Consider the following 42,016-nt stretch of genomic DNA (forward strand, 5'->3'; position numbering starts at 1 on the left):
GGAGAGACAGAGGACACCACCATCGCGGACCTGGCGGTGGCTATGAACACATGCCAGATAAAGACCGGGGCTCCCAGCAGGAGCGAGCGGGTGGCCAAGTACAACCAGCTCCTTCGGATCGAGGAGGAGCTGGGAGACGCAGCGGTCTACCCGGGCTTTGGGGCTTTCAATATTAAAAGATAAGTAAGTGAAGACATTTTCTCCTTTCAGGCAGGTCAGCCCGCGGGATTTCCCCGGGCGGCCTGCCTTTTATGTATTGTTTTACCATGCTTTGTTTTTACAGACAGCCTTGATTATGTATTACGAATAAAAATTAATGTTTAACATTAAAAATATATTGTAATTCATAAAATATGCCGCTATACTGGATGTAGATGATAAAATGAGCGAAGCGGATTAAAACCGTGGAGAAGGACCAAGACAGGAGAGGAGGAGATATGTATGGATGAGAAGATCAGGGTGGACTGCAGCCGGGAGCAGGATGTTCCCGGCGGAAAGATGTTCCGCAGACTGACGGTTGTGACGATCATTTTTCTTGTGATAATAGCGGGCTGCACAGTTATGTATCTGGACTGGTTTCTGGACCGGGAGGTCTGGGCGGGAGACAATGCGGCTGCTGTTTTGTGGGGATTGCTGTTGTCTGTCCTGTCCTGGTTCTGGGCGGGAGCGCTTATACGTGTGACAGCAAGGCTGCATGACGGACAAAGAATTCTCGGAAAGGGAATCTACAGGGCTATGTATGTGAGCGGTATCAGCGTGACTGTGGCCTCCATAGTTTTTCCCTTTGTGCCAGGCTACAGGATCATGTTGGGCCTGCATATACTGAAGATTTCCGATGTCTTTGTGATTGACGGCTTCCCCTTTGTGATCGGACTTCTCTGCCTGATACTGGGATATATCCTCCGGGTGGGGCTGGCCTGTCAAAATGAGGTGGAAGAGACGATATAGATACAGGAGGAACTTGGTATGAACTTTATAGGAGAAAGAGAAACCGCGGGAAATGTGGTGAAGAAAAGATGCAGTGAGATTGGGATGCTCTTCCGCATCCTGTTCTGGATCTCCCTTCTTTTTCTGGCGGCAAAGGTAATATGGACCATCTACATAGGGACCATGCCCGGGTCTTCGTTCCGGCTGACTCTGATGGAAGCAGAAGGCCTGACCTACGGGGTGGCAGCCTATGAGGCGGGACAGAGGATTGAATTCCAGGAGGGAGTCCTAAGCTATGCCGCCAGTAGCTCTCCCAAGCTCTGTTTTATGGCGGGGATGGCGGTATCTGTGCTTCTTGGCGCTGTCACCACCTGGATACTCTGGCTGGTGAGGCGTATTTTCCGGAACGTGGAGAAGCAGGAGACGCCCTTTGAAAAGGAAAACAGCAGGGCAGTGCGTAGGATCGGTTTCCTTGTGGTTGTCTACTCGCTCGTTTACACCCTTGTCCTGCCGCTGCTGTGCTCTGCTCTGGGGCTGGGGAGGGCGCAGGTCTCACTGGTAGACGGAAAGATGGTGCTGGTGGGCTGCCTGATCATCAGCCTGTCCTACATTTTTGAGTACGGCTCTGCGCTTCAGCAGGAAGCGGACGAGACATTGTGAGGTGAGAGATATGTCCATTATACTTCGACTTGACAGGGTGATGGCGGACCGGAAAATGTCTCTGAATGAGCTGTCCGAGCGTGTGGGGATTTCCAATGTAAACCTGTCCAATTTAAAGACAGGGAAGGTGAAGGCCATCCGGTTCTCCACGCTGGATGCCATCTGTGATGTGCTGGACTGCCAGCCCGGCGACATACTGGAGTACCAGAGGGAGGAGCCGGGCGGCAGATAAAAGGAAAGGCGACAGGGTCACGGCTGCTCAGAGGCGAGGCGGCCGGCACAGGCAAGAGCGATGCGGAAGAATTTTCCACAGCTCTTGATGCCGTATTCCGGCAGGTCGTTCATCTGCCAGCTGTCTCCGTCAAAGCTGTCCAGACTATAAAAGAAGGGGTAGAGCTCTGCCCCGCGGAAGGTGGAAACGGCCAGAGCCGCCGCATATTCCATCTCCACAGCCAGACATCCCTGTGACCGCATCTGGGCAACCTGGGAGTCGAGCTCCCGGTAAATGGCGTCTGTGGTCCAGATTTTTCCGGTGACACTGGGGATTTGCAGCTCTGCAAGGATTTTTTTCATAAAAGTGAGAGAGTGATCCGGTGTGGTCAGCTCCGGGGAAGGCGGGCAGTAGTGGAAACTGGTGCCCTCGTCCCGCAGGGCAGAGGAGGGGAGGATGATCCGGTCCTTTGTCCTTGCTTCATCCAGGCTTCCGCAGCTCCCGAAGAGGATGATCTTCTCCGCACCCATGGCAATGACCTCCTCTAGTCCCACGGCGCAGGCGGGAGCTCCCACGCGGGAGAGAAAAAGGGCCGCTTTTTTCCCTCCGGCAGACACCTCATACACCGGCAGCTCTCCGTTGGCGGTTTTCAGGGATGCAATTACCCGGACCGGATTTTCCCGGACAAACTGTGCGATCATGTCCTGCGAGAAGGTGGTGATGCACACTCTGGGAAAGCCGGGAATCCCGGGTATGACATCCGCAGGATTGATGAGAGCTGTCCCGGCCTTTTCCGCTTGGGCTCCAATCTGGTCCCTTACCAGGATTTTTCGGATTTCCCCTGTGACGCGGGATGGGATAGACCGGACGGTGGGAGCAATCTGGCTGTACAGCCGGACACCCTGATAGGAAAAGAGGAGCAGATCACACACAGCAGGGATGTCCACCTGCCGAAATTCACCCCGGCCCATGCCGTACTGTATCAGCTCTGTCCACATGTCCACAGATCGCTGGTACTGGAGGGAGATGGGATTTTCCCCGGAGGCCGCTTCCGGACTGCTGAAATATTCATAGATAGCCAGGGATAGGCAGGAGGAACTGTCTGTCATTTCCGCCTCATAGCGGTCCAGAACATCGTCCAGTATGTCAGCAGCGCTTTTACCCATTTTGATCTTCGCGCGGAATTCATTTTCCTGCAGCCCCATGAGATCATCTATGATTTCCCGGAAAATCTGTCCGGTGCTGCTGTAGTGGCAGTAGAGGCCGCCCCGGCTCAGCCCGGTAATTTCACAAATATCCTTCATGGTTACTTCTTTAAATCCCTTTTGCGAAAAGAGAGCAAGGGATTTCTTTTTGATCCTTTCCCTGGTCTGGGCTCCGCGTATGCTCATATAGGTTCCTCCCTGGTCATGATAATGAGAACGATCAATCATTTCTGTACACAAATTTGCCGACACAAGTGTCTGTAAAATAACTATACGACACATGTGTCGGAAAAACAAGTAAAAAGAACAATAATTGGGAATAGTTATGAGATCTTGGCCTTCAGATATTCGACATCTGTTTTTAGAGTAGAAACGACTTCTACCAGCAGATTGATCGTGCTCTGCTCTGAGCGCACGACGACTTTGTTCTCGAGATTTCTGATACGGGTGCAAAGCTCCGCGTAGTGCTCTTCAGACCGCTCCTGGATACGGTCTACCTCCGTGAGTATCATGTTTTCCGTTTCCCTGAGATCATCCTTGGTGGCCATCTTTGCTTCCAGAGCCTTGAGCTCGTCCTTGGTGGCCATCTTTGCTTCCAGAGCCCTGAGATCATCCTTGGTAGCCATCTTTGCTTCCAGAGCCTTGAGCTCGTCCTTGGTGGCCATCTTTGCTTCCAGAGCCCTGAGCTCATCCTTAGTAGCCAAATTTTTGAGCTCATCCTTAGTAGCCAAATTTTTGAGCTCATCCTTAGTGACCAAATTTTTGAGATCATCCCTGGTGGCCATATCTTTGATATCGTCCTTAGTCGCCATCCCCGCGATATCCGCCTTTGTCACCATATGCTCCGCTATGTACCGCAGCAGCTCATCGTTTGACATATGTGTTCACCTCCTGTCTTTCATAAGGACTTGTGTCTGCGAGAAACCCAGAAGTTTACGTAAAAATCTGTAAACTAAGTATAGCACGGACACTGGAAAAATGCCAGAGGTATCCCCTTAAAAATTTTATAAATTTTCTCCGGCCCGCAGATTTCCGGTTCCTACATGTTTTTCCAGAAAAACCATAAGGATTGTCTGCATTCCGGATGATAGACTAAGGCTGCGGCGGGAAAACAGATGTGCCGGAGACAGGAGCAGGGGGGACCGGGGAGAGATAAAAGAGGGGCTTCCTGCAGTGGAGAGCAGCTTTGGTCAGGGATGATATAGAAGGGAGAGAGACTCTGTGAGGCAGAAGAATGTTTTGATCGTAACAGCGGTAGCTGGTTTTTTGTGTCAGTTTGAAAAAAATACAGTGGGTATCCTGAGAAGGGCCGGGGCCCGGATACACTATGCGTCGGACTTTGATTTTCCGGCCTATGAGTTTGATGAAGAGTATTTTGCTGAAAATGAGATTAAAGTGCATCCTCTTTCTATAAGAAAGTCCCCTGTACGCATCAGAGACAATTTTCGTGCGCTTGCGGAGCTGGTCCGCATCATCCGCAGGGAGGAGATCCACGTGGTGCACTGCCACAATCCTGTGGGCGGGGTGCTGGGCAGGCTGGCCGCGCGGCTTTCCGGGAGAAAAGTGCAGGTGATCTACACAGCCCACGGTTTCCATTTCTACAAGGGAGGACCGCTCACAAGCTGGCTCCTCTTTTATCCCGTGGAGAGAGTGCTGGCACGGCTGACAGATGTGCTGGTGACGATCAACAGGGAGGACAGACAGTGTGCCGAACGGTTTATCCTAAAGAAGGGCGGCAGGGTGGAGGCGATACCGGGGACGGGAATAGACACAGACAAATTCTGCCTGGAGCGGAGCAGGAGGCAGGAGGCGAGGAGAGTCATGGGCGTGAAGGAGGGAGAGCTCTGCCTGATGACGGCAGCCCTCCTGGACAGGGAAAAGAACTGTCAGACTGTCCTGCGCGCCCTGGAGGAGCTGGGAGATATCCCCTGTCAGTATGTGCTCTGCGGGGAGGGCCCCCTGCGCCCCCTCCTGGAGAGGGAAATAAGGCGGAGAGGGCTGGAAGGCAGGGTGAGGCTCATGGGCTTCCGGAGAGACATGGACTTCCTCCTGCAGGGGGCGGACCTTTTCCTCTTTCCCTCCCTCAGGGAGGGACTGGGGATGGCTGCCCTGGAGGCCATGGCCTGCGGCCTTCCGGTAGTGGCCGCAGACAGCCGGGGGACGAGGGAGTATGTCCGCCAGGGAGAGAACGGCTTTCTGTGCGGCGGGCGAAAACCCGATGAGTTTGCGTGGGCAGTCAGAGCGCTGTGGCAGGGGAAGGATCTGCGGGCAGCCATGGGCAGGGAGGCAAGAAGGATGAGTCTTCAGTTTTCCCGGCAGAGGGCCGAAGAGAAAATGAAAGAAATTTACAGGAGCATTGGTGTATGGGGGGAGGAGGCAGAGGATGAAGAGAAGACAGGTTATGGAGAAGAGACCGGCAGTCAGCGTCATCATGAGTGTGTACGATCCCAGTCCTTTTTGTCAGCTTGAGGCGGCGGTGGGCTCGGTGCTGGAGCAGACCTTTGCGGATTTTGAGCTACTACTCTACAATGACGGCTCCAATGAGGCCGCATCGGAGAAGATGCGGCAGCTGGCCAGGAGCGATGCCAGGATCCTTTACCTTGAGAGCGAAAAGAACAGAGGCATTGCCAGCGGGCTGAACCGCTGTATTGAGAAGGCACGGGGGAAATATATCGCCCGGATGGACGGGGACGACCTTCTCCTCCGAGAGCGGCTTGAAGTACAGGTCCGGTTCCTGGAGCTGAATGGACAGTATGATTTTGTGGGGACCGGAGCCTGGCTTTTCGATGAGGGCGGTATCTGGGGGGAGCGTCTGATGAAGGAAAAGCCGGAAAAAGAAGATTTCCTGCCCTTTTCTCCATACATCCATCCCACCGTCATGTTCAGGAGAAGTGTATTTGAAAAGTGCGGGCTTTACAATGAATCGGAGAAGGTCAGGAGATGCGAGGACTACGAGCTTTTTGTGAGACTGCATATTCTGGGCTGTTATGGGTATAATCTCCAGGAGAAGCTGATCTGTTACCGGGAGGGGAAGGACAGCTGGAAAAAGAGAAGATTCTGTTACCGTCTGGATGAGATGCGCTTTCGCAGAGAAGGCTTTCAGGCTCTCGGACTCACAGGGGGAAAAGCCTGGCTGTGCCGCTTCCGCCCGCTGGCCGCGGGGCTTGTCCCGCGGATGGCGGGAAGATGGCTGAAAAGGCGGCAGGCGGTGTGCAGAGGGGAGGAGCGGATATGGACAGGACCCATACCACAGAAAATGCAGTGATGGAGACGGTGCGCAGCTGTGCCAGGGAGATACTGGCGCCTGCCATGGTCGAGTTTGTGAAGTGGATCTTAAGATCCGCCGGAGAGAGAAACATCCGGCGGGTCTATTTTCTTGCCAGAGATGGGTGGCCCATGTACCGGGCCGCCAGGATCTTGAGCCGGGCCGTGGAGCCGGCTGTCGACTGCCGGTATCTCTGCTGTTCCAGATATGCCCTCAGGATTCCCTGCTTTTCTCTCATGGAGAAGCAGGAGATAGCGGACCAGATCTGTGTGGGAGGGGTGGATGTGACGCTGCAAAAGCTCCTGAAAAGAGGCGGTCTGGATGACGGGGAGGTCAGAAGAGCTGCGGAGGAGCTTGGCAGGGAAACGGAGCTGGACAGGATCCTTCCCTACAGGGAAATAGACAGGCTGCGGGAGAGCCTCATGGAGGGAGAGCTGTTCTGGAGCTATGTGTACAGGCATGCGGGGGAAGCCTACGGGCCTGCATCCGCCTGGATCATCCAGGAGGGGCTTCTGGAGCCTGTCCGGTATGCTGTGGCAGACAGCGGATGGACAGGGAGCATGCAGCTTACGCTGAACCGGCTTCTGGATTCCATGAGCTACAGAGGAAAGCTGGAGGGCTTTTACTATGGACTGTACCACATCCCGGAAAAGGCGGACCCCAGGGATTACCATGTATATTATTTTGGCCCGGAAGGAAGGATAAAAAGGAAAGTCTATTTCTCCAACTGCCTGTTTGAGAGTGTATTCAGTCAGCCTGAGGGCATGTGCATCGGATATGAGAGGACAGAAGAGGGGGTGGCTCCACTCCGGGAGGAGGTGCGGCCTGGGAACGGGGCTATCCTGGACTGTGTCACGCGGGAGGTGGAGGAGCAGGCGGGGGCGGAGAAGGAAAGCCTGCCGGAACGACTGCTGGACTGGCATATCCAGGAGCCGGGAGACGCACAGAGAAGGCTGGCACGGCTGATGGCAAGGCCCACGCGGAAAGAGGCGGAGGTGTTTGGAGGCATGGCTTTTTCCGACGATGTGCTGGATGGCGGGGAGACTCTGGCGGCGCCTCTTAGTGAGGAGCAGATCAGAGAAAACAGGTTCCTTGCCAGAGGGCTTTCCATGAGCGGGCTGCGCAGGGAGCCGGTCCACGAGAGCGCCTGGATGGAGGGCTCTATCCTTTTGTGCGGGCGCCATGTGGGACGCCATCTCTGGCACAACCGCCTGTACAAATATGCCCTGTACTACAGGAAACAGATGAGAGAGAGGAAAAAAAGATGAGAGGACATCTATATTTTGTGACAGGACAGCTTGTGGCAAGAGAGATGAAAAGGAAATACAGCCGCTCCAGGCTGGGGATCCTGTGGAGCGTGCTGAACCCTCTCCTGTCCATGGCCGTCCTGTCCATGATATTCTCCACCATGTTCCGAAAATCTATAGAGGACTATCCGGTCTACTATCTGACCGGCCTTTTGATATGGAGCTTTTTTACTGCGGCCACAAACACGGCCATGACCGCTCTGGCAGACAACCAGGCCCTGCTCCTTCAGGTGCGGCTTCCCAGGTCCGTGTTCCCTCTCTCAAGGGTGGTGACGGCTTTTGTAAATTTTCTGTATTCCCTGGCAGCCTATGCGGTCATGCTCCTTGTGTTCCGGATACCGCTGAGGGAGAGCGCGCTTGTCTTTCCGGTGATCGTCCTGTTCCTCTTTTTATTTTCCCTGGGTATGGGGTATGTCCTCTCTGTCCTCTATGTTTTTTTCGGAGATATACGTCACCTGTACGGGGTGGCCCTGACACTGTGGATGTATCTGTCCGCCCTGTTTTACCCTCTGGAGCTGCTGCCCAGGACCATGCAGGCGGTGATCTGGCAGAACCCGGTGTACAACTTTATCGCAGGGGCCAGGGACTGTCTCCTCTACGGGAGGATGCCCCCGGCCATGGTCCTCCTTCGTATTGCTTTGTGGGGAGCCGGTATGTACGGGGCCGGCAGGGTCGTGTTTTGGAAGAGCCAGAACAGAGTAATACAGAAATTGTAAGGAAGGTGGGAAGCGTGGAGAAAAGAAGAGAAGAAAGGCCGGCCATAGCCGTGCGCCATGTGAGCATGTATTATAAAGTGCCTGTGGAAGGGGCTTCCAGCTTTAAAGAATATGTCATAGGAGCGCTCAGAGGAAGGAACCGGACCAGAGTCCTGAGGGCTCTGGAGGATATCAGCTTTGATGTCAGAAGGGGAGAGGTGCTGGGGATCATCGGGACAAACGGCTCCGGGAAGAGCACTCTTCTTAAGATCATTTCAGGCGCCCTGCTTCCGACGAGAGGGCAGGTGGAGGCAGACCGGGACAGCATCCAGCTCCTCACTCTGGGGACGGGCTTTGACCGGGAGCTGACGGCCCGGGAAAATGTCTATCTGAGCGGCGCCCTGCTGGGGTACAGCAGGGATTTCATCAGGAGGAAATACAGGAAGATCGTGGAGTTTGCGGAGCTGGAGGGGTTCATGGAACAGAAGGTGAAGAATTTTTCTTCCGGTATGGTCTCCAGGCTCGGATTTGCCATTGCCACGGCCAGAGAGACGCCGGGTATCCTGATCCTGGACGAAGTGCTCAGCGTGGGGGATATGTTCTTCCGGGAAAAAAGCGCCGGGCGCATCCAGGAGATGATACACAGCGGAGCCACGGTGCTGATCGTATCCCACTCTGTTGACACGGTGCGGAAGAACTGCACCCGGGCCCTGTGGATAGAGAAGGGCCGTCAGCGGATGGACGGGGAGCCCGGGGAGGTGTGTGCGGCGTACACGGATTGGGGGAAGCGGAGAAAGGAAGTGGGGAGATGAAAGAAAATGTAAAGCGCAGGATGTACAGGCTGCTGGTGAATAGAGTGCCGGGGATCGCAGGGAGGTACCAGCGCCTCCGGAAGGAGCACCCGGGTGCGGCCGGAAGGGGGATGGCCGCGGCGGCACTTCTGTGGTCGAACGCACTCTACTATGCGGGGTGGAGGCGGGAGCTGCGGTTCCCGGAGGGGTACGGCTTCTACGAGAGGAGGCGCCTGCGCCTGCCGGAATCAGGCACTGCCGGCCTCCCCTCCTGGCAGGAGACAGCAGAAATACTGCTTTCCTTTGACGTGGTATCCTTTGATGTCTTTGACACGCTGCTCCTGCGCCCCTTCCGGGAGCCTGCGGATCTGTTCTACCTGCTGGGGATAAGGCTCTCTGTCCCGGATTTCCGGTATCTTCGGGTGGAGGCGGAGCGCCTGGCAAGGGAGGAAGCTTTAAAAAGGGGCGGGAGCGGGGAGGTGACCCTCGGAGCGATCTGGAGGGTCCTGTCCGCCATGACAGGGACAGACGCGGTGGAGGGAGCGAGGGCGGAGATGGACCTGGAGAGTCAGTACTGCCAGGCGAATCCCTACTTTACTCCGGTCCTGGAGAAGCTGCGGAAAGGAGGAAAGAAGGTCATCCTGACCAGCGATATGTATCTGGAGGGGGAGTTTATCCAAAGGCTTGTGGAGGAGAAGGGGCTCGGCTGCTTTGACGGCTGTTTCGTGTCCTGCCGGTCCGGCAGGTCCAAGTGGAGGGGAGACCTGTACCGGGAGATGCAGGAGAGGTTGGGAGGAGCAGATACAGGGGAGGAGCCCAGCGTGATCCATGTGGGAGACAATCTCCATTCGGACGTGCGCATGGCGGAGAAGGCCGGGATAGCGGCCCTCTGGTACCCGGGGCCGCAGGAGGCCGGAGGACCGTACCGGGCAAGGGATATGTCCGCCGTGACCGGCAGCATGTATGCGGGCCTTGTCAACATCCGGCTCCACTGCGGGCTGAAGAGCTACACCGCCTTTTACGAGTACGGCTATGTGTACGGCGGCCTGCTTGCCCTGGGATACTGCCGGTTCATACACAGATTTGTCCGTGACCGGGGGATCCGGAGGCTCTGGTTCCTCTCCCGGGATGGCGAGGTGCTGAAATGGGTGTATGACCTCCTCTATCCGGGGGAGGATACCTGCTATGTGCTCTGGTCGAGGAGCGCGGCTTCGCGGCTCCTCTCCGGCATCAGCAGCCACGGATTTTTCCAGCGTTTCCTTTATCAGAAGACAGACCAGGGTTATACCCTCCGGCAGATCTTTGCCAGCATGGACCTGGATTTCCTCCTGGAGGAGGCCTGCCGGCAGCGGGGCTGGAGGCCGGAGGACCTGCTGACAGCCGGGAGAGCAGGCGCCTGCCGCGGGTTCCTGCTTTCCAGGTGGGATGAGGTGCAGGCTTTCTATGACAGGGAGAGGGAGGCTGCAGGGAAATACCTGGCAGGGCTCTCGGCGGGAGCGGCCGCCATGGCGGCGGTGGACGTGGGCTGGGCCGGCAGTGGGGCGTCCTCCCTGGATGTGTTCCTGCGCCGGGTCCTGGGGCTCCCCTGCCGGGTCTATGGCACCCTGGCGGGGACGGCCACTGTCTACAGTGCGTCCCCGGACACGGCGGAGGGATTTTTCTTCTCCGGCCAGATGGACAGCTATCTCTTTTCCCAGAGCAAGAACAGGGATCTGTGGAAATTCCATAATCTGGGAGAAAAGCATAACCTCTACATGGAGCTTTTATTTACCTCCCCCTCCCCGGGACTCAAAGGGTTTGCCCTGGATGAGGAGGGGCAGGTGGTATTCCGGTATGGAAGGCGGGAAAAGCATGCAGGTGAGATCCGTCGGATCCAGAAGGGAGTCCTGGATTTTGTCCGGGACTACAGGCGCTGCTTCCCGGAATTCCTGGAAAGCGGGGCAGGCTGGATTTCCGGTCGGGACGCCTATGCGCCCCTCCTGCTGTTCCTGCAGGACAGGAGGATAAGGAAAAGGTTTGAGGCATCCTTCTGCTGGGATGCGGACGCGAATGTGGAGTAGAGGAAAAGGCAGGTATGAAGAAAGGGAGGAAGGGATACACTATGTTCAGGGCAGTGAAGACAGGCGGACACCTCCTTGTCCTTGCAGGCAGCTTTCTGGGGGCAGTGCGGGTACTGGAGGAACTGGGCCATGAGAGCCCTCTTCCGCTGGCTGTCCTGTATCTTGTCCTTCTGGAGGGAGCCTGGCTCCTTCTGGAGGCGGGAGACGTACAGAGGAGGCGGTTTCCGGACCTTATGTACGGCCAGTTTTTCGGTGCTGCGGGAGCGAGCCTCTTTTTCGGAGCGCTGATGTGTGCCGTAAGCCCTCTTTCCATATGGCAGATACTGAGGGGGTTCCTCCTTCTCCTCATCCTTCAGTCAGGCGCGGGCATGGTCTGGGCGGCACTCTGCTTCAGGCTGTATCTGAGGAGACAGTCCTGCAAGCGGGCGCTCTTTGTCTACGGGGACCAGGAGGAGCCGGGGGAGCTGCTGGAGAAAAACAACAGGATCAACGGCTATTTCCGGATAGCCCGCTGCCTTTCCTTCAGGGAGGCTGCGGGGGAGATGGAAAAGCATCTCCAGGGCTGTGAGGTGGTATATCTTGGCGAGATCCCGGCCGGAGAAAAGGAGCGGATATTGAAGCAGTGCGTAGGCCTGGGGAAGGACTGCTACAGCATACCCGGGATTGCCGATATCTACACCCAGAACGCCCGCGTTTTGCGGCTTCAGGACAAGGTGCTGTTCCAGTATCAGAAGGACGGCCTGACAGACGGGCAGAAACAGGCGAAAAGGGTGCTGGACATCGGGACAGCCCTGTTTCTTCTCTGTGTTTCCGCTCCTCTGATGGCGCTCATTGCCCTCCTCATCCATCTGGAGGACGGGGGACCTGTGCTGTACAGACAGACCAGGTACACGGAGGGGTGCAGGCCCTTCCGGATGCTCAAATTCCGCAGCATGTGCGTGGATGCGGAGAGGGAGGGGGCCAGGCTTGCCAGCAGGAACGACAGCCGTGTCACACGGGTTGGCCGTGTCATAAGGAACCTGCATTTCGATGAGCTGCCACAGCTTGTCAATGTGCTGAAGGGAGACATGTCCATGGTGGGGCCCAGACCGGAACGGTGGGAGTTTATTGAAGAATACTCCCGCAGCATCCCCGAATTTTCACAGAGGATGAAAGTGAAGGGAGGGCTTACCGGATACGCTCAGATTTACGGAAAGTACAATACCGGGCCGGAGGACAAGATCAAGTACGACCTCATCTATATATACAGCTACTCCCTCAGGATGGATGTGCGTCTTCTCTTCCTCACGGTGCGCATCCTGTTCCAGAAGGAGAGCGCGGAGGGAGTGGAGGAGGGGCAGAGGAGCGCCGCAAAGGGCAGAAAGGAGAGAACAGATGGAGACGATCCGATTACTTGACTGTACCCTCAGAGACGGGGGCTACATCAATGACTGGGATTTTAAGCGAAAGAACATATGCAATATCATGGCGGGGCTTGAGGAAGCCGGGACAGAGCTCATAGAGGCCGGGTTCCTGCGGGACTGCACCTACCGTGAGGACCGGACCCTCTTCAACTCGGTGCGTGAATTGAAAAGGATCCTCCCGGAGGGACGCGCCGGTGCCGGCTATGTGCTCATGGCCCTCCACAACCGCTACGATATCCGCAAGCTGGAGGAAAACGACGGCACTGTGGCGGCCATACGGGTCACCTTTCACGATCACGATGTGGATGAAGGGCTGGAATTCGGAAGGAGGGTCATGGAAAAGGGCTACCGCCTTTTTGTCAATCCCATCAATATCATGGGCTACAGCGACAGCGGACTTCTGCGGCTCCTGGAGAAGGTGGAAGCGCTCGGACCCTATGGCTTTTCCATCGTGGATACCTTTGGCTCTATGACAAAGAAGGAGCTGGTCCGGATCACCTCCCTTTGTGAGAACAATCTGGACAGGGGGACCGTGCTGGGGCTCCATCTGCATGAAAATATGGCCCAGTCCTTTCTGCTGGCCCAGACCTTCCTGGAGATAAAGAGCCAGGACAGGCGCTGTGTGCTGGATGCCTCCCTGAACGGGATGGGGCGGGTGCCGGGCAATCTGTGCATGGAGCTTATCATGGATTACCTGAACCGGAATTACGGGAAGCGCTATGACCTGGATCCGGTGCTGGACGTCATTGAGACCTGCATCACTCCCATAAAGGAGAGAGAGCCCTGGGGATATACGGCGGAGTACTTCCTGTCTGCCAAGCTCAATCTCCACAGGAACTACGCGGAGTACCTCCTCTCAAAAGGGAACCTGACAGCCAGGGATATGCACCGGATCCTGCAGCTCATACCGGAGGAGAAAAAAAGCGTCTATGACCAGCAGCTTATCGAGATGCTGTACAGGGACTTTGAGGACAGGGACGCCAAGGACCAGGCGGTCATCCGCAGGCTTCGGGAGGTGTTTGCCGGCAGAACAGCGGTCCTGCTGGCGCCGGGAAAGTCGCTGGAGTACCAGTGGGACAGAGTGAGGGAATATATCCGGGAAAAGGATGCCATCCCTGTGTCGGCAAATTTCTATTTTGAAGAGCAGAGGGGAGGCTATGCCTTTTTCAGCAATGCCAAGCGGTACGAGAGCTATCGTGCGTTCAGGGGGGCACAGGAGCAGGTGATACTCACATCCAACATCACAAGAGGTGTGCGGGAGGGGGATGCCGTGGTCAGCTACAGACGGCTGGCCGGGGAAGGGCACCCTGCCCGAAACTGCGGGGTCCTGCTCCTGCGCCTGATGCGGCAGCTGGGAGTAAAAGAGGCGGCTCTGGCCGGCTTCGACGGGTACGACAGGGACCGGGAGAATTATATGCGAGGATATTTTGGAGAATACCACAGTGCGAAGAGCGGGGACAATGAAGAAATCGCGGGGGAGATACGGGAGGTGGGGAAGAGTCTTCCTGTCACCTTCCTCACCTCCTCCCTGTATGAGGAGGCGGTGTAGATGCAGCAGGTGATGGAAAATCTGGAGAGGATACGGTATCTGATCCTGGATGTGGACGGGACCATGACGGACGGGGGCGTCTACCTGGACAGCCGGGGAGAGGAAATGAAGAGGTTCAGCATCAAGGACGGAGCGGGCATCCTGCTTGCCAGGCAGGCCGGGATCGAATCTGTCATCCTGACGGGGAGAGAAAGCAGGTGCGTCCAGAGGAGGGCCGGGGAGCTGTCCATCTCCCTGGTCTTCCAGGGGGTGAAGGACAAGAGGGCCTTCCTTTTGGATTTCCTGGAGACAAACGATATCCTGCCCCAGGAGGCGGCCTATATGGGAGACGACCTGAATGACCTGGAGGCCATGCAGTGTGTGGGGCTTGCCGTCTGTCCCCAGGACGCGGCAAAGCAGGTGAAGGCGTACTGCCCGATCGTGCTCTCCGCAAAGGGCGGGGAGGGAGCTGTGCGGGAATTTGTGGAAATGATACTGGAAAAGCGAGGGATACAGTATGAAGGACTGGTTCTATGACAGGGTCGTCCGGCGCAATGAGAGGATCCAGCGGGAGTATGAGCGGTATGTACAGGGGCATATAGGGGAGCACAGGAAGAAGCGGTGGAAGCACTGGCTTGTCCTTCTCCTCCTGTCGGTCAAATACAGGGACAGCCAGAAGGACAGAGTACACAGCCTTGTCCTGGTAAAGCTGAAGGAGGGGACTGCGAAGCTGCGCATGGAGTGGGTGCCGGGGGCAGTATGGTACAACCTGTATATGTCCCTGGACGGGGTCCACTATCGGTTTGTGGAAAAGTCCAGGAGACATGTCTGCAGGGTGCAGGGGCTGGAAGAGGACAAAATGTATTTCTTTCGGTTTAAGGTCTCCATGGACGGCAGGTACTACAGCGGGTTCTCGGAGGTGTTGACTGTCACGGCCCTCAAAAATAAAGAGCTCTACCTGATGGAGCGGATCGCCGGGAAGGAGGCGGGAGATGGGACCGGGCGCTCCGGGCCTCTGCCGGGAAGCCCGGATGCCGGACGGGATAAGGGGAGGGAGGACAGCCCCGCTTTATCTGCCTGCCAGGGGGAGAACGGCGGGATTTTGCTCACATGGGAAAAAATCCCGGGGGCCATCCACTATAATCTGTATCGGTCCGGGGAAGACAGCTCCTGGCGCTTCGCCGTGCAGACAGAGGAGAACCGGCATCTGGACAGTCAGGTGAAAGGCGGAGTTTCCTATGTATATAAACTCAAGTACACCTTTGACGGAAAGAGGTATCACGATCTGCCGGAGCAGGCAGCGGCGGAGGCTCCCCGGGAGAAGTATCTCAACGCCAACAGCGGGCGGCTGTGGGAGGGGGGAGCGGAATCAGAGGCCCTGGGCCGTCCCCTGCCTGTCCACCTGGCCAAGAGCATGATGCCCTACGACGTGCTGTCCTTCGATGTCTTTGACACCCTCATCCTGCGCCCCTTTGCAGAGCCCTCGGATCTTTTTATCCTGGTGGGGGAGGAGCTGGGCATCATGGATTTCTGCGAGATACGCAAAAAGGCGGAGGAGGATGCCCGCAGGAAGAGTGAGTTCCTGCGGGGAACCCGGGAGGTGACCCTGTATGACATCTATGAGATGGTGGAGGAGGAGACCGGGGTGGATGCGGTAAAGGGAGCCAGGACAGAGTTCCTGACAGAGCGGAAGCTCTGCTTTGCCAACCCTTATATGCTGGAGGTCTTCCGCATGGTCAAAGCGAGGGGGAAGACGCTGGTGGCGGTGTCGGATATGTACCTTCCCCGGGAGCTTCTGGAGGAGCTCCTGCGGTCCTGCGGGTACGAGGGCTTTTCCCATGTCTTTGTCTCCTGTGACTACAGCTGCACCAAGAGGAAGGGCGGCCTTTTTGATATCCTGCGCAGGGAGTACAGCGGTCAGATCCTCCATGTGGGGGACCACCCCAGGTCCGATGTGGAGGCCGCCAGGGAGAGGGGGATCGAGGCTGTACAGTACAGAAATGTGAATGAGGCGGGAAAGCCCTTCCGCGCCGGTGACATGTCCCGTCTGGCAGGCAGCGCCTACAGAGGGATCGTGAATGCGAAGCTCCACAATGGCCGGGACCGCTACACGCCCTGGTACGAGGTGGGGTATGTGTACACAGGACTGTACTGTATGGGATTCTGCCGCTGGATCATGGAGTACGCCAGGGCCCGAGGCCTGGAGAAGATACTCTTTCTGGCCCGGGAGGGGGACCTGTACCAGAAGGTGTTCCGCCAGATGTATCCGGAGTTTCCCACAGCGTATGTACTCTGGTCCCGGATTCCCGTGGTGAAGACAACGGTAAACACAAACAGGCATCCCTACCTTCTGCAGATCATCCATCACAAGGCAGGGGCCCTCTACAAGTCCCGTCTGGGAGTGCTCTTTGAACGCGTGGGTATCGGGAGGCTGAAAAAATATTTTCCCGCCTACAGGCTTCGGGAGGAGGAATATCTCACGGGAGAGAACGAGAAGGCGGTGCGGCGCCTGGTGACAGAGCACTGGGACGAGCTGGCCGGGTGCTATGATAAGGACCAGGCTTATATAGAGGCGTATCTGCGGCGGCAGATAGGAGATGCCAGGCGGGCCGCCGTGGTGGACGTGGGATGGTCCGGAAACAACGTGCTCCAGGTCAGAAGGCTGGCGGAGATGTACGGGATGGACTGTGAGATACACTGCCTCCTGGCGGCTGCGAGGAATGTAAATGATACCTATATGGCGGGGATGATGCAGAGGAGGCAAGTGGAGGTCTACCTGTTCTCTCCCCTGCAGAACAAAGGGCTCCATGACTCCCACCAGGAGGAGAACAGCAGGCTCAATTCCTTTTTCTTTGAAATACTGACCCAGTCAGCCACCCCGACCTTTCTCGGCTTTGACAGCCGGGGGCGGTTCCTCTACGACATCCCGGAGGTGGAGAACTATGAGAGAGACAGGCAGATCCATCAGGGCACACTGGACTTCGTGAAGGATTACACAGGGACCTTCAGGGATTTCCCGTATATGCTGGATATCTCCGGGCACGATGCCTACATGCCGTTCCAGTATTTTTCCAGGAACCTGCTCTGGATAAAAAAATATTTTGGCGACTATATTTTCGGGAGAGACCTTTTTGCGACTCAGGACAAAGCGGTGATGGAGTCTGTGAAAGAGGTGATGGAAAAAGCGGGATTATGGGAGGAGAGACAATGATACTGTACCAGGCGCTGTCGGCCTACCAGATACTGGAGTGCATGGTCCACCGGCAGATTTATTACAGAGACGAAAAGTGCGTGCTCCTTTTGGGGACCTATATCAAAGAGCGGATGCCCCGGTATTTCGAGCTGGAGACGAAGCGCTTTTTTGATGAAGTGTACCTGTTCCGCTTTGGCGGATACAGGGGAACGGAGGAGGAGATCGTCCGGCAGGTGAAGGAGGAGCTGGGTAGGAGCATTCCCTATAAGATCACGGATTTCGATGGGATACTCATAGCCGGGATACACACCTACCTGCAGGTCTTTCTCCTGTCAGAAGGCATTTCCTTTGAGATGTTCGAGGACGGCAGCGGCGCTCTGAGCCGCCCCCGGGTCCTGGCGGAAATCCACAGGAGGAGCGCTCCGGCCAGGTATGCCCTTATAGAGAAATACGGGCTCTACGACCATACCAGTCCTCTGATCACAAAAAAATACTGTGACATGGCCTCACAGGAGGAGGGCTTCTTTGACCCGAGGGCGGAGGATTTTCAGGTGATGGAAGCCTTTCACAGGCTGCCCGGGAGGCGGCAGGAGGAGATACGGAGGATCTTTCAGGTCCCCGCACTGGAGGGCAAGAAAGAGGAGGTGCTCCTTCTCACCCAGCAGTTTGCCAGCCTGGGGCAGCTTTCCTTTGACGGGCAGATCGATATTTACAGGCATCTTTTCGACTATTATCTGGAGGGTAGGCAGGTGGTCATCAAGCCACACCCGGACGACATCCTCTATTATCCCCTCCTTTTCCCGGAGGCAAGGCTCATAGAGGGGACCTTTCCATCAGAGCTCCTGCCTCTGGCCTTTGAGAGGATGCCGGGCACAGTCTGCACGGTCAGCTCCACAGGGGTCAACCAGATACGCCGGTTCTTCGGGGGACAGCTTGTCTTCGGCCCGGAATATGAGGAAAGCTACAGGTTCGATCCGCTCTGCTATATGGCTCTCTGCCTGGCAGTACACCTGGGCGTGGAAGGCGTTTTGACAGAGGGAGTCAGCCTGGCGCAGGTCAGGAACATGGCCGGATGTATGGGAGCGCCCTGGGAGGATCTGGTCATCCGGGAATACCAGGAGGGGGAGGAGATATCAGGCTTTCTCCTCCTGCGGGGAGACGGCCGGACAGGAGGGGAGGAAAAGGCCGGGGGCGTGCCGGAGAGAGGGACTGTACTCTGGCTCAACGAGAGAGGAAAGTACAGGATGTACACTGCGGAGCGCAGGGAGCAGTTCTTACGGATGCTCCCCCTTGTGGTCCGGGAGGGAGAAAGAGAGCACACGATGTATTTTTATTCGGAGAGGAGCGAGGTGAACAGGATGGCGGAGGAGTTCAGACAGGAGAGATATCTTCCCTTTCAGGATACGACCCTGTCCGTGGAGGAGCTGTCAGATGAGGAAATGAGGATCCGCATGCTGGAGGGGATACTGGCGGCTACGGAAAAAAGGCTCCTGGAGTATATAGAGACGGAAAAAGAGCTCAGGCAGGAGATAAAAAGGCTGAAGGAGACAGAGGGGAAGAGAGGATGGAGCTGACAGAGCGCTGCGGCGCCAGGAAGGAGGAGACCAGCATGAAGACAGCAGGCATCATACCGGCCCGGTACGGATCGTCCAGGCTTCCCGGGAAGCCTCTTCTCGAGATACAGGGCATGCCCATGGTATGGTGGGTCTATGAGAGGGCCAGGAGAGCCGCAAAGCTGGACCAGGTGTGGGTGGCCACAGATGATGTCCGGATAGAGGAGACATGCCGGTCCCTGTGTATCCCTGTGGTCATGACAGGGAAAGAGCACAGGACGGCTGCAGAGAGGCTGCAGGAGGCGGCGGAGCAGGTGAAGGCTGACTTTTATGTGCAGATCAACGGGGATGAGCCGCTCATAGATCCTTCCAATATTGATGCCGCGGTGCCGGATGAGATGCCGGCCGGGGAGGAGTTCGGCACCAATATCATCGCCGAGGTGAAGGACCCGGTCCAGCTCCTCCACTCGTCCAATATCAAGGTTGTCTTTGACAGCAGCTACCGGGCTCTCTACATGTCCAGAGCTCCGGTCCCGTGCCCTTTCTCCTCTGTCTCCTTTTCCTATTATAAACATGTGGGGATCATAGGGTACAGCAGACGGATGCTGGACTTCTATAAGACCTCCGTCCCGGGGAGACTGGAGAGGATAGAGGGAATCGACACCCTCCGTTTCCTGGATTACGGAAAAGAGCTCCGCCTGATACCTGTGGAGAAGGCAGACAGCCTCTCCGTGGACACGGAGGCGGACCTTCTCTGGGTGAGGGACAGGATGAGGGAGGAAAAAAGGTTATAAAAATTTAATAATGGCCTGTGTTGACTCTGGATGCACCGCCCGCTATACTTGAAACTGAATTTGGGTTTTTGTGGGGCGGTGATCTTTTTCGTAAAGGTCACCGCGCGGACATTTACGGGAAAGAAGGGGACGGGATCATTCATGCTTCAGATCAAAGACATCTGTAAAGAGTACAGGACAGGAAGCCTGGTGCAAAAGGCGCTGGACCACGTAAGCCTGAACCTGCGGGACAACGAATTTGTGGCCATCCTGGGGCCCAGCGGCTCGGGGAAGACCACGCTTCTCAATATCATAGGGGGGCTGGACAGGTACGACAGCGGGGACCTTGTCATAGGCAGCGTGTCCACGAAGAAGTACAAAGACAGGGACTGGGACTCCTACCGGAACCACACCATCGGTTTTGTGTTCCAGAGCTACAATCTCATCACCCACCAGACCATCCTGGCCAACGTGGAGCTGGCTCTCACCATATCCGGCATCGGCAAGGCGGAGCGCCGTCAGAGGGCGGCGGACGCCCTGGCGCGGGTGGGGCTGGGAGAGCAGCTGCACAAAAAACCAAACCAGCTCTCGGGAGGACAGATGCAGAGAGTGGCCATTGCAAGAGCTCTGGTCAACAATCCGGACATCCTGCTGGCCGACGAGCCCACCGGGGCTCTGGACAGCGACACAAGCGTGCAGGTCATGGACCTTCTGCGGGAGGTGGCCAGGGACCGCCTTGTGGTCATGGTGACCCACAACCCGGAGCTGGCCCAGGAGTACGCCACCCGCATCGTGCGTCTGCGGGACGGAAAGATACGGGAGGATTCGGACCCCTTTGAGGTGGATGAGGAGAAGCTGGAGGAGCCGGAGCACAGGAACCTGGGGAAGACCTCCATGTCCTTCCTCACAGCCCTGTCCCTCAGCTTTAACAATCTCAGGACCAAGAAGGCCCGGACTATCCTCACCTCCTTTGCGGGCTCTATCGGCATCATCGGCATCGCCCTCATACTGGCTCTCTCCACAGGAGTCAACCAGTATATCCACAATATGGAGGAGGAAACCCTCTCCGAGTACCCTCTTGAGATACAGAGCACCGGTTTTGACATGTCCTCCATGATGATGACAGGCTCTGGAGGCGGCGGGGACTCCGGGGAGGTGAATGTGATCCAGATGGTGACAGACATGTTCTCCAAGATGGATTCCAATGACCTGAAGTCCCTGAAAGCATATTTTGACAGCGGTGAGAGCGGGATAGAGGACTATACGAACGCGGTGGAGTACAGCTACAATGTGACACCCCAGATCTACCGCATAAATGGCGACCAGGTGCGCCAGGTGAACCCGGACCATTCCTTTGACGCGCTTGGCTTTGGATCCTCCTCCAGCTCCAGCAGCCTCATGTCCTCCATGATGAGTACGGATGTGTTCTATGAGATGCCGGAAAATCCGTCTCTTTACGAGGGACAGTATGATGTGAAGGCAGGCAGATGGCCGGAGAAATACAATGAGTGCGTGGTAGTCCTGACCCAGGGAGGCAGCATCAGCGACATGATGCTCTATACACTCGGACTCAGGGATCCCCTGGAGCTGGATGAGATGATACAGCAGTTCCTGAATGAAGAGAGCATTGACACGCCGGAGGATATCGGGACGTACTCCTACAGTGATATCATCGGGACCACCTTCCGGCTGGTGAACAGTGTGGATTACTACACCTACGACAGCCAATACCAGGTGTGGACCGACCGGTCCGGGGATGAGGAGTATGTAAAGGAGCTGGCGGAGAACGGGGAGGAGATGACGGTGGTGGGCGTGGTGCAGCCCTCAGAAGACGGCAACGCCATGATGCTCCAGGCCGGAATCGGCTATCCCGTCTCCCTCACCGAGCACCTGGTGGAGGAGGCCGGTGACAGCCAGATCGTGCAGCAGCAGATCGCGGAGCCGGAGGTGGACGTGTTCTCCGGCGAGCCCTTCGGGGAGGAGAGCGGGCAGAGCCTGGACCTTGGCTCCATGTTCACCATTGACGCGGAAGCGCTGCAGAACGCCTTCTCCTTTGACTCCTCCGCCATGACGGAAGGACTCTCCGGCTCTCTTGACCTGACGGACGGCCTGAACGGAGGAGGCGGGACCCTGGACCTGTCGGGCATGATCGATCTGGGTGCCATACAGACCCAGCTGCCGGCCATGGAGGGCTTTGACCTGTCCTCCCTCGGCGAGGCTATGGACCTGACTGTCACACCCGAGCAGCTCGGCAGCCTGGCGGGGGGCCTGCTGGAGGGCTACCAGGCCTACGCGTCCCAGGACCCGGCCACGGACTACACAAGGCTGGGAGAAGCCCTTGTGTCCTATCTGAACACACCGGAGGCCCGGGCTATCCTGGAGGACAATATCCGTGATATCATCCAGTCCGGCGGCGGGACCACCGTCACCACAGAGCAGCTGCAGACTCTGATGACAAGGGTGCTGGAGGGCTACAGGGCCTATGCCCAGGAAAATGGGTGGACGGACAGCGAACGCTTTGATGAATATCTGATGACCTACCTGCAGACAGAGGAGGCCCGGGCTGTCCTGGAGCAGTGGGCAGGAGAAGTGTTCTCCTCCGGCATAGATGTCAATATCACCGAGGCGCAGCTCCAGAAGCTGGCCAGCGAGCTGGCGGACGGCTACCAGACCTACGCGGCGGCCAACAGTCTGCCGGACCCCTCCAGGATAGGGGAGAGCTTCCTTGCCTATCTGGGGACAGAGGAGGCTCAGGGGCGGCTGACAGCGGCGCTGGCAGGCATGCTGGACACAGAGGCCCTGGAGCGGCAGCTCACAGGGGCGGTGGAGAGCTACATGTCCTCTGTCATGGAGAGCGGCACGGCCCGGGCTCTGGAAGGGCAGATCACATCTGCCGTGCAGGCGATGATGGGACAGATCACCTCCGGCGTGGAGAGCGCCATGCAGACCGCCGCGGTCCGGATTGGAGAAAATATACAGAACGCCCTCTCCATCGACCCGGAGGCCTTCCGGAACGCATTTGAGATGAACATGGACGAGACAGAGCTGACGGAGCTGCTCATGTCCTTCCAGTCCACGGGAAATGCCTCCTACGACGGCAATCTGCGGACCCTGGGCTATGCGGATTTTGACGAGCCCGCGGGCATCAGTATCTATCCTGAGGACTTCGAGAGCAAGGACCAGGTGGTGCGGATACTGGACGACTACAACAGCCGCATGGAGAAGGAGGGGCAGGATGAGAAGGTCATCACCTACTCGGATATGGTGGGGACGCTGATGAGTTCGGTCACGGACATTGTCAATGTGATCAGCTATGTGCTCATCGCCTTTGTGGCTATTTCCCTCATCGTATCCTCCATTATGATAGGCGTCATCACCTACATCAGCGTCCTGGAGAGAAAGAAGGAGATCGGCATCCTGCGGGCCATCGGCGCCTCGAAGAGGAACATCTCCCAGGTGTTCAATGCGGAGACCTTTATCATAGGGGGCTGCGCGGGGATCATCGGCATCGGTCTGAGCCTTCTGCTACTGATCCCGGGCAATATGCTGATACACTATCTGGCCGGCTCCGAGGACGTCAGCGCCGTGCTGGCTCCGCTCCCGGCGGTCATCCTGATCGCGCTGAGCATCGTGCTGACCCTTCTCGGGGGACTGATCCCCTCCCGGAAGGCGGCAAAGAGCGACCCGGTGACAGCTCTCCGGGTGGAGTAGGAGCTTTTGCGAGAAAAAAGTAAAGAGGGTAAAGAAATAAAAGGATATATCTGTCTTTTGGGAGAGACAGGTATATCCTTTTCTGGTTTCTGGGTATTGGTTCCCCGCTGTCTATTTGATATGCCTCTTGATCGCCTCAAAGCTCTCGGCGCTGATCACGTGCTCCATACGGCAGGCATCGGCTACGGCCACATCCGGGTCCACACCCAGACGGATCAGCCAGGAGGAAATAAGCTGGTGCCGCTCATAGATACAGTCGGCTATCTCGCGGCCGGATTCGGTCAGCGTGATGTAGCCCTCCGGGGATACCTGGATGTGGCCGCTCTCCCGGAGCTTCTTCATGGCGACGCTGACGCTGGACTTTTTGAAATCAAGCTCAGTGGCGATATCTACAGAGCGGACAACAGGATGCTTTCTGCTCAGGATCAGGATCGTTTCCAGATAATTTTCGGAGGACTCGTTTGTATTTATGCTCATCGGTTTCACCTCGGTTCTTTTTCCTGTAGTATAACATAAAGAAGGGGGCTGAGTAAACCGGGAATTGAGGATCTGCCCTTTCCCTGCAAATTGATAAAAATTTTTATTTAAGAAAAGAATTGACAAACCCAATGTGTTAGTTTAAACTATCAGTTGTTAGATGAGGCAAAACAAAGTTAGTCATAAGTGCCTCGCAGAGAAATAAGATGTTGATATAGAGGAGGCAGGTTCAAATGACCTTACTGGAAGCCGAAGAGGGCAGGGAATATATCGTAAAGGGTATCGCGACGGAGGACGATGAGCTGGAAGCCTTTCTGTTTTCCCTCGGCTGCTACAGCGGCGAGCCCATCACTGTAGTCTCCCGGATGCGGGGAGGATGCGTGGTCTCCATCAAGGATGGCAGATACAATATCGATACTGATCTAGCGAAAGCTATTTCAATATAAATAAAAGGGGCGGCTGTTTTCGCACCGTCTCTGCACAAGAGTTAGTTAATTCTAATTGAATAAGAGATGAAGGAGGAGAAATGTGCTATGAGAATTGCTTTTGCAGGAAATCCTAACAGCGGAAAGACAACCATGTACAATGCGCTGACAGGCAGGAACGAGCGCGTTGGAAACTGGGCCGGTGTTACGGTGGAGCGAAAGGAGAGCCTTATCAGGAAGGCTTATTACGACGGAGCGGAGGAGCTGGTCGCGGTGGACCTGCCGGGGGCCTATTCCATGTCGCCGTTTACTTCGGAGGAGAGCATCACGAGCGGGTATGTGAAAAATGAACATCCCGATGCGATCATCAATATCGTGGATGCCACAAACCTGAGCCGGAGCCTGTTCTTCACCACGCAGCTGCTTGAGCTGGGCGTTCCTGTGGTGGTAGCCCTGAACAAGAGCGACCTCACTGAAAAGAAGGGGACCAGGATCGATGAAAAACTCCTGTCCGAGAAGCTGGGGTGCCCGGTCGTAAAGACCGTCTCCACATCCTCGGGACATGAGGGGCTGAAGGAGGCTGTTTCCCAGGCTGCCGCCCTGAACGGGGCTGGCCAGAAGGCGCCCTACGTGCAGGCGGACATCGACCTGAAGGACAAAGCCCAGGTGGAGGCTGCGGACAGGAAGAGATTTGAGTTTGTGAACAGCATTGTAAAGCAGGTGGAGCAGAGAAAGGTCTTCACAAAGAATAAGAACTTCCAGGATAAGATCGACAGCGTGATCACCCACAAGATTGTCGGCATCCCCATCTTTGCGATCATTATCTTCCTTGTGTTTTACATATCCCAGACAACGCTGGGAACCTGGATCGCTGACTGGCTGGTGGCCTGGATCGAGACATTCCAGGGCTGGGTCGGAGGACTGATGGAAAACGCGAACCCGCTGCTGTACGCCATCCTCGTTGACGGTATCATCGGCGGCGTCGGAGCGGTCGTGGGATTCCTGCCTCTTGTCATGGTCATGTATTTCCTCATCGCCCTTCTGGAGGACTGCGGCTATATGGCCCGGGCCACGGTCGTGCTGGACCCCATCTTCAAGAGAGTGGGGCTCTCCGGAAAATCGGTCATCCCTATGGTGATCGGTACCGGATGCGCCATCCCGGGAGTCATGGCCTCCAGGACCATCCGCAATGAGAGGGAGCGCAGGACGACAGCCATGCTCACGCCCTTCATGCCCTGCGGCGCAAAGATACCGGTCATTGCCCTGTTCGCGGGTGCCTTCTTCGCGGACGCCTGGTGGGTGTCAGCCACCATGTACCTGGTAGGCATTGTACTCGTTCTCCTGGGCGCCCTGCTGGTAAAGAGGATCACCGGACAGAAATACAGGAAATCCTTCTTCATCATCGAGCTTCCGGAGTATAAGCTCCCCAGCCTTAAGAGAGCCTGCATGTCCATGCTTGAGCGTGGAAAAGCGTACATCATCAAAGCCGGGACCATCATCCTGGTGTGCAACACAGTGGTGCAGATCATGCAGAGTTTCAACTGGCAGTTCCAGCTCGTGGCGGAGGGAGCGGAGGATACCTCCATCCTTGCCGGCATCGCTCACCCCATCTCCATCCTGTTCATCCCGCTTGGATTTGGCGTGTGGCAGCTTGCGGCTGCGGCCGTCACAGGATTTATCGCAAAGGAGAATGTTGTGGGAACGCTGGCGGTCGTGTACGGTGTTACCAACCTGATCGACACAGACGAGCTGGCTCTGGTGGGCAGCGGGAACGAAGTGGCCACCATCATGGGACTGACCAAGGTGGCAGCCCTGGCGTACCTGATGTTCAATCTCTACACACCGCCCTGCTTTGCGGCTCTGGGAGCGATGAACTCGGAGATGAAGAGCGGCAGGTGGCTGCTTGGCGGCATCTGTCTCCAGCTGGCCACAGGCTACACGGTAGCCTTTGCGGTGTACCAGGTCGGAACGCTCGTCACGACAGGCTCCCTTGGAACAGCTTTTGTTCCGGGTCTGATAGCGGTCCTGGTATTTGCGGCCATCATCATATGGAGGATCCGCAGGTCCGACCGGGAATTTGCGGCAGAATACAGCCTGCACACCGCGTAGGCGGTTCCGGGCATGGAAGAGAGCAGTGGGCAGAGCGGAGGTGCTTTGTCCACTGCCTGCATTAAGAAAGTGCCTGAGAAAAGATATTTGAAGATCAGCGGAAAGGATGGCGGACAAGGATCATGGCAGATATCATTGCATTGCTCGTTATCGCGGCGGTCATCGCAGCCGCGGTGGCGTATATGGTGAAGGCGAAGAGGAACGGTGCAAAATGCATCGGATGTCCCGCCGGGGGAAGCTGTCCCAGCGGCGGAAAAGCGCCGAAAAAGAAGCTGGACGGCCCTGTGATAGGGAGGAAGACCCTGAAGATCTCAGGAATGCACTGCCAGCACTGCGGGGTGGCCGTGTCACAGGCGCTGAACGGGATCGCCGGAGTCAGAGCCGAGGTGGACCCGGTGAAGGGCAGGGCGAAGATTGCCTTTGACAGAAAAGTCAGTGAGGATATCCTGAAAAACGCGGTTGAAAAAGCCGGGTATCATGTGACCGGCATTTCGTAGGAGGAGACGGCGTGGACAGAGAGAAAGAGCGTATCATTGCCAAGCTGAAGGCCAATGGCTGCAGGATCACAAAGCAGCGCATGGAGCTTCTGGATATCATCCTGGAGAACCGGTGCTCAAGCTGCAAGGAGATCTTTTACCGGGCGTCCCGACAGGATGAGTCCATCGGGATAGCCACCGTTTACCGGATGGTAAATGCCCTGGAGGAGATTGGAGTGGTCAGCAGGCGGATCGTCTATGAGCCGGAGGAGACGGAAAGGTGATAAGATTTATCATTAAGGCCATTTAGAATTGACTAACTGCCTGTATGAAAATTATCATAATTTGTATCAACTCAGTATATGAGATCGGGCAAGGGAGTGAGGAAGATGAAGTCCCATAAATTCTGGGCATGGATGATGGTATTTTGCTGCGCCATGCTTTTCTATACTGGTTATAAACATAAATAAGGAGGCAGAAAAATGTTTGAGATTTCTAAATGTTTAAAATGCGGAAAAGGACTTGGCCTTTTTGCGGGAGGCGTGCTGTTCGGCACGGCCGGCGTGAAGCTCCTGTCAAGCAGGGATGCAAAGAATCTATACACAAAATGTACGGCGGCAGTCCTGAGAGCCAGGGAGAGTGTCATGGCCGCAGTGACCACCGTGCAGGAGAACGCTGAGGATATCCTGGCCGAGGCGAAGCAGATCAACGAGGACCGGGAGAGAGAGGAGGCCGCCTGCGTGCAGGAGGATGCGGCTGAAGAAGAGTAGAGCGTAAGACCTGAAGGGTCTGGAATAGAGGAGAGAAGGCGGAGCCCCACCGACAGACGGCTCCGCCTTCTCCTTATGAAAAAATGGAGGGAACAGAGTTGAAATACAGGATCAGACATGAGATAAGAGGGCGCATCCGCCTGCATGTGGAGCAAAAAAAGATGACCTGCCGGGAGGCGGACACACTCCTCTGCTTTCTGGAGACCCTTCCCGGCGTGGCTGCCGCAAAGGTCTACGAGCAGACCGGGGACGCTGTAGTGTGCTATGCGGGAGAGAGGGAAGTTATCCTCCGGGCGCTCCGAGCCTTTAAATATGAAAATGTACAGGTGCCGGAGCAGGTACTGGAACATTCCGGGAGAGAGCTGAACAGGGCCTACCGGGAGAAGCTGATTGGAAGGACGCTGTTACACTTTGGCAGGAAGCTCCTTCCCTTCCCTGTGCGGGCCGCCTGCACGGGCTGGCGGGCTGTCCGGTATCTTGCGAAAGGACTCCGGAGCCTGGCCGGGGGGAGGCTGGAGGTGGAGGTGCTGGATGCGGCAGCCATCACGGTCTCCATCCTCCGGTCCGACTTTGACACGGCCGGCTCTGTCATGTATCTGCTGGGAGTGGGAGAGATACTGGAGGAGTGGACCCACAAAAAGTCGGTGGGAGATCTGGCAAGGAGCATGTCCCTGAACATCAGGAAGGTGTGGCTGAGGACAGATGACCAGGAACTACTGGTCCCCGCCTCGGATGTCCGCGCGGGAGACGAGGTGGTGGTACATATGGGAAATGTGATCCCCTTTGACGGCGTTGTCACCTCCGGGGAGGCCATGGTCAATCAGGCTTCCCTCACCGGCGAGTCCCTGCCCGTGAGGAAGGAGAGAGACGGCTACGTGTACGCGGGGACCGTGCTGGAGGAGGGGGAGCTGACCGTGCAGGTGGAGCAGACCTCCGGCTCCACCAGATTTGAGAAGATCGTCACCATGATAGAGGACTCCGAGAAGCTCAAATCCGGCCTTGAGAGCAGGGCGGAGAGCCTGGCTGACCGGCTGGTGCCCTACACGCTGGCGGGGACCATCCTCACCTGGCTGGCCACGAGGAATGTCACCAAGGCCCTGGCCGTCCTCATGGTGGACTTCTCCTGTGCCCTGAAGCTGGCCATGCCGATATCCGTCCTGTCCGCCATCCGGGAGGCGGGCACACAGGGCATCACAGTCAAGGGTGGCCGCTTTATGGAGGCAGTGGCAGAGGCGGACACCATCGTGTTTGACAAGACAGGCACCCTGACCAAGGCGCGGCCCACTGTGAAGGAGGTGGTGACCTTCAACGGGAAAACGCCTCAGGAGATGCTGCGGATCGCCGCCTGCCTGGAGGAGCACTTTCCCCATTCCATGGCAAAGGCAGTGGTGAACGCGGCCAGGAGACAGGGGCTCGACCACGAGGAGATGCACTCAAAGGTGAATTATATCGTGGCCCACGGCATTTCCTCCTACATAGAGGACAAAAAGGTGGTCATCGGCAGCTACCACTTTGTCTTTGAGGATGAGAAATGCAGGATACGGCCGGAATTCCAGGAAAGGTTCCGTCAGCTCTCAGATGAATACTCTCACCTGTACCTGGCTATTGACAGCCTGCTGGCAGCGGTGATATGTATCGAGGACCCTCTGCGGGAGGAGGCGCCGGATGTGGTCCGGGGCCTGCGGGAGGCCGGCTTTAAGAAGATCGTCATGATGACAGGGGACAGCGAGAAGACAGCCGCCGCCATTGCCAGGAGAGTGGGTGTGGATGAGTACTATTCAGAGGTCCTGCCGGAGGACAAGGCACGCTTTGTGGAGGAGGAAAAAAAGAAGGGCCGCAAGGTGGTCATGACCGGGGACGGCATCAACGACTCGCCCGCTCTCTCCGCGGCAGACGCCGGCATCGCGGTCAGCGACGGGGCGGAGATCGCCAGGGAGATCGCGGATATCACCATAGCAGGTCACGACCTGTGGGAGATTGTCACGCTGAAGCGTCTGAGCAGCCTGCTCATGAGGCGGATACAGCGGAACTACCGCTCTATCGTGGGGATCAACACAGCCCTCATCTGCCTGGGCGTGGCCGGCGTGGTCCGGCCCACCACCTCCGCCCTGCTGCACAATACCTCCACCCTTGCCATCAGCCTGAAGAGCATGCAGGACCTGGAGCGGGGGCCCGCGGACGCCCGCAGGCACTGAGCCGGCCTGACAACAGGTACTGAGACAGCCCGGCAAAAGAGGCTGGAAAGCTCATGGAAACTGTGGTATGATATCAGTTACGGACAAAACGAAACGGGAGTATCACGAAAGCCAAAGGAGTAAACATGAGCATATACGACACACTGAATGAACAGCAGCGGGAGGCTGTATACCACACGGAGGGCCCTCTCCTCATCCTGGCCGGGGCAGGCTCCGGGAAGACCAGGGTCCTGACCCACAGGATCGCCTACCTCATCGAGGAGAGGGGGGTCAATCCCTGGAACATCCTGGCCATCACCTTCACCAACAAGGCGGCCGGGGAGATGCGGGAGAGGGTGGACGATATCGTCGGCTTTGGCTCGGAGAGCATCTGGGTCAGCACCTTCCACTCCACCTGCGTGCGCATCCTGCGCAGGCATATAGACCGTCTGGGCTATGATACCAACTTTACCATCTACGACACGGATGACCAGAAGACGCTGATGCGGGATATATGTAAGTATCTCCAGATCGATACGAAGATTTACCGGGAGAGGAACCTTCTGGCCGCTATCTCCGCCGCCAAGAACGAGATGGTTTCCCCGGAAGGATTCCGCCTCCGGGCGGAGGGGGATTTTTCCCGGCAGAGGATAGCCAGTGTCTACGAGGAGTATGAGAAGCAGATGAAGGCCAACAACGCGCTTGATTTTGACGACCTCCTTGTGAAGGCGGTGCAGCTTCTGAAGACCCAGCCGGACGTGCTGGACTATTACCAGGAGCGCTTCCGCTACATCATGGTGGACGAGTATCAGGACACGAACAATGTCCAGTTCCAGTTTGTCAGCACCCTGGCGGCAAAATACAGGAACCTGTGCGTGGTGGGGGATGACGACCAGTCCATCTACAAATTCCGTGGGGCGGACATCCGGAATATCCTCAACTTTGAGAACGTGTTCGAGGATGCGAAGGTCATCAAGCTGGAGCAGAACTACCGCTCCACCGGCACGATCCTGGACGCGGCCAACGCGGTGATCCGCAACAACAGAGGGCGCAAGGACAAGACTCTCTGGACGGACAACGGCCAGGGGGAGAAGATAGAGCTCCGGCAGTTCGACACCGGATACGACGAGGCGGAATATATCGTGGGGGACATCCGCGGCCATGTGGACAGCGGGGACTGCTCCTACAATGACAATGCTGTCCTCTACCGCACCAACGCCCAGTCCCGTCTCTTTGAGGAGAAGCTGGTGTCGGCGAATATCCCCTACAAGCTGGTGGGGGGCGTCAACTTCTACGCCAGAAGGGAGATAAAGGACCTGCTGTCCTACCTGAAGACTATCGACAACGGAAAGGACGACCTGGCAGTGCGCCGTATCATCAATGTGCCCAAGAGGGGCATCGGGCTCACCAGTGTGAACCGTGTCCAGGAGTACGCCCTCCAGAGGGGTGTTAGCTTTTACGAGGCGGTCCTCGGGGCGGACCTGATCCCGGGTATCGGGAGAGGGCTCCCCAAGCTGGAATCCTTTGCCGCCCTCATCGAGCATTTCAGATCAGAGGCGGAGAAAATGAGTATCCTGGAGCTCCTGGAGGACATCATCGAGACCACCGGATACATAGAAGAGCTGAAGACCGAGGGGGAGATAGAGGCGGAGACCAGGATCGAGAACATCGACGAGCTGAAGAACAAGGCGGCGGACTATGAGGAGAGCTGCCAGGAGCGGGGAGAGACACCCACTCTCGGCGGATTTCTGGAGGAGGTTGCCCTGGTGGCGGACATAGACAGCCTGGACGAGGACAGCGACTATGTGGTCCTCATGACGCTCCACAGCGCCAAGGGCCTGGAGTTTCCCCATGTCTATCTGGCCGGTCTGGAGGACGGCCTTTTTCCAAGCTATATGACGGTCACCTCCGACAACCCGGAGGAGCTGGAGGAGGAGAGGCGCCTCTGCTATGTGGGCATCACAAGAGCCATGAAGCAGCTCACCCTGACCTGTGCCAGAAGGCGGATGGTGCGGGGAGAGACCCAGTACAACAAGATGTCCCGCTTTTTAAAGGAAATCCCTGCGGACCTCCTCTCCACAGGCATGAGGTTCGAGCGGGAGGAGAAGGAGGAGGAGGCTCCCAGGCAGTCCTCCTGGCAGCAGGCAAGACAGGCTTTCCACACGAAGGCTTTTTCTTCACCAAGACCGGTACAGCAGTTTAAGGTGGCAGGCGGAAACGGCCCCGGCTATGATGTGGGAGACCGGGTGCGCCACGTGAAGTTCGGAGAAGGACTTGTCACCGCCATTGTGGAAGGCGGCCGGGACTATGAGGTGACTGTGGAATTTGACAGTGCAGGAACGAAAAAGATGTTTGCTGCATTTGCGAAATTGCAGAAAATATAGGGCGTTGTGTTCAAGAAGAACAGATTTATCTGAAAATTACTGCAAAAATGAGTAGTAATATGCCCGGGAAGGTGTTATAATAATGCCAACGAATTATACTTGCAAGTCAAGCATAAGAAAGGATGTGTGGGAAGTATGAGCAAGGTAGAGGATATCATTGCAGCTTCAAAGCTGAACGAACTGATCCGCAAGAAAGATGAAGATGACAAGACCTGCAGGACAGTGCTCTGGGTGCTGGCGATCGTGGGAGCGATCGCGGCAGTAGCGGCAATTGCATATGCGGTATATTGTTTCTTTACTCCGGACTATCTGGAGGATTTCGAAGAAGATTTCGATGACGATTTTGATGATGACTTCTTTAATGAAGATGATCAGGTATAAGATCGGGACAAAAGGAAGAGACAGGACAATCCAATGTTCTGTCTTTCTTTTTTGCGCAATACACCCGGAGAGCAGCCGCCGTGCGGAAAAAGCCAGAGGGAGAAGGACAGGAGGAGCTTTGAGCAGATGAAGAAAGGACAGATACTGGAAGGAACCGTTGAAAGGATCGATTATCCGAATAAGGGCGTGGTAAAGGCGGAGGGCGAAGACAGGCCTGTGCTGGTCAAGAACGCCATTCCCGGCCAGAGAGTGCGGGTCTCTGTCAATAAAATCCGCAGGGGCCGGGCGGAAGGAAGAGTGCTGGAGGTGCTGCAGCCCTCCTCCCTGGAGATCCCGTCCCCCTGTCCCCATTTCGGGCAGTGCGGGGGCTGCACCTACCAGACCCTGCCCTATGAGGAGCAGCTGAGACTCAAGGAATCCCAGGTCAAAGAGCTGCTGGACGAGGCTATACGGAAGGGCGGAGGCAGAGAGTATCAGTGGGACGGTATCAAGGCCAGTCCCGTGACGGACGCCTACCGGAACAAGATGGAGTTCACCTTCGGCGATGCGTACAAGGATGGCCCCCTGTCTCTCGGCATGCATAAGAGGGGGAGCTTTCACGACATTGTGAACGTAAATGAGTGCCGGATCGTGGACGGGGATTTCCGGGCAATCCTGGAGACGACCCTCGCCTTTGCCCGTGAGAGCGGTCTGCCCTATTATCACCGCATGCGCCACGAGGGATATTTCCGCCATCTCCTTGTGCGCAAGGCGGCCCGCACCGGCCAGATACTCGTGGACCTGGTGACCACCACCCAGGCAGGCCCGGACCTGGATCCCTGGGCGGACAGCCTTCTGGAGCTGGAGCGCAGCGGCCAGCTGAAAGGGCAGATCACAGGCATCCTCCACACATCCAATGACAGCCTGGCCGATGTGGTGAAGGATGAGGGGACCCGTCTCCTCTTCGGGCAGGATCACTTCTATGAGGAGATACTGGGGCTGCGCTTCCAGATCACTCCCTTCTCCTTCTTCCAGACCAACTCTCTGGGAGCGGAGGTACTGTACGAAACCGCCCGAAGCTACATAGGAGAGACGAAGGACAAGGTCATCTTTGACCTCTACAGCGGCACAGGGACCATCGCCCAGATCCTGGCGCCTGTGGCCAGGAAGGTTACCGGTGTGGAGATCGTGGAGGAGGCTGTGGAGGCGGCGAGGGAAAACGCCCGCCTGAACGGTCTTGAAAACTGTACCTTCTGGGCAGGAGACGTGCTGAAGGTCATCGATGAGCTGGGGGAGGTGCCGGACCTCATCGTCCTGGACCCGCCCCGCGACGGTGTACATCCGAAGGCCCTGGAGAAGATCATCGGCTTTGGCGTGGAGAAAATGGTCTATATTGCCTGCAAGCCCACCAGCCTGGCAAGAGATCTGGAGCTGCTGCAGGGCAGGGGCTATCAGGTGGAGCGGGCCGGGTGCATCGACCTCTTCCCGGGGACGGTGCATGTGGAGACGGTCGCTTTGCTTTCCAAACTTAAAACAGATAAACATATTGATGTGAAATTAGAGATGGATGAGCTCGATTTGACGGCTGCGGAGAGCGAGGCTACTTATGCAGAACTCAAACAGTATGTGCTTGATAAATATGGTTTGAAAGTATCCAGTTTGAATATTGCTCAGATTAAAGCAAAGTGTGGTATTGATAAGCGTGAAAATTATAATAAGGCAAAGAACGAAAATGTTAAGGAACCAAACTGCACAGAGGAAAAAGAAAATGCAATAAAAGACGCGTTTAAGCATTTTCAAATGATTTAAATGGGAGGATAATATGTTAAATAAGATAAAGTTTAAAGGAGGCTTTTTTGATGAAGAAAAAGAGCTGAAGTTATTTATGAATGAAGACAGAATATCATTTCTTTATGGGAAAAATGGTTCTGGAAAGAGTACAATTTCTAATGCTGTGCGTAAGGCAAAAGGTGATGTAGTTGATGATATAGTCCAAGCTACATTATATGATAAAGAAGATATGGCTTTTGTGGATACTCAATGTATTCATGTGTTTAACGAAGATTATGTGAGTTCACGCGTTAAAATACGAGCCGATGGGCTAAATGCAATTATTCTTTTGGGTGAGCTGGGTAATCTTGAAGACAAGATATTGGATTTGGAACTTAGAATTGAAGCTGAATCTAACAGAAATACAGAACTTAAAACAGTTACTGACGAATACAGAGACAAAGATAATATAAAGTCTCCAAGCAACTGTAGATATCAGATTAACCTTGGATTGTCTGGCAATGGACATTGGGCTGAACGAGAAAAGATTATTAATAATGGTAAACGCAATGCTAGCGTTACGGATAAAGTGATTGATTCTATTATTGCGTTGCAACCTGCTGAAACATTGACGGATTTGAGAAAACGTTATGAAGAGAATCTTCAACTGTTAAGTCAGGTAATAGCTAATGAAGCGGCTCAGATTAGAAGTACCGTGAAACTGAATGTTCCATATAATGAAAAGGTATTACAAAATCTTCTTTCACAGAAGGTTGAAAGGCCTACGTTGTCAGATCGTGAGCAATATCTTCTTCAACTTATTGATGACGGAAAATTAGATCAAATTAATGAAATGAAGTCAGTATTTTCAAAAGAAAAAACAAAGAAATGTCCTTTTTGCTTTCAAAAAATCTCGGATCAAGGTAAACGAGATTTGATTGGCAGTATAGAGAAAGTATTATCGAAAGAAGTTGATATTCATGAGGAAAACCTCAAAAAATGTATTATACAGGAATTGAACGTTGATTTTTCTGGCATGGATGTCTTGGACTCGCCTAATTATATAAAATGTAAAGATATAGTGGAAGAAATCAATAGGGAGATATTTAAGATACGAGAAATTATTCTTAAAAAGATTAACCATCCATATACGCCTATTACTGATTTTGAGAGCCACTTGATTGATAAACTTGAACAATATGAGTTGTTTAGGACTAAGCTGCAGCAGGAAATAGAAACTTACAACAATGCAGTTAAAAAGATTGGAACGCTTAAAAGAAATCTCACAACTGATAATGCAGCCATTGCGCATTATGAGATTTCTAGAGATCTTGAGTTATGGAAGCAAGCCTTGGTGGATCAGAAGAAAGCTGATGAAGCATTAAAAGAATCTGACGAGAGAATCAAAAATCTCAATGATGAGTTGAATGTCTTAAAATCTCGAAAGAAAAATATAAAAATAGCAGTCAGCTTGATTAATAAGAGCCTCAGATATGTGTTCTTTTCAAAGAATAGATTAGAAATCAAAGTTGAGAATGATAAATATGTATTGTATGCCTACGGAAAAGCAGTAAAGCCTAACAATGTATCTGTTGGCGAAAGAAATATTATTGCTTTATGTTATTTTTTTACAGAATTGATTATGAATCAGGAAGCGAAAGACGGATATTCAAAAAAACTAATCCTTGTTATTGACGATCCAGTATCAAGTTTTGATTTTGAAAACAAAGTGGGAATTATGTCACTGCTGAAAGCTAAAATAGCCGATATTATTAAATCCAATCCAGAAAGCCAAATTCTAGTGATGACACATGATATTCAGTGTTTATATGATCTTCAAAAAATTGGCGAGGAGGTTTGCAACGAATATAAGAGAGAAAGTAACGGACAAAAGAAAGTTACATATACCTGTTATGAATTAAAAAACAAAGAGATTATTCCGTTCAGTTATACAAAGCGAAACGAATATTCTGAGATTTTGAAGGATGTATATGACTATGCTTGTGGTAAGAATGAGAGTGAAGCTCTGATTGTTGGAAACTCAATGCGACGAGTGATGGAGGCATTCTCAACATTTGTGTATAAAAAAGGAATAGCAGAGATTTCCTGTGATGATACGATTTTACAACAGATTGGAGACAAAGATTACATTGATTATTTCAAAAATCTAATGTATAGGCTTGTGCTTAATGGTGATAGTCACATGCTAGAGAGAACAAATAGTCTGGATGACATGGATTATTTATGTTTTTTAAGTGATGAAGAACGCCGAAGAACTGCACAGGAAGTTATTTGCTTCATTTATTTATTAAATAAGAGACATATTTTGGCTCATTTGGAAGGAAAGCCAAACATTGAAACTAACATTCAAAAGTGGTGCGCAGACATAAAAAGCTTTTGTGCAAGTGATGAAGTGACGGTGTGATTATGATTGTCTTATATTCCATATGAATTAATGATATAGTCTATACTTAACCATAGATAGGTGTTAAGAAAAACAAATTATTATCTGGGTCAGCACCTAAAGTTCATTGAATTCTAACATTTTACTATTGAACATGATACGGAAATAGGTTTGGATAAGCAAGGTAAGACGGTATGTTTACTTTCCAAACTTAAAATTTATAAACATATCAATGTGGAATTGGATATGGATGAACTTGGCTGTTGCGGCGAGTAAAGTACCGTAGGATATTTTTGATGGGAGGCATCGTATGTCAAATAATATTTTTGCAAGATGCATGGCGATTTCCATGTCACATTTTTTAAATACTCCATATAAAGAGCAGACTATCACAGAAATGTATGCTCCAGATGGATTTGAAAATAAGGCATCAGGGATATGCCATTATTGTACTGTAGATACTCTTAAAGAGATTCTAAACACCGGATGCCTACGTTTTAGTGATGTTCGCTTTTTGAATGATTCTACAGAGTTTATAGAGATTATTCCTTTAATTGAAAATGTGCTTTCATGCAATGGGTATACTTCGGATTTTAGAAAGTTGATTCTTGAGAGTGCTGAAATGAAGGAATTAAAAGAATATCACCAATCTTATATAGGGTTTTCAAGGATTGCGCATAAATGTGAACAGAAGATATATAGAACATATACTTGTTCTTTTTCGATAGAGAATGATTCACTTAGCATGTGGAATTATTATGCATCATCTGGAGAGGGTGTAAGCATAGCATTCGATCATTCATGGAATATGTTTGAAGGGAGCGATAGATCGGAAGTTAATATAAGGGAAGAATTGAAGAACGATATTGTGATTTATAGGGGGCTTATTGTATATAAAAGAGAAGATAAGAAGAAATGCATAATGGAATTACTTAATGTATTACAGCAAATATATAACGAGGCAAGGAATGAAATTAAAAAATATCGAGGACATATACTGTTTGCATTTAAGGAATCCATAAATCATATGCGATGCTTTTTTAAAAATGAATCTTTTGCATGTGAAAATGAATATCGTATAGTGTTAAAAATACCAGAGGAATTGTTACTGGCGGAAGAATGTAGTGGTGATATTTTAAAAAAGGGACAATTTAAACGAGGCAATATATTAATTCCTTTTGTGGATTATAAGTTTAAGAGAGACAGTATAAAACATATAGTGACAAATCCATTTATTAGAGAAGAAAATAGTATGTTTGAACTGGGAATAAGAGAGTTACTGTGGCAGAATAAAATGGAAGATGTAGATATTTTTTCCTCCGGTATTCCAATCAGAAAATACAATTGACAATAAAAAGTTAAGCAGATTACTAGGAGGGGTGAAAGGTGGAGAATAAAAGAGATATTTCTGAAAACATTGGAAGTGAAATTATCATATATCAAACGGAAGATGGGCACACAAAAATTGACGTTAAGTTTGAAGATGAGACCGTTTGGCTTACACAGGCGCAATTATGTGAACTCTACCAAACTAGTAAATCCAATATCAGTGAGCATATTAAACATATTTTTGAAGAAGGCGAACTGGAAGAAACTTCAGTTGTTCGGAAATTCCGAACAACTGCTTCTGACGGGAAAAAATATAATACAATACATTATAATCTTGATATGATTATTTCTCTTGGGTATAGAGTAAAATCAAAAATTGCTACAAATTTTCGTCGGTGGGTTACTGAGCGCTTAAAAGAATACATGATAAAAGGCTTTACAATGGATGATGAGCGCCTGAAAAATCTGGGCGGTGGTAATTACTGGAAAGAACTGTTAGACCGCATACGGGATATACGTTCGTCTGAAAAGGTTATGTACCGACAGGTTCTTGACCTTTATGCAACGAGTGTTGACTATGATCCTAAGAGCAGTGAATCTATTGCCTTTTTTAAAATGGTGCAGAACAAATTGCATTATGCGGCACATGGACATACAGCAGCGGAGGTTATATACGAGCGCGCGGATGCGAGTCAGCCTTTTATGGGATTGAAGAGTTTTTCTGGTGACTTTCCTACTTTAAAGGATATAGGCATTGCAAAGAATTACCTTAATGATGAAGAATTAAAAATATTAAATAATATTGTATCGGGATATTTTGATTTTGCAGAAATTCAGGCTATGCGCCATCATCCTATGTATATGTCAGATTATGTGGAGCATCTTGATAATGTTTTGAAGACTACCGGGGAAAAGGTGCTGCAGGGTGCCGGTACAATCAGTCATGCGCAGGCAATTGAGAAGGCAACAGAAGAGTATAGAAAATATCAGGTACAGAATTTGTCACCGGTTGAAGAGGAATATTTGGAAAGCATTAAAAATATTCAAAGCATAGTAAAGAAAAAAGATAATAACTAATAGAACATGATGCTTCCATGCAAATATCAAAGTTGAAGAGATTTTTGGAAGAACAGTGAAAAGATTAGTTTGGACAATGAAGAACAAGTTGAGGCCGTGTGCCTTCTCTCGAAGTGCAGCCTGTCGTAAAAAAGCTGAAAAAACAGGTGAAAGGGGCGACTGTTTTGTGAAAAACAGAAAAAACAGAGCGAAATCTGTTTTTCTGTTGACTTTGGAAAAAACAGCGTTATAATAGACGTAAATTACAAAGAGCTGATGCGAAGAACAGGACACGACCTTTTGCGGATCCCTGCTTTCAGAGAGCTCCCGGCTGGTGCGAGGGGGCAGCACACCGCAAAAAGCCATCACCTGCGAGCAGTCAGGGTGAAATGGACGCAGAGTAGCCCGGACCGGCTTTCCACCGATAGAAGGAAACCTGTTTGCCCGGCAAAGCTATCCGAAGGATGCAGACCTGCGCCGGATGACGGGGATGAGGGACCGGGAAACCGGTAAGAGAAGTGGTAACGCGGAATATATTTCGTCTTCTGACAGAGAAAATCTGTCAGAGGACGTTTTTTTATTGCGGCTCTCTGTGATTTGAGATCTAAAACTGTTTTGTAAGGAGAGAAGAGAAATGAACACATTGGTAATCGTACTGATCGCTGCCGTGTGCCTCTTTGCGGCGTATGTCCTGTACGGGCGCTGGCTGGCGAAAAAGTGGGGTATTGACCCAAAGGCAAAGACACCTGCGACTCTGCACAATGACGGGCAGGATTATGTGCCCACAGACGGATGGACTGTATTTGCCCATCAGTTTTCCTCCATCGCGGGGGCGGGACCTGTGACAGGTGCCATCCAGGCAGCCGCCTTTGGATGGCTGCCGGTGCTCCTGTGGATCATCCTGGGCGGCATCTTCTTCGGGGCTGTCACAGACTTTGGCGCTCTGTACGCCAGCGTAAAAAATGACGGAAGATCCATGGGCCTGCTGATCGAGAAATATATCGGGAAAACGGGCCGCAAGCTGTTCCTTGGCTTTTGCTGGCTGTTCTGCCTGATCGTTATCGCCGCCTTTGCGGACATGGTGGCAGATACATTTAACGCCTATGTGGTGACGGACGGGGTGCAGAGCCTTTCAGAGAACGCCACAGTAAACGGCGCGGCCGGAAGTATTTCCCTGTTCTTCATCCTGTTCGCCGTGGTGTTCGGCGTGCTGCAGCATAAGCTGAAGCTGACTGGCTGGAAGGAGGTCGTGTTCGGCCTGGTATGCACAGTGCTGGCCTTTGTCTTTGGTATGAACTTTCCGGTCATCCTGGGGAAAGACATGTGGGTGTACATTGCGTTTGCCTACATTTTCCTGGCGGCTGTCCTGCCAATGTGGTTTGTCATGCAGCCCAGGGACTACATGTCCACCTTCATGTTTATCGGCATGATCGCCGGTGCTGTCCTGGGACTCGTGTTTGCCCATCCGGCTATGAACCTTCCGGCGTTTACGGGCTTCCAGAACGAAAGCCTCGGCACGCTGTTCCCGATCCTGTTCGTGACAGTGGCCTGCGGGGCTGTGTCCGGATTCCACAGCCTTGTCTCATCCGGCACCTCGTCCAAGACCGTTTCCAATGAGAAGGATATGCTGAAGGTCGGTTACGGCGCTATGGTCCTGGAGAGCCTCCTCGCGGTCATCGCCCTCTGCGTGGCCGGAGCCGCGGCAGGGGCCGACGGGACCGCTGCGGTAGGCACGCCCTTCCAGATCTTCTCGTCAGGCGTGGCCGGATTCCTGGAGATGTTCGGCATCCCGGTATATGTGGCGCAGAGCTTCATGACCATGTGCGTGTCCGCACTCGCCTTCACCACACTGGACTCCGTTGCCAGGATCGGGCGCATGTCCTTCCAGGAGCTGTTCAGCGTGGATGACATGGAGCATGCGGAGGGCTGGAGGAGAGTTCTCTGCAACAAGTATTTCTCCACCCTGATCACACTGGTGTTCGGTTACATACTGACCCAGGTGGGATATTCCAATATCTGGCCCCTGTTCGGAAGCGCCAACCAGCTGCTGAGCGCTCTTGTGCTCATCACCCTGTGCGTGTTCCTGAAGGTGACAGGAAGAGAGCTGCGGACACTGGTCCCGCCCTTTGTGATCATGCTTGTAGTCACTTTCTCAGCCCTTGTGCAGAGATTTATCTCTCTTGTCCGGGCGTTTATGGGAGGAACAGGTGTCTTCATGGTGGAGGGACTGCAGCTCATCGTGGCTGTCCTCCTCATGATCCTGGGAGTCACCATCGTGTTCACCTCAGGGAAAGAGCTCATCCGGAAAAAGGCGGAAAAATAGGAGCTGTTACAGTATAATATGACTGAGAGACGCGGGGCGGCGGAGCTGTCCCGCGTCTTTTGTAAATTATCCCCCAGATATCTGTGACCAGTCCGGAGAGCATAAACAGGGCTTCCTGCCCCAAAAATGACCAAATGTGTCAGTACGCCACTTTCTCTCCCCGCGACTGTCCTTTATAATTTTATATATAGAAAGATAGAATGGAGGCGGAAGCTATGGATGAGATCATCAGGTTGTCAGGATGTATGTGGAATGCGGAGGAAGCTGCGGAAAAGCTGTGCAAGGTGCTGGCGATCCTTTTGTTTGGAGCCTGCCTGTGGGGAGCTGCGGGATATCTGGATGGTTCCGGTGCGGATGAATATGGATACAGTGCGGCGGGAAGCTTTGTGTACAGTCAGGCGGAAGAGGGAGGAGAGGGCCCTCTGACTCTGCCGAAAGTATCCGGAAGCTTTTTCCTCTCTGTCCCCGCTCCTGTACCGGTCTCGTCCATTGAGCCTGACAAGGGAATACAGGAGAGTGCGGCAGATACTGCGGCTCAGGCTGTCCCGGCTGCCGCGACAGAGTGCGGTCCCGCTGTCTCTGTGCCTGTGGAGGGTGTCCAGACAGAGGGCGTCTTGGCAGAAGAGCAGGAGGAAGTCCTTCCGGCCATGCTGACCATTCACCTGTATGGAAACGGA

34 protein-coding genes (1 of these 34 cut by a window edge) are annotated in these 42,016 nt (G+C 53.8%); 31 read left to right on the top strand and 3 right to left on the bottom strand.

The window, feature by feature from the left end:
* From eno to B5E62_RS08155, 4 genes are all read left to right on the top strand, one after another.
* Positions 1-183 carry the 3' portion of a phosphopyruvate hydratase gene (eno, locus tag B5E62_RS08140; protein WP_087174116.1) on the top strand. Its footprint begins 1,113 nt before the window's first position, so 183 of the gene's 1,296 nt are visible here — the last part of the coding sequence; its start codon lies off the left edge, out of view; its stop codon occupies positions 181-183.
* A gap of 258 nt (positions 184-441) precedes the next feature.
* Positions 442-948: a hypothetical protein gene (locus B5E62_RS08145; protein ID WP_087174117.1), complete on the top strand. Its 507-nt coding sequence runs from the start codon at positions 442-444 to the stop codon at positions 946-948.
* 18 nt (positions 949-966) lie between these two features.
* A complete protein-coding gene (locus tag B5E62_RS08150; protein ID WP_087174118.1) occupies positions 967-1,587 on the top strand; it encodes a DUF2975 domain-containing protein in 621 nt (206 codons plus the stop codon).
* A 10-nt stretch (positions 1,588-1,597) separates the two neighbouring features.
* Complete coding sequence (locus B5E62_RS08155; RefSeq protein WP_087174119.1) at positions 1,598-1,819, top strand: helix-turn-helix domain-containing protein; 222 nt, start codon at positions 1,598-1,600, stop codon at positions 1,817-1,819.
* A gap of 17 nt (positions 1,820-1,836) precedes the next feature.
* Here the strand turns inward: B5E62_RS08155 and B5E62_RS17525 are convergent, their stop codons facing one another.
* Both B5E62_RS17525 and B5E62_RS08170 read right to left on the bottom strand, forming a co-directional pair.
* Positions 1,837-3,189: a phosphorylase family protein gene (locus tag B5E62_RS17525; protein ID WP_330398068.1), complete on the bottom strand. Its 1,353-nt coding sequence runs from the start codon at positions 3,187-3,189 to the stop codon at positions 1,837-1,839.
* A gap of 137 nt (positions 3,190-3,326) precedes the next feature.
* Positions 3,327-3,881, bottom strand: a complete 555-nt coding sequence (locus tag B5E62_RS08170) for a hypothetical protein (RefSeq protein ID WP_087174120.1) — start codon at positions 3,879-3,881, stop codon at positions 3,327-3,329.
* A 343-nt stretch (positions 3,882-4,224) separates the two neighbouring features.
* On the opposite strand from B5E62_RS08170, the gene B5E62_RS08175 reads away from it, so the two are divergent.
* The 13 genes from B5E62_RS08175 (at position 4,225) to B5E62_RS08235 (ending at position 23,282) form a co-directional block, all read left to right on the top strand.
* Complete coding sequence (locus B5E62_RS08175; RefSeq protein WP_087174121.1) at positions 4,225-5,472, top strand: glycosyltransferase family 4 protein; 1,248 nt, start codon at positions 4,225-4,227, stop codon at positions 5,470-5,472.
* Positions 5,387-6,268 carry a glycosyltransferase family 2 protein gene (locus tag B5E62_RS08180; RefSeq protein ID WP_087174122.1) on the top strand — a complete coding sequence of 294 codons (882 nt, stop codon included), beginning with the start codon at positions 5,387-5,389 and terminating at the stop codon, positions 6,266-6,268. The genes B5E62_RS08175 and B5E62_RS08180 overlap by 86 nt, the downstream gene beginning before the upstream one ends.
* Positions 6,190-7,536: a hypothetical protein gene (locus tag B5E62_RS08185; protein WP_143468826.1), complete on the top strand. Its 1,347-nt coding sequence runs from the start codon at positions 6,190-6,192 to the stop codon at positions 7,534-7,536. Before B5E62_RS08180 ends, B5E62_RS08185 begins: the two co-directional genes overlap by 79 nt.
* Complete coding sequence (locus B5E62_RS08190; protein ID WP_087174124.1) at positions 7,533-8,291, top strand: ABC transporter permease; 759 nt, start codon at positions 7,533-7,535, stop codon at positions 8,289-8,291. Before B5E62_RS08185 ends, B5E62_RS08190 begins: the two co-directional genes overlap by 4 nt.
* A 14-nt stretch (positions 8,292-8,305) precedes the next feature.
* A complete protein-coding gene (locus tag B5E62_RS08195; RefSeq protein WP_330398069.1) occupies positions 8,306-9,082 on the top strand; it encodes an ABC transporter ATP-binding protein in 777 nt (258 codons plus the stop codon).
* Complete coding sequence (locus tag B5E62_RS08200) at positions 9,079-11,121, top strand: HAD family hydrolase (protein WP_087174125.1); 2,043 nt, start codon at positions 9,079-9,081, stop codon at positions 11,119-11,121. The genes B5E62_RS08195 and B5E62_RS08200 overlap by 4 nt, the downstream gene beginning before the upstream one ends.
* Positions 11,122-11,135: 14 nt before the next feature.
* Entirely contained in the window at positions 11,136-12,518 is a 1,383-nt protein-coding gene (locus B5E62_RS08205) for an exopolysaccharide biosynthesis polyprenyl glycosylphosphotransferase (protein WP_087174126.1), read from the top strand.
* Positions 12,496-14,073: an aldolase catalytic domain-containing protein gene (locus B5E62_RS08210; RefSeq protein WP_162610283.1), complete on the top strand. Its 1,578-nt coding sequence runs from the start codon at positions 12,496-12,498 to the stop codon at positions 14,071-14,073. Before B5E62_RS08205 ends, B5E62_RS08210 begins: the two co-directional genes overlap by 23 nt.
* A complete protein-coding gene (locus B5E62_RS08215; protein WP_242957781.1) occupies positions 14,074-14,589 on the top strand; it encodes a KdsC family phosphatase in 516 nt (171 codons plus the stop codon).
* A complete protein-coding gene (locus B5E62_RS08220; RefSeq protein WP_087174128.1) occupies positions 14,570-17,263 on the top strand; it encodes a hypothetical protein in 2,694 nt (897 codons plus the stop codon). The genes B5E62_RS08215 and B5E62_RS08220 overlap by 20 nt, the downstream gene beginning before the upstream one ends.
* Positions 17,245-18,819 carry a polysialyltransferase family glycosyltransferase gene (locus B5E62_RS08225; RefSeq protein ID WP_143468827.1) on the top strand — a complete coding sequence of 525 codons (1,575 nt, stop codon included), beginning with the start codon at positions 17,245-17,247 and terminating at the stop codon, positions 18,817-18,819. The genes B5E62_RS08220 and B5E62_RS08225 overlap by 19 nt, the downstream gene beginning before the upstream one ends.
* Positions 18,810-19,592: a 3-deoxy-manno-octulosonate cytidylyltransferase gene (locus B5E62_RS08230; protein WP_242957783.1), complete on the top strand. Its 783-nt coding sequence runs from the start codon at positions 18,810-18,812 to the stop codon at positions 19,590-19,592. The genes B5E62_RS08225 and B5E62_RS08230 overlap by 10 nt, the downstream gene beginning before the upstream one ends.
* A gap of 141 nt (positions 19,593-19,733) precedes the next feature.
* Positions 19,734-23,282, top strand: coding sequence for an ABC transporter ATP-binding protein/permease (locus B5E62_RS08235; RefSeq protein ID WP_087174130.1), 3,549 nt, complete (start codon positions 19,734-19,736; stop codon positions 23,280-23,282).
* 111 nt (positions 23,283-23,393) lie between these two features.
* On the opposite strand, the gene B5E62_RS08240 is transcribed toward B5E62_RS08235, so the two are convergent.
* On the bottom strand, positions 23,394-23,753 hold the full coding sequence (locus B5E62_RS08240; RefSeq protein WP_087174154.1) for a metal-dependent transcriptional regulator: 360 nt from the start codon (positions 23,751-23,753) through the stop codon (positions 23,394-23,396).
* Positions 23,754-23,992: 239 nt separating this feature from the next.
* Between B5E62_RS08240 and B5E62_RS08245 the strand changes: the two genes are divergently transcribed.
* The 14 genes from B5E62_RS08245 to B5E62_RS08310 all read left to right on the top strand — a co-directional run.
* The gene (locus B5E62_RS08245) at positions 23,993-24,205 is read left to right on the top strand and encodes a FeoA family protein (protein ID WP_087174131.1); all 213 of its coding nucleotides are present in this window, start codon (positions 23,993-23,995) and stop codon (positions 24,203-24,205) included.
* An 87-nt stretch (positions 24,206-24,292) separates the two neighbouring features.
* Positions 24,293-26,293 carry a ferrous iron transport protein B gene (gene feoB / locus B5E62_RS08250; RefSeq protein ID WP_087174132.1) on the top strand — a complete coding sequence of 667 codons (2,001 nt, stop codon included), beginning with the start codon at positions 24,293-24,295 and terminating at the stop codon, positions 26,291-26,293.
* 122 nt (positions 26,294-26,415) lie between these two features.
* Positions 26,416-26,790 (top strand): heavy-metal-associated domain-containing protein, encoded by a 375-nt coding sequence (locus B5E62_RS08255; RefSeq protein WP_087174133.1) that lies wholly within the window; start codon positions 26,416-26,418, stop codon positions 26,788-26,790.
* An 11-nt stretch (positions 26,791-26,801) separates the two neighbouring features.
* A complete protein-coding gene (locus B5E62_RS08260) occupies positions 26,802-27,053 on the top strand; it encodes a transcriptional repressor (RefSeq protein ID WP_087174134.1) in 252 nt (83 codons plus the stop codon).
* Between the two features lie 198 nt (positions 27,054-27,251).
* Positions 27,252-27,539: a DUF6110 family protein gene (locus B5E62_RS08265; RefSeq protein ID WP_087174135.1), complete on the top strand. Its 288-nt coding sequence runs from the start codon at positions 27,252-27,254 to the stop codon at positions 27,537-27,539.
* Positions 27,540-27,637: 98 nt separating this feature from the next.
* A complete protein-coding gene (locus B5E62_RS08270; protein WP_087174136.1) occupies positions 27,638-29,734 on the top strand; it encodes a heavy metal translocating P-type ATPase in 2,097 nt (698 codons plus the stop codon).
* Positions 29,735-29,859: 125 nt separating this feature from the next.
* Positions 29,860-32,097, top strand: coding sequence for a DNA helicase PcrA (gene pcrA / locus B5E62_RS08275; RefSeq protein WP_087174137.1), 2,238 nt, complete (start codon positions 29,860-29,862; stop codon positions 32,095-32,097).
* A gap of 135 nt (positions 32,098-32,232) precedes the next feature.
* Positions 32,233-32,478: a hypothetical protein gene (locus B5E62_RS08280; protein WP_033126807.1), complete on the top strand. Its 246-nt coding sequence runs from the start codon at positions 32,233-32,235 to the stop codon at positions 32,476-32,478.
* A gap of 126 nt (positions 32,479-32,604) precedes the next feature.
* Complete coding sequence (gene rlmD / locus B5E62_RS08285) at positions 32,605-34,266, top strand: 23S rRNA (uracil(1939)-C(5))-methyltransferase RlmD (RefSeq protein ID WP_087174155.1); 1,662 nt, start codon at positions 32,605-32,607, stop codon at positions 34,264-34,266.
* Between the two features lie 13 nt (positions 34,267-34,279).
* Entirely contained in the window at positions 34,280-36,652 is a 2,373-nt protein-coding gene (locus B5E62_RS08290; protein ID WP_087174138.1) for an AAA family ATPase, read from the top strand.
* Positions 36,653-36,941: 289 nt separating this feature from the next.
* Positions 36,942-37,979: a DUF2971 domain-containing protein gene (locus tag B5E62_RS08295; RefSeq protein ID WP_087174139.1), complete on the top strand. Its 1,038-nt coding sequence runs from the start codon at positions 36,942-36,944 to the stop codon at positions 37,977-37,979.
* 38 nt (positions 37,980-38,017) lie between these two features.
* A complete protein-coding gene (locus B5E62_RS08300) occupies positions 38,018-39,037 on the top strand; it encodes a virulence RhuM family protein (RefSeq protein ID WP_087174140.1) in 1,020 nt (339 codons plus the stop codon).
* Between the two features lie 613 nt (positions 39,038-39,650).
* Complete coding sequence (locus tag B5E62_RS08305) at positions 39,651-41,339, top strand: carbon starvation CstA family protein (protein WP_087174141.1); 1,689 nt, start codon at positions 39,651-39,653, stop codon at positions 41,337-41,339.
* A 215-nt stretch (positions 41,340-41,554) separates the two neighbouring features.
* Positions 41,555-42,016, top strand: a 462-nt coding sequence (locus B5E62_RS08310; protein WP_143468828.1) for a hypothetical protein, incomplete at its 3' end; no start/stop codon positions are given.

The sequence above is a fragment of the Lachnoclostridium sp. An118 genome (assembly GCF_002160985.1).
In the GTDB taxonomy this organism is placed as follows: domain Bacteria; phylum Bacillota; class Clostridia; order Lachnospirales; family Lachnospiraceae; genus Claveliimonas; species Claveliimonas stercoravium.

Excerpts from the sequence above, each read along its gene's own strand:
- B5E62_RS08145 (WP_087174117.1), top strand. The coding sequence starts at position 442 with ATGGATGAGAAGATCAGGGTGGACTGCAGCCGGGAGCAGGATGTTCCC.
- B5E62_RS08150 (WP_087174118.1), top strand. The coding sequence starts at position 967 with ATGAACTTTATAGGAGAAAGAGAAACCGCGGGAAATGTGGTGAAGAAA.
- B5E62_RS08155 (WP_087174119.1), top strand. The coding sequence starts at position 1,598 with ATGTCCATTATACTTCGACTTGACAGGGTGATGGCGGACCGGAAAATG.
- B5E62_RS17525 (WP_330398068.1), bottom strand. The coding sequence starts at position 3,189 with ATGAGCATACGCGGAGCCCAGACCAGGGAAAGGATCAAAAAGAAATCC.
- B5E62_RS08170 (WP_087174120.1), bottom strand. The coding sequence starts at position 3,881 with ATGTCAAACGATGAGCTGCTGCGGTACATAGCGGAGCATATGGTGACA.
- B5E62_RS08180 (WP_087174122.1), top strand. The coding sequence starts at position 5,387 with ATGAAGAGAAGACAGGTTATGGAGAAGAGACCGGCAGTCAGCGTCATC.
- B5E62_RS08185 (WP_143468826.1), top strand. The coding sequence starts at position 6,190 with ATGGCTGAAAAGGCGGCAGGCGGTGTGCAGAGGGGAGGAGCGGATATG.
- B5E62_RS08190 (WP_087174124.1), top strand. The coding sequence starts at position 7,533 with ATGAGAGGACATCTATATTTTGTGACAGGACAGCTTGTGGCAAGAGAG.
- B5E62_RS08200 (WP_087174125.1), top strand. The coding sequence starts at position 9,079 with ATGAAAGAAAATGTAAAGCGCAGGATGTACAGGCTGCTGGTGAATAGA.
- B5E62_RS08205 (WP_087174126.1), top strand. The coding sequence starts at position 11,136 with ATGAAGAAAGGGAGGAAGGGATACACTATGTTCAGGGCAGTGAAGACA.
- B5E62_RS08210 (WP_162610283.1), top strand. The coding sequence starts at position 12,496 with ATGGAGACGATCCGATTACTTGACTGTACCCTCAGAGACGGGGGCTAC.
- B5E62_RS08215 (WP_242957781.1), top strand. The coding sequence starts at position 14,074 with ATGCAGCAGGTGATGGAAAATCTGGAGAGGATACGGTATCTGATCCTG.
- B5E62_RS08220 (WP_087174128.1), top strand. The coding sequence starts at position 14,570 with ATGAAGGACTGGTTCTATGACAGGGTCGTCCGGCGCAATGAGAGGATC.
- B5E62_RS08225 (WP_143468827.1), top strand. The coding sequence starts at position 17,245 with ATGGGAGGAGAGACAATGATACTGTACCAGGCGCTGTCGGCCTACCAG.
- B5E62_RS08230 (WP_242957783.1), top strand. The coding sequence starts at position 18,810 with ATGGAGCTGACAGAGCGCTGCGGCGCCAGGAAGGAGGAGACCAGCATG.
- B5E62_RS08235 (WP_087174130.1), top strand. The coding sequence starts at position 19,734 with ATGCTTCAGATCAAAGACATCTGTAAAGAGTACAGGACAGGAAGCCTG.
- B5E62_RS08245 (WP_087174131.1), top strand. The coding sequence starts at position 23,993 with ATGACCTTACTGGAAGCCGAAGAGGGCAGGGAATATATCGTAAAGGGT.
- feoB (WP_087174132.1), top strand. The coding sequence starts at position 24,293 with ATGAGAATTGCTTTTGCAGGAAATCCTAACAGCGGAAAGACAACCATG.
- B5E62_RS08255 (WP_087174133.1), top strand. The coding sequence starts at position 26,416 with ATGGCAGATATCATTGCATTGCTCGTTATCGCGGCGGTCATCGCAGCC.
- B5E62_RS08265 (WP_087174135.1), top strand. The coding sequence starts at position 27,252 with ATGTTTGAGATTTCTAAATGTTTAAAATGCGGAAAAGGACTTGGCCTT.
- pcrA (WP_087174137.1), top strand. The coding sequence starts at position 29,860 with ATGAGCATATACGACACACTGAATGAACAGCAGCGGGAGGCTGTATAC.
- B5E62_RS08280 (WP_033126807.1), top strand. The coding sequence starts at position 32,233 with ATGAGCAAGGTAGAGGATATCATTGCAGCTTCAAAGCTGAACGAACTG.
- rlmD (WP_087174155.1), top strand. The coding sequence starts at position 32,605 with ATGAAGAAAGGACAGATACTGGAAGGAACCGTTGAAAGGATCGATTAT.
- B5E62_RS08290 (WP_087174138.1), top strand. The coding sequence starts at position 34,280 with ATGTTAAATAAGATAAAGTTTAAAGGAGGCTTTTTTGATGAAGAAAAA.
- B5E62_RS08295 (WP_087174139.1), top strand. The coding sequence starts at position 36,942 with ATGTCAAATAATATTTTTGCAAGATGCATGGCGATTTCCATGTCACAT.
- B5E62_RS08305 (WP_087174141.1), top strand. The coding sequence starts at position 39,651 with ATGAACACATTGGTAATCGTACTGATCGCTGCCGTGTGCCTCTTTGCG.